The sequence below is a fragment of the Pseudomonas brassicacearum genome, from assembly GCF_003732225.1.
In the GTDB taxonomy this organism is placed as follows: domain Bacteria; phylum Pseudomonadota; class Gammaproteobacteria; order Pseudomonadales; family Pseudomonadaceae; genus Aquipseudomonas; species Aquipseudomonas brassicacearum_E.
The window spans coordinates 1-57,671 of record NZ_MOBJ01000022.1; the positions used below are offsets into that span (position 1 = coordinate 1).

Genomic DNA, 57,671 nt, shown 5'->3' on the forward strand with positions numbered 1-57,671 from the left:
GAAACCCCTATCTGCGACCGCAGGTAGGGGTTTTGTTTTGCCTGCGAGAAAGTACGCGAGCAACCTGACTAGCTTGCTCGCGCTAGCTTCCACTGTCTGGCCAGACGCACATAGACAATCACATTGATCAGCAATACCAGGCAGCCCAGCCATAGCTGTATCGCCGGAGTTAGTCCGGCCGGGTATATCAACGGCCATACATAATGCTCAATGAAACTGTCACCGTAACCGTCCTGTCCGGCGGTTTGGCGCAAAAAGTTTTCCCAGCGGGTCAGCGGGCAGGTCAACTGGAAGACTTCGACTACCACGCCCCATACGACTGCGGGCAGGTGCCACCAGATCAAGTGCCGCCATTTGAGCGCCAGCAGTCCGCCGAAGAGCACGAACAGAATGAACAGCAGATGAAACAGCACCAGCCCGTCGGCGGCGATTCGGTAACCCATGACGACTCCGTCCTCTAACGTATTTCCATAGCAGCCGGCTATGCGGTTTTGCTGAAGTAAGACTGTTCGACGTCACCAAAACCTTACGTTCCCATCGTGATTCTTTGTCCTTCCCTGCGCCACCTATACTCAAAATACAGTGGTTGGAAACGCTGGCTATTCCGTGCGGACAGCGGATAGGTTAGCGCTGTCGTGTCATTTCTCGGGGGACTGCGATCTTGAATCTGCGTTTCCTGCTCGTTGTCTTGCTGGTGGTGTTGGCAGGATGTGCCACAGCACATCGCGCCTCCGAGCCGACTGCGCCGGTTGTGATCCCGGAAGCGACCTGGCAGCAGATTGATAAAGATATAGACACCGCTTCATTGGCCTCCAAAGGGGTAGTCAAACGCTACACACGTGGCGCCATGGAGCGCTGGAGAGAGATGGTCTACCAGCGCACCGAAACAGACTTCATCCCGTGGTTTACCAGCTATTGGACCCAACAATGGCTGTCTGCGAAGGTGGGTTGGTACAAGATGAGCAGTGGGGGAGAGGTCGATCCTGTGGTAAACCGGCTAACGGTCTACCTGCAGGAGCAATACCATGAGCGCGTGCTGGATCCCGTCGCCAAGGTCACCGATCCCAACGCGATCATGGTCGACGCAATTGCCCTCTATTTACAGACCCTCGACGCGCATCTCGTGGAGATCCAGCAGCACTACAGTGCACCTCAAGATCAATTCGACCGTCGACTCAACGACATTCCGGCCATTGCGTTGGCACCTCCCCCCGCACGCAACGCTTCGCTCTATCAAATTGCTCACGCCGAACCGGTTACCAATCTGCCAGCCTACCAGGCCTTGATCGAACGAGTCCGCAGCGCCAACAGCGGTGCGGGAGCTGGGTTATCGGACGCCGGTATATCGTCGGTGGCCAAGCGAGCCGGTGAAAAACTCGAAGCCCAGATTGCCACCCGTAGTGCCGCCGGTGCTGTTGCCGCGGCAGTTGGCCGAGTGGCGGGGGCAGTGATTTCCGTTGTATCGGCTAGTATTGGTGCCGTCTCGAACGAGCATGATCGACCGGCGACGGAAGTGCAGCTACGCAAAAGCCTGGGCGACGCGTTCGACAAGGCGTGGCTTGGATTGATGGAGAACGAGGCTAATGGGGTAATGGCGGGGGTCTACTACATTTCGGGACAGATAGAAGGCAGTCTCGCTAAAAACTTACCGGTCGTGCCCGAACCTGCACCGCTGGAGTCTCCTCTGCAAGGCGGTCAGGCTCTTCAACTGGAAAATAGCCCACCTTCTACTCAGCAGACGGACATCCATTGAGGGGCGCGCTGGCCATTTTACTGATCAGGCTGGCCAGTCGTTTTACGTTGTTCTGATGAGCTCCCACCAGATCGTCGATGGTTGAGCCCGCCGGTGTTTGCAGCGTTGTACGGCAGGTCGGCGGTGCGCTGCTTGCATCAGTTCCCGCAGTTTTCAGGCGCCATTTCACATCGACGAGTGCGTAGTGACCGGGAACAGAATCAAAACGCTGCACATCGACCCGCAGCGATACTTTGCGCTGAGACGCCGTGCCGGACAACTGATCGACCAGGGCACTTTTCAACTCATCGGACAGGCTGGCCCCCCACCATTCGGTTTCCAGTATTGCCAGGCCACTGTTGCCTTGGCGAATGACGATTTGCGGGCGGTCGACCTGAGGTGGCACGGTGACCCGCTCAATCTGGATATCCGCGCCGCCGGGCGAGCCCGTGGCCGGCTGGGCTGGGGTCAAGGTGTGGTAATGAATCGGATCACTGCGGCACGCAGCGAGCAGCACCGCCAGACTGAGCAACGAAACTTTCAGCGATAAAGGCATGGGCGTGCTCCGGGGTCAGTTGCTCGAAGACGGTTGCAGGTTCAGTACGGGAAGACCTTTGGGCCGCCCGCGCAGCAAGGATTCCGGGTGCTGGGTCAGGTAGTCCGACAACTCACGCAGCGAGCGTGACATACGCCCGAGTTCGTCCAGGGTTTCGCGCAGTTGTTCACGTTGTGGTGAGTCTTCGGCGAGGGTCGAGCTGGCCGATTGCAGGGTTTTGCTCATGTCCTGCAAGGTGTTCTGTACACCAGGCAGTGTCTTGCTGTTGACCTGTTTGAGACCTTTGCGCAGTTCCGTCAGGTTGTTATCGAGGTTACTGGCGATGCGCTCGATCGGCAGTTTGTTGATCTTCTCGATCATCGCCTGGAACTGCTCTTGCAGTTGTTCGAGGCTCGCAGGAACAGTGGGTATCCTGAGCGGCCGGGCATTGGGATCGTAGGCAACTTTTGCGGCTTTGGGGAAGAAATCCAGCGCAATATACAGCTGCCCGGTCAACAAATTGCCATTACGTGCCTGAGCGCGCAGACCATTTTCGACAAAGCTCCCCATAAGCCGGTTAACGGCCTGTTCGTCGTCGGGATTGTAGTTCAAGACCTTGAGCATCTTGATATGGGCCTGTCCGAGGCGTTGCGGGTAGATCACGATGCCCACGTTGATGGGGAAACTGTGGGTCTTCTCGTCGAAGTCCAGATTGATCGCGACCACCTTGCCGATTTCCAGACCCTGGAATTCCACGGGGGCATCGACTTTCAAACCGCGTAACGCCTGATCAAAACGCAGCGACAGGAATTGCGCCTTGCCATTAGGTGGGGCGAGGGCGGTCTGTTGATTGTCGAACAGCTCGAAGTTCTTGTCTTCGGCGGCTGGTTGATCGTTGGGGCTGTAGTCTGGAGCACGGAAGGTAATACCGCCTACCAGCAAGGCTGACAGTGACTCGGTTTTGAACGCAAAGCCATTGGCGCCGACATCGATAGCGATACCGCTGACGTTCCAGAAACGAGTGTTTTCGGTGACGTGGGCATCATTCGGCGCCTTGACGAAGACTTGGATATCCACACCCTTGCCCTCTGAGTCCAGGGCATAGGCGACCACCTGGCCGACCGGAATCTTGCGGTAATAAACAGGAGAGCCAATATCCAGTGAGCCAAGATCCTGAGTGTGCAGCATGAACCGTTTGCCCGGTTCACCAAGGGTGAGGGGCGGCGGGGTCTCCAGGCCGGTGAAGGTTTTTGCGCGGGCATCGGCGTTGCCGGCGTCGGCGCCGACAAAGGCGCCCGAGAGCAAGGTGTCAATTCCAGACACGCCACCGGCACCAATGCGTGGCCGCACGACCCAGAACTTCGAGTCTTCGCGAGTGAAGGATTCAGCCTGTTTAACGAGTTTTACCGTGGCATTGACGCTCTTCTGATCGTCGCTCAATTCGACGTCGGAGACATGGCCGATCACCACGTTGCGGTACCTGACCTCGGTCTTGTTGGCCGTCAGACCTTCGCCGGTCTTGAAGTTGAGGGTAATGGTCGGCCCTTGTTGCAGCACGTTGTGCACCACCAGGGAAATCCCGACCAGCACCGCGACAATCGGCACGATCCATACCAGCGAAACACTCCAGCGACGGGTCTTGATGTCGGCATGGCCGGGCACTGGCTGCCCCTCAGTGGCTTGCGACTTCATCCATGACCTCCTCGGATTTTCGGTTTTCCCAAATCAGGCGAGGATCGAAACTCATCGCCGACAACATGGTGAACACCACCACCATGCCAAAGAACAGAATCCCTGACCGGGGTTCGATATCGCCCAGCGCCTGGAACTTGACCAGTGCTGCTACCAGCGCGACGACAATCACATCGAGCATCGACCAGTAGCCGATCAGCTCGACGAAACGGTAGAGTTTCGAGCGCTCTCTACGAGCCCAGAGGCTGCGGCGTTGTGCGGTGATCAGCAGCAGCGAGAGGGCAACGAACTTGATGCCCGGCACCGCGATACTGGCGACGAAAATGATCAGTGCAATGTCCCAGGCACCATGCTCCCAGAACTCCAGCACGCCGCCGATAATGGTGCTTTCGGAGCCACTGCCGAACATGCTGGTGTTCATCACCGGCAACACGTTGGCCGGAACATAGAACACCAGTGCAGCCAGCAGGTAGGCCCAGGTCCGGGTCAGTGAGTTGGCTTTGCGCACATGCAGTGGTGCGCCGCAGCGCTCACACTCTTGGGGGTGGTCGGTCATGTCACAGGCATTGCTGCAGCTGTGGCACAGGCAAAGGTTGAGATCGCGGGCCTCAGGTGCGCTGTTCATAGGCTGTCCCACAGGTCGCGAATATCGCGGCCGGCAATCCGGATCAGCAGCAGACTCAGCGCCGCGAGGGCGAACAGGCCGATGCCTGGCAGTACATCAAGCAGGCCCGCGAGTTTGAATACCGCGACCATCGCCCCCAGCAGGCAGACCTCGAGCATGCTCCAGGGCCTGAGGGTTTCCATCCAGCGCATGCACAGCTTGAACGCCGGCGAACGTTTGGCTGCAAGGGCGAAACTCAAGACCCAGATCAACAACAGCAGTTGAATGATCGGCGCGATGATCATGGCGATAGCTGCGACCATGGCAATAAAGGTGATCGGCCCCTGGCTGAGCGCCAGCACCGAGTCCCATAAGGTGGCACTGTTCTTCAGGCCTTGCAGGCTGATACTCATCACCGGATAGAAATTGGCGAAAATCCACAGCACGGCGGCCGTCAAACTCAAGGCCAGACGTTGTTCCACCGACAATCCGTTGTAGCGCTGAAGTACTCCACCACAACGTGGGCACAGGGCGCTTTGATGTTTGGCGAGCGCGACTTTTTCATACACGCAATCGCAATGTTCACAGATGATCAAATGATCAGTCCTGGTCATGGTTCGCGCTCAAGGGAAGTCGGAAGCTGCAGGCAGTTAAATGAATATAGAAGTGCCTCGCGATAGAGCAAATTTAAAGTGCAGGGCTTGAGACGATACTGGAGAGAACGGTAGCGGTTCATGGACTTCACAACGAAAAACTGCGCGTTCCTGATGATCAAGAACGCGCAGTCAACGTTATGGACTGATGAGCGAGGGGCGCTATTCGCCGCGAATGTACTGCTCCAGCTGTTGGATCAGCTCGGCCTGCTCGGCAATGGCTTCCTTGACCAGGTCGCCGATGGACAGCAAGCCCAGCAGTTGGCCATTTTCCACCACCGGCAAATGACGCAGGTGCTTGTCGGTCATGATGTTCATGCAGGTTTGCACGGATTGATGGGAGTCCACCGTGATCACCGGCGAGTTCATGATGTCGCTGACGGGCGTACCGACCGAGGAACGACCTTTGAGCACCAGTTTGCGCGCATAGTCGCGTTCACTGATCACGCCAACGATTCGACCGTCTTCGAGTACCGGCAATGCACCGACGTTTTTTGCGGCCATCACCATCAGCGCTTCCAGCACCATCTGATGCGAGTTGATGGTATGAACCTGCTGGTTCTGTTCAGCCTTTAACTTGAGCAGTTGCGCGACGGTCTTCATGGGGGCCTCTCCGGTGTTGTACTTATTAGGCGTCGCCAGCGCGCTGACGCTTATACAGAATCATAGACGCACGCCAACAGAGCAAGAGGGTAAAGCGGCATTCAGGAGTTCTATAAGCGTCATGGAAGGGGGGGGGCAGCTATCGACGGTGCTGTTTCGCTCTTGGCACGAGAGTGACCGCGCTCCTGGCAGTCGCTGATAACCCGGGCGGGTTATCAGCGTCCTGACACGCTCACTTAGCAGTAGCGATCGATCACGCACACATCGGACTGATTCTGTGCGCTCTTCCACGCCTGATTCAGAGTTTCAAGAACACGTCCGACAAAGTCTTTGTCGGCCGCGGCTTTCTTGCCCACATAACCCTGGCCGCGACGGTACATCTTCAGTCGGGCGCGCAAGTCACGTGTGTTCTTTTCGAACTCATCTTCATGGGCGTGGGGCGACAGGCAGTCGATATGCACCTGGCCAGACTCGGCAATCCACAGGATATGGCTGTCATGGCTGTCTTTGTGCGCTGCGAACATCCGAGCCAGTTCATCAATAGTCGGTTGATTGTTCAGATTCATTTGTATGCCCCTTGACCAGTGTTTGATCTGTCTAGTTGATTCGCTAATTCACTTCTCTACGTCGGTAAGTTGATATCTGGTACCGAAACCAGGGCGACAGTGGGTGTCTGCCGAATATCGGCAGGGCCTTGAGCAGGATGCATGTAGTCTTGCCGAGAAACTGCTACGCACTTGCGGCACAGCGGGGAGAAGCAGCGATTGCCTGGATGTTGCTACCGACATAAACCAGTCGGCCACAAGCATCTTGAGGATTGATCGCCAGCGCTTCTCGTCCTTGTACTGGACGCGCATGCCAGGTCAGCTTCATCAATCTGCCTTGTGGGCAGTACACATCCGGGAACAGCTCGGCGGTCAGTCGAGCTTTTTCACAACACTTTTGCCAATGCTCCCGATCGGGGAGACGTCCGCATCATGCAAGGGGAAAAACAACTCGTCAACGGTTTTGTAGTGAATATTTTAAATCACTACATAAAACGCTTTGGCGCCGGCAGGGTCGGCCTAGAGCCTTGTCCTACAATCACTTGCGGGATAAACGCAAAGGCAGCCGTGAGCACCGATGACGCGTAGAATCACCCTGTGAAATAGTCTTCGAGGTTGCAGTGGTGGATTTACAGCAGGGCTTCGTCTTGACCCGGCATTGGCGCGACACCCCGGCCGGCACGCAAGTCGAGTTCTGGTTGGCGACCGATCAAGGCCCAAGGCTTGTCCGGCTGCCGGTTCAGCCGTCGGTGGCGTTCGTTCCCGAGCAGCAGCGCGAGCAGGCCGAGTTGCTGTTGCGTGGCGAGCAGGGTGTCGAGTTACGGCCATTGGGGCTACAGGATTTTCAGCATCGGCCGGTGTTCGGGCTGTATTGCCAGCAGCACCGCCAGTTGATGCACCTCGACACCCTGTTGCGCAGGGCCGGTGTCGACGTCTTCGAAGCTGACATTCGCCCGCCGGAACGCTACCTGATGGAGCGCTTCATCACCGCTCCCGTGTCGTTTACTGGAACGGCAGATGACTCCGGCCTATTGCTCGACGCCCATCTCAAACCTGCGCCGGACTATCGTCCGCGTCTGAAACTGGTTTCGCTGGATATCGAAACTACCGAACAGGGCGAGTTGTATTCGATTGCACTCGAGGGCTGTGGTCAGCGCCAGGTCTACATGCTCGGGGCGCCAAATGGCGATGACTCGCGGGTGGATTTTGCGCTCGAGTACTGCGACTCCCGGACCCTGTTGCTGAAAAAACTCAACGAGTGGTTTGCGCTCCATGACCCCGACGCAATCATCGGCTGGAACCTGGTGCAGTTCGACCTGCGCGTGCTGCACGAGCATGCCCGGCGCCTGGCGGTGCCGTTGCGTTTGGGGCGTGGCGGTGAGGAAATGCACTGGCGCGAACACGGTTCGGGCAACAATCACTTCTTTGCCGCAGCCGCTGGCCGGCTGATCATCGATGGCATCGAGTCGCTGCGTTCGGCGACCTGGAGCTTTCCTTCGTTCAGCCTGGAAAACGTCGCGCAGACCTTGCTGGGCGAAGGCAAATCGATCGACAACCCGTACCAGCGCATGGACGAAATCAACCGCATGTTCGCCGAGGACAAGCCCGCACTGGCGCGCTATAACCTCAAGGACTGCGAGCTGGTGACGCGAATCTTCGCCAAGACCGAACTGCTGACCTTCTTGCTCGAGCGCGCCAGCGTCACCGGTTTGCCGGCCGACCGCAGCGGCGGTTCGGTGGCGGCGTTCACTCATCTCTACATGCCGTTGATGCATCGCCAGGGTTTTGTTGCACCGAACCTTGGCGAGCGTCCGCCACAGGCCAGCCCCGGCGGGTTTGTCATGGACTCGCAACCGGGGCTGTACGAATCGGTGCTGGTGCTCGACTACAAGAGTCTGTACCCGTCGATCATCCGTACCTTTTTGATCGACCCGGTTGGGTTGGTGGAAGGCCTGCGCCACCCTGATGACAGCGAGTCGGTGCCGGGTTTCCGTGGTGCGCGTTTCTCGCGGACGCGGCATTGCCTGCCGGCGATTGTCGCCCGTGTATCGGAAGGTCGGGAAGTTGCCAAGCGCGAGCACAACGCGCCGCTTTCCCAGGCCTTGAAGATCATCATGAACGCGTTTTATGGCGTGCTAGGCTCCAGTGGCTGCCGGTTTTTCGATACGCGCCTGGCATCATCGATCACCTTGCGCGGGCACGAGATCATGCTCAGGACTCGCCAACTGATCGAGGCCCAAGGGCACGCGGTGATTTATGGTGACACCGACTCGACCTTCGTCTGGCTGCGGCGAGCCCACGGTCAGGAAGAAGCGGCGCAGATCGGTCGGGCGCTGGTGGCGCACGTCAACCAATGGTGGCGTGACCATCTGCTGAAGGAATTCGGGTTGCACAGCGTACTCGAACTGCAATTCGAAACTCACTTTCGGCGCTTTCTGATGCCGACCATTCGCGGCGCAGAGGAGGGCAGCAAGAAGCGCTATGCCGGGCTGGTGACGCGCGCCGACGGTACTGACGAAATGGTCTACAAAGGCCTGGAAACCGTGCGCACCGACTGGTCGCCGCTGGCTCGGCAATTTCAACAGGAACTCTACCTGCGAATCTTTCACCGTCGGCCTTATCAGGATTATGTTCGCGAGTTTGTGCGCGCGACATTGGCCGGTGAGCACGATGACTTGCTGATCTATCGCAAGCGCCTGCGCCGTCCATTGGACGACTATCAACGCAACGTACCGCCCCATGTGCGCGCCGCGCGCCTCGCCGACGAATACAACGATCGACAAGGCCGGCCACGCCAGTATCAGAGCGGTGGCTGGATCAGTTACGTGATCACGGTGGCGGGGCCCGAACCGCTGGAAACCCGCAGCGCGCCGATTGACTATGACCATTACGTCAGTCGCCAGTTGCAACCGGTGGCCGACGCGATCCTGCCATTTGTCGACGACGATTTCGGCACGCTGATTGGCGGGCAATTGGGTTTGTTCTAAGCCTTAGACCATCGCTAGCCGATGCTTGCGGGTGGGTGCGCGAAACGCTCGATCAAGCGCCTGAAGATCTTCAGCGTCGAGCTTCAATTCTCCAGCGGCGGCGTTCAACCGCACGTGCTCAGGATGTACGGCTTTGGGGATGGCAATCACCCCGTCCTGACGCAGCAGCCAGGCCAGTGACACCTGGGCCGCAGTGACGTTATGGCGTGCGGCGATCTGCTTCAGTGTCGGCTCGACCAGAAGGCCCCCGGCCTGGGCAATCGGACAATAAGCCATCAACGGCATGCGCTGTTGCTGGCACCAGGGCAGCAGGTCGAATTCGATGCCGCGCTCCTCGAGGTTGTAGAGCACCTGATTGGTCGCGCAGGCCTCAGAGGCCAATTCGTGCAGGTCCGCCACATCGAAATTGGACACGCCCCAACGGCCAATTTTGCCGTCGTCGCGCAGGCGTTCGAAGGCTTCGACGGTTTCTTCCAGCGGAAATTGCCCACGCCAGTGCAGTAAATACAGATCGATGTAGTCGGTGCCCAAACGGCGCAAGCTGCGTTCGCAAGCCAGGGGAATACCGCGATGACTGGCGTTATGCGGGTAGACCTTGCTGACTAGAAACACCTGATCACGAACACTGGCAATGGCTTCGCCAACCACTTCCTCTGCACCACCCTCGGCATACATCTCTGCGGTGTCGATCAGCGTCATTCCCAACTCGATACCGGTGCGCAATGCGGCGATTTCACGGGTTCGTTGTTGTGGGTCTTCACCCATGCGCCAGGTTCCCTGACCCATCACCGGGACGGGTACGCCGGCCAGTTCGAGCGTTCGCATGACAACCTCCAGACGAGACTTGATGAATAGAAATTGGGCCGCAGCGAAACCAGGAGGTTCTATCGCACACTCGACGCAATTCATTGCTTATATTCAAAAGGAATAAATATCTAGTTATTTATTCCTTTGTTTGGTGTTCGATCAGGTGCATTTTAGGGGCTCGCACAGCAGTGCTCACGTAGCCCAACTCGACAGGAAGCGTAGTCATGACCATCAAAGCGATCAACGTCCGCAATCAGTTCAAAGGCATCGTCAAGGAAATCCTGGAAGGGCCGGTGGTCTCTGAAGTCGATGTGCAAACCGCCTCCGGCATTGTCACTTCGGTGATTACCACGCGCTCGATTCGCGATCTCGAATTGGTGGTGGGCAGCGAAGTCATCGCCTTCGTCAAATCCACCGAGGTGTCGATCGCCAAGCTCTGACGCAGGTGCTAAGCGTCTGGCCAAGTCACCTACCTGCACAGCACGCCAAAAGCGATAAGGGCAATGGCGTCCACTTATTTCTAAGCGGACGCCATCGCCCTTATCGGAACGCCAAATGCGCCAGTGAAACGCTTGCAATCAACTCAGCAGATACACCGGAAAACATTCACACAAGTGCATCACCCGGCGCCGGGTGTTATCCAGCAGCGCCGCGTTGCTCGGTTGTTCCAGCAGGTCGGCGATCAGGTTCGCCACTTCAGCGCACTCCGCCTCGCCAAAGCCCCGGGTCGTCAGTGCTGGCGTGCCAATGCGGATGCCGCTGGTGATCGCCGGTTTCTGCGGGTCGTCGGGAATCGCGTTTTTGTTTAGCGTGATGTGGGCGTTTTCCAGCAGCGCTTCGGCATCTTTGCCGGTGATGTTCATCGAGCGTAGATCGAGCAGGAACATGTGGCAGTCGGTGCCGCCGGATACCACGCGCAAACCACGGCGGGTCAGGATGTCGGCCATGGTCCGGGCGTTGTTGATCACCCGTTGCTGGTAATGCTTGAACCCATCGCCAAGGGCTTCGTTGAACGCCACGGCCTTGGCCGCGATGACGTGCATCAGCGGCCCGCCCTGGTAAACCGGGAAAATCGTCTTGTCCAGCAGCGCAGCGTATTGCGCTTTGGCCAGGATCAGACCGCCGCGCGGGCCACGCAAGGTTTTGTGGGTGGTGGAGGTGATGAAGTCGGCGATGCCGACCGGTGACGGGTACACACCCGCCGCAATCAGCCCGGCGTAGTGCGCCATGTCGACCATCAGGTAAGCGCCGATTTCATCGCAGATGTTGCGAAAACGCTGGAAATCAATGGTTCGGGAATACGCCGAGGCCCCGGCAATGATCATCTTCGGCCGGTGCTCCCGGGCCAGCGCTTCCATTTCGGCGTAGTCGAGGGTCTCGGTTTCCTTCTCCAGCCCATAGGAAAATGCTTTGTAGAACTTGCCGGAAAAATTTACCGAGGCGCCATGGGTCAGGTGCCCGCCATGGGCCAGGGACATCCCCAGAATCGTGTCGCCGGGTTCGAGCACCGCCAGAAACACCGCTTGGTTGGCTTGGGACCCGGAGTGCGGTTGGACGTTGACGTATTCGCAGTCGAACAGTTTGCGGGCGCGCTCGATGGCCAGGTTTTCGATCTCGTCGACGACATTGCAACCGCCGTAGTAGCGCTTACCCGGATAGCCTTCGGCATATTTGTTGGTGAGCACCGACCCTTGGGCCTGGAGCACTTCTTCGCTGACATAGTTTTCTGAAGCGATCAGCTCCAGGTGGGTTTCCTGGCGATTGCGTTCGCGGTTGATCAGGCGGGCGATGGCGGGGTCGAAATTCTGCAGGCTCATGGTCGGCTGCCCTCGGCGATGGCGGCGGCTTTGCTTTCCCGGGTGTAGGTCAGCACGAAGTGCGCCACAAGGCCGAAGATCAAGCCCCAGAACGCGGCGGCCAAACCGAGGAAGCTCATGCCCGAGGCAGTGACCAGGAAGGTGATCAGCGCCGCTTCACGTTGTTTCTCGTCCGCCATGGCGCCGGTCATTCCGGCGCTGATTGCACCGAACAAGGCCAGGCCGGCGAGGGAGGCAATCAACTCTTTAGGCAAGGCGGAAAACACCGAGGCCAGGGTCGCGCCAAAGGTACCCATCAGAATGTAGAACACCCCGCAGGCGATCCCGGCGATGTAGCGTTTGTCACGGTCTTCGTGGGCTTCGCGGCCGGTGCAGATCGCCGCCGTAATCGCTGCCAGGTTAAAGCCATGGGAGCCGAACGGTGCCATCAGAATCGAGCCAATCGCGGTGACCGAAATGATCGAGCGCGCCGGGGTGTTGTAGCCCGAGGTGCGCAACACCGCCATGCCGGGGACGTACTGGCCGGTCAGGGTCACCAGGGCCAGTGGCAGGCCGATGTTGATGATTGCGTGCCAGCTCCAGTCGGGGGCGATGAAGACCGGGTGGGCCACTGCGATGGTGATTGAGCTGCTGTTGAGTTCACCGAACGAGGCGGCCACGGCGCAACCGATAATCAGCACCGAGAGAATGGCGTAGCGCGGCGAAAAGCGTTTGAAGATCAGGTAGGCCGCGATCATCGACAGCACTAGCACCGGTTGCAGCTTGATTGAGGTGAACAGCTCGGCGCCGAAGCGAAACAGAATGCCTGCGAGCATGGCGGCAGCGATGGCTTTGGGCAGGCGACTCATCAGTTTGTCAAATGCCCCGGACAAACCGACCACGGCGATGATCACCGACGCCACTACATAGGCGCCGATGGCCTGAGGCAGGCTAACGGTGGGCAACATCGACACCAGCAATGCCGCGCCCGGCGTCGACCACGCCGTGATCACCGGAATCCGCAGGCGCCAGCTCAGGAACAGGCCGGTAATGCCGCTGCCGATGGAAATCGCCCAGATCCACGAAGACACCATGTCGTTGGGCAGATGGGCTTCCTTGGCTGCCTGAAACACGATGATCAAAGGGCCGGCATAGGAAATGATCACGGCGATGAAGCCCGCAATGACCGCTGACAGGGATAGATCCTTTCTGAGTGTGTCCATGATGTCTCGACTTGGCGCGGCAGAGTCGCGCAGTGATCAGGGGTGGATTGAGTCGATTGATTCGATTCGAGATGAGTGTATTTGAATGGATTGAGTTGATTCAATAGGTGGCGAGGTTGTTACGAGATGTTTTTTTGCTATCAGTGCCTGTTTTTCGGTCGTTATGACTTTAATTATTTGATTTATAAGCTTATTAATTCTTGTAAAAATATCTTCACGTTACGGTGTATATCGATTCAATCGTCGCATCAATCGACTCAATTTATCGATTGGGTCGATTTATTAGTTGCCTAACCTCCATGTGATATGCTCGGATATTCATCATTTCTACGATGGGCAGTGATCATTCATGTGGGTTCCCCAGCTAAGCGAGTTCAGCCAGCCGATGTATTTGTCGATTGCCGATGCGTTGGCGCGCGATATCAGCAACGGCGTCTTGAACGAAGGTGATCGTCTACCCACCCTGCGGGAGCTGGCCACCACCCTGAATGTCACGCCGGGCACCATCAGCCGGGCCTACAGCGAAGCCCATCGACGTCGTCTGGTGCAGGGGGAAGTAGGGCGGGGCACTTATGTGCTCAATCAGAAGCAGCTGGAACTGCCAGCCAGCAACAGCGCCGCGATGCTGAACCTGGGGCAATCTGAATTACTCGATCTGTCGATCATCAAGCCCTACAGCGAAACCCTGGAATACTGGTTGCGCGGCGCGTTGGTGGGCATGGCCAAGAGCACCGACTTCGCCCGTACCCTGGATTACGCGCCGGACGGCGGTCACCCGGCTCATCGCGAGGCGGGTGCGCAGTGGTTGCGCCATTCGTTGCCCGATGCGCAATGGCAGCAAGTGGTGATCACCGCCGGTGCCCAGCATGGCTTGATGGTCGCGATGAGTGCCCTGACCAACGCCGGTGACCTGGTGCTCTGCGAAGAGCTTTGCTACCCCGGCATCATTTCCCTGGCCCATGGTCTTGAGCGCCGCTTGCGCGGCGTGCCGATGGATGATGAAGGGATCATTCCCGAAGCACTTCGCGAACTGTGCCTGCGGGAGAAACCGGCGATGCTGGTTTGCGTCGCGACCTGCCAGAACCCGACGGCGGCGATCATGTCGCAAAAACGCCGAGCACAAATCGCGGCACTGGCCGAAGAGTTCGACTTCATCATCCTGGATGATGACATCTACGGCTTTCTCGCCACCGACCCATCGATCAAGCCGTTGTCGGCGTTTGCGCCGGATCGTTCGGTGTACCTGACCAGCCTGTCGAAATCGGTCATGCCGGCGCTACGTGTCGGCTATATCTATAGCCCGCCCAAATTGCTGTCGCGCCTGACCTCGATGGTGCGCAGCAGCGTCTGGATGCCGTCGCCGCTGACCGCGCAATTGGCCAGCAATGTGATCACCGAAGGCCTCGACAAAAAACTGATCCGCATCCAGCGCAACGAAGCCGCCGGGCGGCAAGCAATTGCCCAGGAAATCTTTGCCAATTTCGAGCTCAAGACCCAGCCGTATTCCTACCACGTCTGGTTGACGCTGCCTGAGCCGTGGACCAGCGACGAGTTCACCATGCTGGCTCGGACCCACGGAGTGCTGGTGCTCAGTGGCACGCAGTTTCAAGCCGAACGTTCCGGGATTACCCGCTGCGTGCGGCTGGTACTGATGTCGCCCACCAGCCAGGACGAATTGCGCTTCGCCCTGACCAAGCTGACCAGCCTGATCGATTCCGACCCGCGACGTTACTACTGAGATCACGAGGGTAGCCTGAAAGCAAAAAGGGCGCCCGAGGGCGCCCAAAATCACCTTAACCGAGGAGCCAGGTGAGGCCGTTCGTGTAACGGCAGCGGTGGTAAGGCGCTGCGTGAACGGAATTGCGCGGTGCGCCCGGCAAGGGGCGCGCCATTGTTTATTTGCCGAGTTTTACCCGGGTCCAGTCGCGGTGAAACGCGACGGAGTTAAGCCGTCGCAGCGATCGGTTGGGTAACAGGTCGTTGTGAAGCAGGTTGTTTCCAGGATTCGCTCGCGGTCTGATCCATGGCTTCCTGGATCGCACGCTTGCGACTGGCTTCGGCTTTGCGGCTGAAGTACCAGACCATGAACGTGACGATCGAAACGGCCAACAGAATCAGGCTGGCCACGGCGTTGATCTCGGGTTTCACGCCCAGGCGCACGGCCGAGAACACTTCCATCGGCAGGGTGGTCGACCCTGGGCCGGAGACGAAGCTCGCCAGCACCAGATCGTCCAGCGACAGGGCGAACGACATCATGCCGCCGGCGGCCAGCGATGGCGCGATCATTGGAATGGTGATCAGGAAGAACACCTTCAATGGCCGAGCACCGAGGTCCATGGCCGCCTCTTCGATGGACAGGTCCAGCTCACGCAAGCGCGCCGACACCACCACCGCCACATAGGCGGCGCAGAACGTAGTGTGGGCGATCCAGATGGTGACGATGCCACGTTCCTGCGGCCAGCCAATCATCTGCGCCATCGCCACGAACAGCAGCAACAGCGACAGACCGGTGATCACTTCCGGCATCACCAACGGCGCGGTGACCAGACCGCCGAACAGCGTGCGGCCCTTGAAACGGGTGACGCGGGTCAGCACGAAGGCGGCGAGGGTGCCCAGCGCTACGGCGGCAACCGCGGTGTAGCAGGCGATTTCCAGCGAGCGCACCACCGAGCCCATCAGTTGGGTGTTATCCAGCAGACCGACGTACCACTTCACCGACCAGCCGCCCCAAACCGTTACCAGTTTCGAGGCGTTGAACGAGTAAATCACCAGGATCAGCATCGGCAGGTAGATGAACAGCAGGCCGAACACCAGCATCATTCTTGAAAAACCGAAACGGTTCATGCCCGTCCCTCCATCTCTTTGGCTTGGCTGCGGTTGAACAGAATGATCGGCACAATCAGGATCGCCAGCATCACCACCGCCAGGGCGGACGCCACCGGCCAGTCGCGGTTGTTGAAGAACTCCTGCCACAGCACGCGACCGATCATCAGGGTTTCCGGGCCACCCAGCAGTTCCGGAATCACAAACTCACCCACTACCGGAATGAACACCAGCATGCAGCCTGCGATGATGCCGTTCTTGGCCAGCGGTACGGTGATCTTCCAGAAGTTGTTGAAGTTGCTTGAGCCCAGGTCTGATGCGGCTTCCAGCAGACTCTGGTCATGCTTGACCAGGTTGGCGTACAGCGGCAGCACCATGAACGGCAGGTAGGCATACACCACGCCGATGTAGACCGCGGTGTTGGTGTTGAGGATTTCAACCGGCTCTGAAATCAGCCCGGTCCAGAGCAGGAACGCGTTGAGCAGACCGTTGTTGCTGAGAATACCCATCCACGCATACACGCGGATCAGGATCGCCGTCCAGGTCGGCATCATGATCAGCAGCAGCAACACGTTCTGCGCTTCCTTGCTGGCCTTGGAAATTGCGTAGGCCATCGGGAAGCCGATCACCAGGCACATGGCCGTGCTGAGGGCGGCCATTTTCAAGGAGCCCAGATAAGCCGAAATGTACAGCTCGTCGTCGCCCAGCATGGCGTAGTTGCCGAGGTTCAACAGCAGCTGGAATTTCTGCTCGGCGAAGCTGTAGATCTCGGAGTAGGGTGGAATGGCCAGGGCTGCTTCGGAAAAACTGATCTTCATCACCAGGAAAAACGGCAGCATGAAGAACAGGCACAGCCACAGGAATGGAATACCGATCACGACTTTACGGCCGCTCGGCAAAAACCGCTGAAACTGCTGAGTGAGAGTGTTCATGCGCGCAGTACCACGCCGCTGTCGTCTTCCCACCAGACGTAGACTTGGTCGTCCCACGTTGGGCGTGTGCCACGGCGTTCGGCGTTGGCCATGAACGACTGCACGATCTTGCCGCCAGGCAGCTCCACGTAAAACACCGAGTGCCCGCCGAGGTAAGCGATGTCATGCACTTTGCCCTGGGACCAGTTGTAACGGGTCTCGGGTTTGACGGTGCTGACCAGCAATTTTTCCGGGCGGATGGCGTAGGTGATCGACTTGTCCTGCACCGATGTACTCACGCCGTGACCGACGTAGATCTTCTGTTCCAGGTCCGGGCTGTGAATGATCGCGTGACCTTCCAGATCTTCTACAACCGTGCCGTCGAAGGCGTTCACGTTACCGATGAATTCGCAGACCATGCGGCTGACCGGCGCTTCATAAATGTCGACCGGGCTGCCGATCTGGGCGATCCAGCCCAGGTGCATGATCGCGATGCGTTGGGCCATGGTCATGGCCTCTTCCTGGTCGTGGGTCACCATCACGCAAGTCACACCGACGCGCTCGATGATTTCCACCAGTTCGAGTTGCATCTGCGAGCGCAGCTTTTTATCCAGTGCGCCCATCGGCTCATCGAGCAGCAGCAGCTTCGGCCGTTTGGCCAGCGAGCGGGCCAGTGCAACACGCTGGCGCTGACCGCCAGAGAGCTGATGCGGCTTGCGCTTGGCGTACTGGGTCATGTGCACCAGCTTGAGCATTTCTTCGACGCGGGCTTCGATTTCACTGGCGGGCAGACGGTCCTGCTTCAAACCGAAGGCGATGTTCTGCGCCACGGTCATGTGCGGGAACAGGGCGTAGGACTGGAACATCATGTTGATCGGCCGCTCGTACGGCGGCATCTCGGTGATGTCTACGCCATCGAGGTAGATGCGCCCTTCGGTCGGTCGCTCAAAGCCTGCCAGCATGCGCAGGAGTGTCGATTTGCCGGAGCCCGAACCGCCCAGCATGGCGAAGATTTCGCCTTGGTAGATGTCCAGGGATACATCGTCTACGGCAACGGTTTCGTCAAACTTCTTGGTTACGCGGTCGACTCTCACCAGAACCTTCTTGGGTTGCTGATTACCTTCTAGAGCCTTCCTGTAAATGCTGGAGGCGATTGCCATGTGAAACTCCCAACAGGTGTCAGTCGTCGGGCCAATGCGGCCTGACTTAATAGTTGATTGCGAACCCGCACCGGGTACGGCCCTTGTGGGAGCCGAGCTTGCTCGCGATGAGGCCCTGACGGTCGACATCAATGCTGACTGTCAGGCCGCCATCGCGAGCAAGCTCGGCTCCTACAGGGTTACCCGCGTCGGTCGGGCTAATTCGGCGCCGCCGTCCTGGCTGCCTGGTCGTACTTGTTGTTATTGCGGTTTGTTGTTTTCGTGAGTCACGGATGCGCAAGGGCGCGCCCGCCAGACTCACGGGGGCAGTAAATTGATAAATCGAGTGTTAAGTCAGCGCGTATTACGCAGCGCCGCCCGTTGTCGGCACGCGTCGCCGAACGCCTGGAAAATACTCAAGTAGGGAGGGTTGGCCAGGACCTGCCATTCCGGGTGCCATTGCACGCCGAGGGCGAAGGCCTTGCTGTGTTCGACATGCCCTCTATCAACAGAGAAGGCCTCGATCAGGCCGTCGTCTGCGATGGCCTCGGCGCGCAGGCCGGGGGCAAGTCGGTCGATGCCTTGGCTGTGAATCGAATTGACCTGGAACACCGGCGGCAATGCCAGCGCCTGGAACACACCGCCCGGTTGCACGTTGACCGCATGAGCCGGCGCGTACTGCATCGCCAGATCCGGATGATCTGCTTCCCGGTGATCAAGCATGCCGGGCAGTTCGTGAACCTTCTGATGAAGGCTGCCACCGAACGCCACATTCATTTCCTGAAAACCGCGGCAGATACCGAGCACCGGAACGCCGGCGGCAATCGCTGCACGCAATAAGGGAAGGGTGGTGCTGTCCCGGGCAGGATCGTGATCCGTGCCGGGTGCGCTGGCGGGGCCTTGATAGTGGAAGGGTTCCACATTCGACGGCGAGCCGGTCAGCAGCAAACCGTCGAGATTCGCGAGTAGCTCATCTATTTCGGTCAGATCGCCTAAGGAAGGAATGACCACCGGCAACCCCAAAGCCGCGACGCTGACAGCACGCAAGTACTTGTCGCCGCTGACGTGGTAGGGGTGCAGGCCAATCTGTTTGACGCACGCAGTAACGCCGATCAATGGCTTGAGTGCCATTTTTATCACCTCGAAGTTTCACACTTGAACGAGCTTTTCCGGAGCTTAGCCTCGTTGATTTTAATTAACAACTCTCATGTAAAAAATTCTCAACGCCGTACGTCCGATGTTCAGGGTTTTTGCTCGCTAAAAGGCTGGTGTGGCGCTCTCGTGCCCTGAAAAGGCCCGAAAAATAACGCTGAAAGGTCAAGTGTTCGCTATTGACTTCACTTTGCCTTTCGGATTGACTGGGCTCGTGAAAGTGCGGTGAACATAATAATTAACAGCTAATAGGTGCATCATGTCGGTCCCTCTGCGTGCCGTTCAACTCAACGAAGCAAACGCATTCCTTAAGAAATATCCTGAGGTTTTGTACGTCGACCTTCTGATTGCGGATATGAACGGTGTGGTGCGCGGCAAGCGCATCGAGCGCACCAGTCTTCATAAGGTTTACGAAAAAGGCATTAACCTGCCGGCATCACTGTTCGCTCTGGACATCAACGGTTCCACGGTGGAAAGCACCGGCCTGGGTCTGGACATCGGTGACTCCGACCGAATCTGCTACCCGATTCCCGGCACCCTGAGCATCGAGCCTTGGCAGAAGCGCCCCACCGCGCAACTGTTGATGACCATGCACGAACTCGAAGGCCAGCCGTTCTTCGCCGACCCGCGTGAAGTGCTGGCCAATGTGGTGCGCAAGTTCGACGAGATGGGCCTGACCATCTGCGCCGCGTTCGAGCTGGAGTTCTACCTGATCGACCAGGACAACGTGAACGGTCGTCCGCAGTCGCCACGCTCGCCGGTCTCCGGCAAGCGTCCGATGTCGACCCAGGTGTACCTGATTGACGACCTCGACGAATACGTCGACTGCCTGCAAGACATCCTCGAAGGCGCGAAAGAGCAGGGCATTCCAGCTGACGCTATCGTCAAGGAAAGTGCGCCGGCGCAGTTCGAAGTGAACCTGCACCACGTCTCCGACCCGATCAAGGCCTGCGATTACGCGGTACTGCTCAAGCGTCTGGTGAAGAACATCGCCTACGACCATGAGATGGACACCACCTTCATGGCCAAGCCGTATCCGGGCCAGGCGGGCAACGGTCTGCATGTACACATTTCGATTCTCGACAAAGAAGGCAACAACATCTTTGCCAGCGAGGATCCCGAGCAGAACGCCGCATTGCGTCACGCGATCGGCGGTGTGCTCGAGACCCTGCCGGCGCAGATGGCGTTCCTCTGCCCGAACGTCAACTCGTACCGTCGTTTCGGTGCACAGTTCTACGTGCCGAACTCGCCGAGCTGGGGCATCGACAACCGCACCGTTGCGGTCCGTGTGCCAACCGGTTCTGCTGACTCCGTGCGCATCGAACACCGGGTTGCCGGCGCCGATGCCAACCCGTACCTGCTGATGGCCTCGGTGCTGGCCGGTATTCACCACGGCCTGACCAACGAAATCGAGCCGGGCCCACCGGTCGAAGGCAACAGCTACGAGCAGAACGAACAGAGCCTGCCGAACAACCTGCGCGATGCACTGCGCGAGCTGGACGACAGCGAAGTCATGGCCAAGTACATCGACCCGCTGTACATCGACGTGTTCGTGGCGTGCAAGGAAAGCGAGCTGGCCGAGTTCGAGAACTCCATCTCGGACCTTGAGTACAACTGGTACTTGCACACGGTCTGATTGGCTAAAGCCCGTCATTTAAGGTGAAAAACCTGCGAGATTGGTGATGTACACAGAGCATGTGTCCACCGCCAATCCCCTGTGGGAGCGAGCTTGCTCGCGATAGCGGTGGATCAGTCGCCATCAATGCTGAAAGTGATGGCCCCATCGCGAGCAAGCTCGCTCCCACAGTGACCGCAGTTTTCTGATCCTTAACCGACAGGCCTTAGTCCGACGACTACCTATTTCTCTGCGTTGAGTCACTTCAATGGCAATTACTCGCAGCGACTGGGAGCAACGCTTCCAGTCCTTAACAATCGAAGGTCGGGCATTCATTGACGGCCAATACTGCTCGGCACTCAGCCGCGACACCTTTGAATGCATGAGCCCGGTGGACGGCCGCTTTCTGGCGAACGTCGCCAGCACCGACGAAGCCGACGCGAATGCGGCGGTGTTGGTTGCGCGCCGCACGTTCGAATCCGGCGTCTGGGCCAAACTGGCCCCGGCCGAGCGCAAGCGCATCCTGATTCGTTTCGCCGATCTGATTCTGGCGAACCAGGAAGAGCTGGCGCTGCTGGAAACCCTCGACATGGGCAAGCCGATCAGCGACTCCATGGCCATCGACATTCCGGCGACCGCCAACGCGATCCGCTGGAACGCCGAAGCCATTGACAAGATCTACGACGAAGTCGCCGCCACGCCTCACGATCAGTTGGGCCTGGTGACTCGCGAACCGACAGGCGTGGTCGCGGCCATCGTGCCGTGGAACTTCCCGTTGATCATGGCCAGCTGGAAGTTCGCCCCGGCCCTGGCGGCGGGTAACTCGTTCATCCTCAAGCCTTCGGAAAAATCGCCGCTGACGGCGATCCGCATCGCTCAACTGGCGATGGACGCCGGCATCCCGAAAGGCGTGTTCAACGTCCTGCCGGGCTTCGGTCACACCGTCGGCAAGGCGCTGGCGTTGCACATGGACGTCGACGTTCTGGCCTTCACCGGCTCGACGGCGATTGCCAAGCAACTGCTGATCTACGCCGGGCAAAGCAACATGAAGCGCGTTTGGCTCGAGGCTGGTGGGAAGAGTCCGAACGTGGTGTTCGCCGACGCGCCGGATTTGCGCGCGGCAGCACAAGCGGCGGCCAGTGCGATTGCCTTCAACCAGGGCGAAGTCTGCACCGCCGGTTCGCGTTTGCTGGTGGAACGTTCGATTCGCGAGCAGTTCATTCCGCTGTTGGTGGAAGCACTACAAGCCTGGAAACCGGGGCATGCCCTGGACCCGGCGACCACCGTCGGCGCGGTCGTCGATCAACGCCAACTGGACAACGTGCTGCGCTACATCAGCATCGGCAAAGAGCAGGGCGCCCAACTGATCGCGGGCGGCAGCCGCACCCTCGAAGACACCGGTGGCCTGTACGTGGAGCCGGCGATTTTCGACGGCGTGACCAACGCCATGACCATCGCCCGGGAAGAAATCTTCGGCCCGGTGCTGTCGCTGATCACCTTCGACACGGCTGAAGAAGCATTGGCGATTGCCAACGACAGCATCTTCGGTCTGGCCGCCGGTGTCTGGACCAGCAACCTGAGCAAGGCCCACACCTTCGCTCGCGGCTTGCGCGCCGGCAGCGTCTGGGTCAACCAGTACGACGGTGGCGACATGACTGCACCGTTTGGCGGGTTCAAGCAGTCGGGTAACGGTCGGGACAAATCGCTGCATGCGTTCGATAAATACACCGAACTCAAAGCGACCTGGATCAAGCTCTAACACTTTTACAGCGGCGGTCGCAGGCGTGTGCCTGCGGCCATCGGAGAAATGTATGAAACAAAGCTCTGTTAAACAAAATCATGTAAACAGCTACTACGCCGCGACCCGCAACGAGACTATCGATTTTCCGGTGCTCGAAGGACTGGTCGAGTGCGATGTCTGCGTCATCGGCGCGGGCTACACCGGTTTGTCGTCGGCCCTGTTCCTCAGTGAGGCGGGCTACAGCGTTACCGTGCTGGAAGCCGCCAAAGTCGGCTACGGCGCCAGCGGTCGCAACGGCGGTCAACTGGTCAACTCCTACAGCCGCGACGTCGATGTCATCGAACAGCGTTATGGCGACAAGACTGCCGAAGTACTGGGCAGCATGATCTTCGAAGGCGCGGACATCATCCGTTCGCGCATCAAGCAATACGACATCAAGTGCGACTACAAACCCGGCGGTATTTTCGCGGCGCTGAACAAGAAGCAGCTCAAAGGCCTGGCCGAGCAGAAAAGCAGCTGGGAGCGTTACGGCAACAAGAACCTGAGAATGCTTGACGCCAAGGACATCGCCAAAGAAGTCGGCTCGGACAACTACGTCGGCGGCCTGCTGGACATGCAGGGCGGCCACATTCACCCGCTGAACCTGGCACTCGGTGAAGCCTCGGCCATCATCGGCCTGGGCGGCAAGATCTACGAGCAATCGGCAGCGGTGGAAATCACCTACGGCGAGCCGATCACCGTGCGCACCGCCAAAGGCGTGGTGCGGGCCAAATACCTGCTGATCGCCGGCAACGCCTATTTGCCTCAGGACCTCGACAACCGCGTCACCCGCAAGAGCATGCCCTGCGGTTCGCAAATCGTGGTCACCGAGCCCTTGTCGGCCAAAGTCGCCAAGAGCCTGATCACCAACAACTACTGCGTCGAAGACTGCAACTACCTGCTCGACTACTACCGCCTGACCGCCGATAACCGCCTGCTCTACGGTGGCGGTGTGGTCTACGGCGCCCGCGAACCGGATGACATCGAGCAACTGATCAAGCCGAAAATCCTCAAGACCTTCCCGCAGTTGAAGGACGTGAAGATCGACTACCGCTGGACCGGCAACTTCCTGCTGACCATGTCACGCATGCCGCAATTCGGCCGTATCGAGAAAAACGCCTACTACATGCAGGGCTACAGCGGCCACGGCGTCACCTGCTCGCACCTGGCCGGCAAGCTGATCTCGGAAATGATCCGCGGCGACGCTGAACGCTTCGATGCCTTCGCCTCGTTGCCGCACATGCCCATGTTCGGCGGCCGCACCTTCCAGGCCCCGCTGACCGCCATGGGCGCCGTGTACTACGCCATGCGTGACCGCTTCGGTATCTAAACGATGTGCTGATAGGTATCTACACATCTTTGATGACCGCTGATAACCCGTAGGAGCTGCCGAAGGCTGCGATCTGTTGATCTTGATCTTGATCCTGATCTTCGGCGGCTTCATGGACGCCAAAACCAAGATCAAAAGATCGCAGCCTTCGGCAGCTCCTACAGGGCTGGCAGCAGGCCCAACGGCCTTTTTACCCAGCCGTTTATCGAAGCTGCTGAGCAACACGAACAAACGTGATTTAATACCCGCCTTTCACGTTTCTGGGACAGGGAAGCGGTGTTTTTCGCGGCCAAAAGTCGCCCGCCATCCACCCCCATAACCCTTAAGTATTTCTCGCATAAGGCTGTCATGGACACGGGCTCACGACTCAAATTAGTACGCGAAAGCTACAAACTGTCCCAGCGCGAGCTGGCCCGTCGTAGCGGCGTCACCAATGCCACCATCTCCCTGATCGAACAGAATCGCGTCAGTCCCTCCGTCAGTTCCCTGAAAAAACTCCTCGAAAGCATTCCCATGTCTTTGGCGGACTTCTTCACCTTCGATCAACCGCCCCAAGAGCACAAATACGTTTTCCGTGCCAACGAGCAGCCCGACCTGGGCCGTGATGGCCTGCGGTTGCTGCTGATTGGCGCGTCGGTGCCGAGCCGGCAGATGCGGCTGTTGCGCGAGCAATACGCGCCGGGTGCCAGTTCGGGCGAGGAGCCGATTGTGCATGTGGAAGGGGAGGAGTGTGGGCTTGTTACCCGTGGCACGGTTGAGTTGACCGTGGATGGGCAGGTTAGTGTGTTGAATGCCGGGGATGGGTATTACTTTCCGACGACGCTGCCGCATCGGTTTCGGAATATTGGGCAGGATGAGGCTGAAATCATCAGCGCCAACACCCCTGCGAACTTCTGATCTCTAAAATGGACGCCGACCTGTAGCAGTCTTTGGCAGTTGCTACAGGCATTCTTCACAGTAAATGGACTTTACTTCATGACCACGCAACGCATCCGCCCCCTCGCACGTCGCGTTGTTAGACTGATGTCCGGAATCAAAAAATAAATCTGTCCACTTTGTTGTGCAACAAATACCCACTTTCGGTTGTGAATGATTAACTGCTCTGTTTGTCACAGAGATAGAAACTACGAAGCCTGTAACAGGCTATCTGTGATTATTCCCGAAAAAATCGTCTCGACCGGTCCGGTCAGAAAGACAGGTCCCACACCGTCCCATTGAACCGTTACCGTTCCGCCATCACATTCAACTTCAACGGAATTGTCTAACAAGCCACGACGGATTCCGTTAACAGCGGCGCCACAAGAGCAGGAGCCTGAACCAAGCGGAATACCGCCCCAGCGCTCCCAAATGCGCAATCGAATGTGTTTTCGGTCAATGATCTGGACGAAATGCACGTTCGTCCTGAGGGGAAATAGGGGATTGGTTTCAATTGTCGGTCCAATTGTCGCTATGTCAACGGCTGTTAGGTCATCCACAAAATAGGTGCAGTGCGGATTTCCCATGCTGCAAGCTGTTGGGTCACCAGCAAGTGGCAAAACAGCGGTATCCATTTCCAGAGCCAGAGGAATGTCAGACCAACCGAAAAACGGCTCTCCCATGTTGACCGAAATTGCGCCGGTTGAGGTTCGCTCGCACGTCAGTAGACCACGGTTGGTTCGGAGTGCTATCGAAGTAATATCTGATTCGCGCATCAGCATATCCGCGGCACCCCGCGTTGCGCTGCCACAAGTGTCCAGCGTGGAGCCATCTGCATTCCAAAACATCAAGCGCGCATCTGCATCATCGCAATCGAGCACCACTGCGAGCTGATTGAATCCGACTCCTCGGTTCCGATCACTCATTCGCCGAGCCATGTTACTTGTCATTGGATTGGACGAGTTTCGCGAGTCCACGATAACGAAGTCATCGCCATTGGCGTGCATTTTATGAAAACTCAGCGGCATTGATAGACCCTGGCGACGAGACATATGTGAATTGACGTTTAAAGGCGATCTAGCCCCGTTCGTACAGTTTATGCAAGCTGTGTGAACGCTCGAGAGGCAGATGTGAGCGAAAAGGGGACACCCATTGTTTGTGAGCAACTCCTGTTGGCTCTATGACCGAAAAGAATAGTCACGATATTCGATTGCGGTTAAGCGCCATCCCGTGCCGACTCGTCGCCCGAATCAAACCAGATTGGGCCGCAACTCGTGCACCAGATCAATCAGTGCGCGCAATCGCGCCGGCACGAAGCGATGACCCGAGTAATAAAGCCTCAACCCGCCAAACGACGGGCACCACGGCATCAGCACCGGCACCAGGGCGCCGCTTGCCAGTTCTTCCTGGATGAACCACTCGGAAATGAAACCGATGCCAAGGCCCAACAACACGGCCTGTTTGATGGCCAGCAACTCGTTGAACGCGAAGCGCACCGGCAGATCCATCGGCAACTTCTGGCCGTCGCGCTCCAGTTCCCAATGGTAGAGGCCACCGTGGGCCATGCGCATGCCGATGCTCTGATGGGTGAGCAGGTCTCGCGGGTGCTCGGGCACGCCGTGGCGTTCGAGATACTCGGGCGTTGCCACCACAAGCATCCGGATGTCATCTGACAGCGCCACGGCAATCATGTCTTGCGGTACGGACTCTGCCAGGCGAATCCCGGCGTCGAAGCCCCCGGCGACGATGTCGACCATGCTTGATTCGCTGACGATGTCGATGCGCACCTCGGGATAGCGCTGAGCGTACTGCTTGAACAGCGGCTCCAGCAGTAGGTAGGCCGCGCCATGCGGTGCATTGATGCGCAGTGTGCCGCTGGGTTCGTCGGGGCCGACGCTGGCCTCTTCGCCGGCACTTTTGATCTGCGCCAATGCAGGGGCAATGCGCTCCACATAGCGTTGCCCGATGTCGGTGAGGGCAACGCTGCGCGTGGAGCGATTGAACAGGCGCACCTTCAGGCGCGCTTCCAGGCCGGCCACCGCGCTGCTGACGGCGGTGGTGGACATGCCCAATTCCTGTGCCGCACCACGAAAACTGCTGCGGCGCGCAACGGCCAGAACCACTTCCAGCTCGGTCATTCCTGTTCTGTGCATGGAGTGTCCTGAAAATGCGGATGCTTCATAAGCCAAAGGATAGCTTATCGGAACAATGAACCCTTCTTAGACTTAGCTTCACAGAGGCTCGATTCAGGCGAGTCATTTTGAACGAGGAGTCGCCATGCAGCGCATTGAACACATCTACATCAATGGCGAGTTCGTCATTCCTCACGGTCAGGAATGGTTCGACCTCCATAACCCGAGCACCGAAGAAGTCATCGGTCAGGTTCGGCTGGGCGATGCACTGGACGCACAGCGTGCCATCGCAGCCGCCAAGGCTGCGTTCCCGGCCTGGGCTCGCACCAGTCGTGAGGAGCGCATTGCGGCACTGCAACGCATGCACCGGGCCGTGGCGGCAAGGGAGGAAGAGCTGCAGGAAGCCATCCTCGTGGAATACGGCGCGCCTGCGGTTCGCGGGCGCTGGATGGCGACTTATCCGGCTGATGTGATTGCGCAAGCGATCGATGCACTGGAGGCGTTCGATTTCGAGGAACAGGTCGGCATGGCCAGGGTCATTCTGACGCCCGTGGGCGTTACCGGTCTGATCACGCCCTGGAACAGCAATGCGGGCTTCATCTGCAACAAGCTGGCCACCGCGCTGGCGGCAGGCTGCACGGCCGTCATCAAGCCCAGCGAGATGAGCGCGTTGCAGACGCAGGTCGTGGTCAGGGCGTTGCACGAAGCGGGGCTGCCACCGGGTGTATTCAATATCGTCAACGGACGGGGCGATGTGGTTGGCGAGGAAATCGCCCGCCATCCCGACGTTGCCAAGATCTCGTTCACGGGTTCGTCCGCTGTCGGCCAGCATCTGGTAAGAACCGGCGCCGACACCATGAAGCGCGTGACGCTCGAACTGGGCGGCAAGTCGCCCACCGTGGTGCTTGACGATGCGGATTTCCAGGCGGTCATGCCGTTGGTGCTGCAAGCCGGATTTCTCAATAGCGGCCAGGCTTGCATCGCGGGCACTCGCATCCTTGTGCCGCGCAGCCGGCTGGCAGAGTTCGAGAGGGTTGCGAAGGAGGGCGTCTCACAGATTCAATCGGGCGATCCGCGCAACGCCGACACCGACATCGGCCCGATGGTGAGCCAGAAACAATGGGAACGGGTGCAGCGCTACATCCGTATCGGCCAGGAAGAAGGCGCGAGGTTGCTGGCGGGTGGTGAAGGTCGCCCGGAAGGCTTGCACGCCGGATGGTTCGTGAAGCCCACGATCTTCACTGATGCCAACAACCGGATGCGCATCGCGCGTGAGGAAATCTTCGGCCCCGTGCTGACTATCATCCCCTACGAGGATGACGCTGATGCGATCAGCATTGCCAACGATACGGACTATGGGCTGAGCGCCCTGGTGCTGGGAAAGAGCCCCGAACGCTGTGTGAATATCGCCCGTCAGATCGATTCGGGACGTGTGCTCATCAACACCCTGGCCCACGAACCGCGTGCCCCCTTCGGTGGATTCAAGCATTCAGGCCTTGGGCGCGAAATGGGCAGGTGGGGGATGAGCGCGTATCTGGAACCGAAGACATTGGTCACGTATGACCCGTTGAAATGACCGGGTCGGGTTCCTGTCAGGGAGCACTGGGTGGATAGCATCGGAAACAGGGCGGAAATCGTTCCTGGTTTCCAGGAGAGCTCCGAATGATTGCAATGCAGCTGACTTTTACCGGCACTGCGGTTTCGTGGGTGACGAACCTGCTATTTACTATTCACCTTCCGGGCTTCAGTTGGCTTGTGTACCGATGGTGAAAGGGCTTTTGTAGGCTAGGCAGGGGTTGATTGCTTAACTGGTGGCAGACCGCTGGGGGCGGGGGCTCGAGCAGGACGTAATATTCCTGATGGCCACGATTGACAAACTCTTACGACTTGTAGGAATTTAGCCGCCCCGCAGGTAAGGCATATCTGCTAATGGCCAAAAAACGGCCGTTAATCACCACACAAAGGATTGTCTATGCAAGGTTCAAATACCGTTGCCCAACAGGCGGACGGTCAGCTGGTGCATGCGCATCAGAACATCCCGCACATGAACATTGCCCAGCAAATCCTCGAATGTCTGTTTCGGCGTCGTAGTCTTGCCCCGGAACAGGATCATGAGCTTTCGTTGCAGGTGCTGGAACCCCATCTGGCGAAGGTAATGCAGGCGGTCGAGAGCGGTCGCAAGGTCGAAATGGTCTTGCCAGCCTTTCCCGGCAAATCGCCCAGCCGCAAGAAAACCCTGAGCCATCTCCCTGATCTAGCTGAACACCATGCAATCGACGAGTTACACCGCCTGTGTGAGGAGATCCGGGAGATCTATGCGCCGGGCGCGCTGATTCATATCTGCTCCGATGGCTATGTGTTCTCTGACTTGGTGCATGTTTCCGATTCTGACGTCAAGGCTTACACCGACGCTATTCAGGACTACGCCGATCAGCTTTATCCCGGTACGTTCGCCCATTTCGACCTCAGGGATGCCTATCCTCAGCTTGATTGTCTGGACGCCATGCGTGAGGAGATGATGATCGAGCACGGCCAGTCATTGATCCTGTTGCAGCAGCGCTTCAAAGATGAACCGCACATGATGTTGATGTACTGCGGTATCCATCGCTTTCTTTCCGAGGATTATTCTGGGCTCAAGGTCTTCGCCGGCATGAGCCTGAATGCGGTGAAGAAGGTCGCCAAGCCGGCCTCCCAGCGGGTGATTCAGCGCAGTGAAGCCTGGAGCGCCCTGTTACTGGCGCGTTACCCGCATTGCCTGCGCCTGTCGATTCACCCGCAACTGGCGGTGTCGACGAAGATCGGTATCCGGCTGGTGCCAACCAGTGACCTGTGGCGCACTCCCTGGCATTCGGTAGCCATCAAGCGACGGGGTGTGGTCACCCTCGAAAAACGCAGTAATGTCGATGAGCGCTACCACCGTCTGGTGTTCCGCAAGGGGCGTCCTTGTCACTACGCCAGTGCTCAATGATGGCGTCTCGGTTGCGGGTCGAAGCCGTACTCTTCGATTTGGATGGAACCTTGGTGGACACCTTGCCTGACATCACCTGGTGTCTGAACCAGGTGTTACTCGAACACGGTTACCCGGCGCTGACTGCGCAAACAGTGCGGGGGTATATCGGTGGCGGGACCACTGCGATGATTGAACGGGTTGCCACGCAGTTTGGTATCGCTCATGCGATCGCCCTGCACCAGCGCTATGTGACGCTATATCAGCACAACCTGGTTCAATTTTCCCGGCCATTCAGCGGTGTACTGGAATTGCTCGAAGGCTGCCGCCAGTTACAGCTGCCGCTGGCTATCGTGACCAACAAGAGCGAGGAAATGGCCTTGCAGGTTTCCAGAACATTGCTGCCGCAGAATGCTTTCGGGCCGATTCTGGGGCATCGCACGGGCAGGTCACTCAAACCTCAGCCAGATGTGGCATGGGAAGCCGCCCGGCGGTTGTCGGTTGATCCGCAACGCTGTTTGTTCGTCGGTGACACAGAGATCGACCTGAAAACCGCCCGTGCTGCAGGTATGTACTCGGCAGCAGTCACCTGGGGGTATGGCCTGACTCATACTTTGCAGGCCCAAGCTCCGGACTTCTGCTGTGAGCAACCGGCCGGGTTGTTGCGCATTCTGCAGCAAGTCTGCGGGACAGCGCATGCGTTCACCGAACATGGCGATACCGCCAAATCCTATTGATACACAAACCCTCAAGGAAGTTGTTCTATGGAACATAGAGATGCCTGGATCGCTGCCGTCAGCGATTTGCTGTCTGGTTATCTGCTCAAAGGCACGGATGATTGTTTCGAAACACAAGGCAGAGCGCATCTGGCGCGCAGCCTGGGGCACTGCTTTGATCAGAACCTGCCAGTGCGTCTGGTACTGCCAGGTTTTCCCTGCAAGTCGCCAAACGCCAGTGACCAGACCTTCGGCGTGCTGCCGGATTATGGTGAGGTGATGGCCATCGAGCGCCTCGACCAGCTCGGCCAAGCCATCGCCGCGTTGCACGCGCCGGGCTGTGTGGTGTCGATCCTCAGCGACGGGACGACGTTCAATGACATTGTTGGGGTGGCCGACGACGTTCGCGCAGCCTACAACCGGGCTTTGCGTGAACTGTGCACCACCCATACGATTCAGTGGGTCAGCATGGAAGACCTGTTCCCGCAGGCCCAAAGTGCCGAGGCGGTTCGCGCCAGCCTGGTCAAGCAGGCCCGTCTACCCTGGAAAAACCTTGGAGAACTGATCGAGCAGAGCCGGCACGATGAATCCCTCAGCCAGGCCCATGACAACCTCTGCAGTCATTTGTACAACGACCTGCGCCTGTGCCGTGAGGACGGGCAGAGCGAGGACGAGTACCTGCAGCAAATCAACTTCAAAGCCTACCAGATGATGTTTCGCGGGCAGGCATTGAATGCGGCAGTGGATCGTTTCTTCGGCAATGACATTCGATTATCGGTCCATCAGTACAGCAATGCCGGGCCCAAATTTACCTTTGGGTTGGCTGAAGGGCTGACCCGTGGCGACAGCCCCTGGCATGCCGTGCCGGTGTGCAACATTGATGGTAGCCAGCGTCTTCGCGCACGGGCCCAGGTCGACCTCGACCACCATGTGCTGGTCACCTGGCAGGGGCGGCCATGGCTCTACCACCAAACAGAAAGCCCGCAGGCTCAAGGCTTCGAATACGAACTGCAAAAGCTTCCGCTATTTGGCCTGGTGGTGCGAGACCCGCTGGGGCTGGGTTTCGAGCGACTGTCCAGCGGCCTGCTGGAGGCACTGGTGGAAACCTTTGGTTTCGTCTGTCTCAAGGGCTGTCGCTTCGACGACCAGGACAGTTTTGCTCGAAGCTGCGAACGCTTTGGCACGCTGTATGAGTGGGCCTTCGGTGCCGTGCATGTGGTCAAGCCCGCGGACAAACCCCAAGGCGTGGTGCACTCGCTGGAGAAAACGCCTTTGCACTGGGACCTGAACATGCTGCCCGACAGCGACGCACAGGTTCAGCGCAATCCGAAATTCTGCGCCAGCAAATTCATGCTGTATTGCAAGACAGCGCCGCAGCCGGGCGAGGGTCAGACCACCATCGTCGACAGCCGAAACGTGCTGCGAAAAGTCGGGCAGCAAGTCGCTCGACAATGGCAGGCGGTGAACATCACCTACTACACCAAGATGACCTACTTCGGTGGTTCGCCGCGCATGTACAGCCTGGTGGATCATCACCCCCGTAGCGGCGAACTCATCCTGCGTTACCAAGAGGGCACCGACTCGGCATTGCAGACCCTGAGCCAGTCTGTGCAGGACCATGACGAGGAGGCCCAGCAGGCGCTGCTTGAACAGGTCAACGCGCTGGTTTATGACCCGGACTGCCTGATCGCCCATCAATGGAGCGAAGGTGATCTGGTGCTGATCGACAACTATCGGACGCTGCACGGCCGACTGCCGATGTCGGCGGCTTCCTCCTCGCGGGAGCTGTGGCGGGTGCAGGTTTACTAACCGCTATTGTCTGGCAGGCCCTGGAGACAGGGCCTTGCAAGAAATTCCCTTCGAGATTTCTTCCCATCACGGCGCGATGAAGTCGCGAACAGCCCGAATGGTCTGTGTTGGTGCTTCTTCCATCAGCCAATGTCCTGCCCCCGGCACCACCACTTCCGTGACCTTGTCCGCTGCGTTGCGCATCACGATCGCTTCATTACTTGCGAAAGACTTTTCACCCCCGATGGCCAGCACCGGCATGGTCAGCCGCGTCGCCATCGACGCTTTGTTGTCCACCTCATCCTGACGAATGCTGCGGAACTGGGCGAAGGCGGCGTGCATGGCGCCGGGGCGGGCATAGAGTTTGGCGTAATGCTGACGGGTTGCTTCATCCACCTTGGTGGGGTTGCCCGCGAACTCATTCCAGAACCGGTCCAGGTAGATGCGCTCACGACCGGCCACCAGACGTTCAGCATCCGGCCCGCCAAAGTCGAAGTGCCAAAGCATCGGTGAGCGGACAATCTCGTTCCAGGGCGGAATGCCCGGCACGGGCGCATCCATCACCACCAGGCGATCGGTACGCTGCGGATAACGCGCGGCATAGGCGTACGCGACCATGGTGCCGATGTCGTGACCGATGACCACCGAGTGTTCGATACCCAGCGCGGCCAGCACCGCACGGATGTCGCCCGCCTGGGTCTTCTTGTCGTAGCCGCTGTCCGGGATCGACGACAAGCCCATGCCGCGAAGGTCCGGCACCACGACCGTGTGATCCCGGGCCAGATCGGCAGCCAGTGGCGCCCACATATCGCCGGTATCGCCAAAACCATGCAACAGCACCACGGCCGGCCCCTTGCCGCCGACGCGCACATGGAGTGTGACGCCTTCTACAGGGATGTCCTGAATACGAAAGGAGGCAGGAAATGGCGTCACCTGAGCCTGTGCCGGGATGCTTAGAGCGAGCAGCATAAAAGCGGTCAGCAGGGCGCGGATCATGGTGGTGTCTCCGGACGTGCGCGTGTAAGGGGATCGAGCCAATGTACGTGTCGCTTGGGCGGCAGAGTTGACCGCGTAACGTTATGCACAAAATTGATATGCCCCATTCAGTAGCAAGCCGATACGATCAAAATGGCGAGCCGTCTGAAGCACGATAAGGTCTCGTTCGGATGAGCTTAGACCGTTTGGCTGTGATTGCTGGTCGTCATCCTGACTCGGTGTGGCGGCGTCGCCGATGCCACCAAAGCTGCCGTGGGCTAAAGGCAGAAATCGGCCAGAAGCGGCCCTTCATGAGAGGCAAATTTCGACCTATAGCTGTCGCTGAGCTGCGGCAGAGTTCGGCCAGAAACTGCCTTTCGCGACTGGCCGTATCGACCCAATGCTGTCTGTCGGGAGGGTGTCAAGCTTGGCGGACCTAGCTCGGCTATCGTAATGCCACCATTCTAGCCAAGTAGAAAACCTCGCTAAAAATAACGGAGTCTAGACACTGACTCGGGATGTTTCAGTTGATGCTCCATCTGTCAGCGCAAAGATGACCAAATATAATCACCCAATATTCCGTACTGGTGATATCTAACAGAGCAAAGACCTAGCCCCGTATAACTTCGGCAGCTAAGCCAATCCTTCGTCAGCCTTAAAGCTTGGCAATTAATGATAGGCCATTGCCATGCCGGAAGCTATAACTGGGAAGATTGAGTATTACTTAAATAGCTAGGTCAGAATATATTTCTAACTCACGAGTTGCCAAAAGAACAAAGGTGCGCTCAATAGCTTCAGAGCTACCTAGGGCTGTTACTCCTTTGCCATTTTTTATGACGAAGGCTAATAAGCTAACAAAATCGTGCCCCCGCATAGCTAGTCTCCGATCATCCTCTAAGCATTTTTCGAACCAAACTAGAGCACTGAGATTAAATGCATTCTTGTGTCGCATCATGTTATTTTTATTAAGAACACGATTTAGGAATGAGTCTCGATTGAAAACAACAAGCCCATTGGAGAGCTTTAGATCTTTATCGAGCTCTACCCACTCCAACTTGAGGTCCAACTCTCGATCCGCGAGTCTAAAAGCATACATATGTATAAGGGCGCGACAAAAGCCGTTGATAAATATCGACCATTCCCCAATCTTAGATCTCGATGCATTGATTAGGAAACGCTTGAGGAAGTCTTCGGTGAAGAAGTATAACTCTAGGGCGCAATGACGCGTCCAAACGAGCTGCTGCGAAGCGTATAGAGCTTCGAACCAATGATCAAGGTCGCGATCAACTAAAAATTTACAGCTATTACCATCTAATACCTCAAACTCCCGAGCCAAGGCGATAATGCGTTGCTTATTGCCTTCGGTTAATCCATATTTTTTTAGCACCGAAAACGGTATATCTACGCTGTCCACAGTATATACGATGCGACTCTTATCACCAGCATGCTCAAAGCATGCTGTCAAAATGTCTTTGTCGAAAACCCCTTCTACATATACATCCTGAAGAGAGGGTTCAAGTTCATACATAAATATAAGATCATCAATGGAGCGTCGCGGTAAATTATCCACCGTAATTCTCCAACTTTATCACTCTCGTGCGATGCTGACTAAGTAATTCTAGCGAGTGGGAGGCAAAAATAAATTGGATTTGTGCTCCTTCAGTTATGTTTAACAATGATTGAACTAGTTGGCGCTGCCACTTGATATTAAGCGATATTTCAGGCTCGTCTATCATGAATGCCGTAGGACGGTCACGGGCAGTCAGCACATAGCAAAATAAGAGCAGCAACTGCTGTTCGCCTGACGAAAGCTGGCTAGGATCGAGTGGGACACCCTTACGATTAATTAGACTAAATCCGCTACCAACTTTGAACTCGATAGTTTTGTCGCTGAGGAACGAATTGATCGTTCCGACAAACTTATGAACTAACTCGTATATCTGGTCAACTGCTCTCAAACGACCCTCTATACTTTCTATGTAGGGGTTTAATAGTGCGGCAGCGAGAGATCTTTTTTCTGGTGAGCGCGTTGATAGTGCTTTCTTAAACTCCGATACAGATAAAGGTGTGGCAAGCTCATATCGTGCCAATTCATTTGTTCTAGACTCGATTAGAGGAAGCCGCTGTAGTAATTCAGATGTATTGCTCAAATCTTCGGAGCTTTGACTATTTGCTGGCAACATCAAATGGTGTAGCACTTGATTGTAGACGGCGTGTACATTTGTATTGCCTTCGTTAGCTCCTTGCAGAGCTTTTTTTGCTATCCATTTTGAAGTGTTGTTCAACGCCTGACTAAGACCGATCTGCCGGGAGCGCGTTGTTATATCACGCAGATGACGGTTGTCTTCAAAGCGCATAATCTTCCGAAGTTCTACCTCGTCGCTTGGATCCGCCACAGAGTCGCTAGCTAATTTCCTTTCGGCATTGAGAATAAATAAGTTAGGGGCGCTCATCTCCAAAGTTCTTAGATATGCCTGCTGCCCATACAGTTTTGATTTGACGTCTGTTCGCTTTTTTGGTATTTCTATTACTTTTCCGTCAGCGAATTGTAGTAAATAATCTGAGCTGCTTTCGCCAGTAACTTTAGGCTTGTAATTCCATACGACAATCAACTCATCATCTTCCTCGATAGACAGGGAAAGAATGTCCAATTTTCTTCGAGCTGATAACAGCACGCCAGAAGTGAGCAGTACTTGGATGCTCTGGAACTCGGCTTCGTACAGGGCATTTCTATGCCCTCTATCATTAGCAGCAGACAGTAAGTGGAATGCTAATCGAAGAATTGTACTTTTTCCAACGCCGTTATCTCCATACAATATTGCCGCTTCCTCGAACTCTCCTTGGGCAGGCAGTGCATAGTTATAAAGCCCAAATAGCCCGTCAACTTTAATTGACGAAATCAGTCTATCGCTCATAGCTCCCTCTACATTTAGTGTTGTTTTGGATTCTGTTCAATCTGTCAGATGTAAATCCTAAAGACTATAGTACGTGAGTGATTTGTGGAAGTTTATCGCTTCGATAGATTGTAAATTTTGTTGGGTTCACCCATCCTTAATTTACAGATTATCGTCATCTATGATGCCTAGATATGTGGTAGCACATGCTCCATTCAATTATGGGGCTGATTGGAAATCGTAGCTGTCTGCTTCTGGCAGCAGCAATCCGTGAGGAGCAGCTTTGTGTCTAAAGCTGCGGGAGCAAAACGTCTGCTTTTGGCCGTTTTCTGCCTCTCCCCAAGGGCAGTAAACGGCCATGATCGGTCCTTCATCAGTGGTCTGTACTGGGCAATTGGACGACTGCTCCACCAAAATGGTGACGCTCACCAATGCGCGCTTTGCGTCGGATACCCATCTTTATAAAACGACTTGGACGATGTTTAGGCGGCCTGCGTTGGTTTGCGTGCCCAAGCTCCAAACATCACATCACCAATGTAAATGCTGTCGGCCTGTGCCTGTTCCGCATCCAATCGCGCTTGCAACGTATCGATCTCAATCTCTTCTGCCGTCGCGACGCCATGCGCGAGAACTCGTGGCAGACAGGCGCGAACGATGCCGCCTAAGCCATAGGCTGAGCTGGGAGTCTGCACCAGACATTCTGCACGGACGTTTTCGACAACCAGTCCCGCTTGCGTCAAGATTCGATGTAGGTTGAAGCCAATGTGTAGATCGGCTCCTTCCAACTCGATCATCCTTCGAATCCAACCTTGGGCTTGGGCGTGTAATGGGAAGGGTGCAAGGCTTGCCGGCACCATTGTGCTGTCGTGCTCCTGGAATACAATAATTCCCCCTGGTCGAAGTCGCGTGGCGAGCACACGGACGGCCTGCACAGTATCTGCCTGGTACATCAGTACCCGTCGTCCCACAATTGCATCGAAACTTCCTAGAGCCTCCGGCAGTGAGAGCAGTTCCCCCTGCATAAAGGTTGTCGCCGCTACGCCCTCTCGGTGTATCCGCTGACGTGCTATGGACAGCGCACTTGAGTCTTGGTCTATGCCAACGACTGTTCCGTTTACTCCAACGAGCCTTGCTGCGAGGAGGGTGACCTCCCCGGAGCCGCAGCCTATATCGAGTACTCGCATTCCAACACGCACCCCAGCATCCGAGAGAAGGCGGTGAGTGAAATCAGGATGGGAAGTTGACATGAAAGTCCTCCATTGGCTTTACATATCAGTATGCGGCGTTGCTGAAGTGGGAACAATGCAGTGGTGCGCGGTTTGGGCGCTCTGGCTCATGTTTGTGTTGAAACAATAGCCGAAGGTCCGCTTCTGGCCGAGACTGTGTAAAAACGTTTTTCAGCGCGATTGGAGCCCAGTGTTGGACTGAAAATCGCGTTTCTACGCAAAATCTAGATCGGCTGAGCAGCCGATAATTTTCAGATTTCGCATAGACGCGCGAACTTCAATTTTGACGAAGCGTTTTTAAACACTCTGGGCCGGAAGCTGTCAGTCGTAATCGATTAACCGTTACCCGCAGGATAAAAACGGAATGTAAGCAGGCAACAAAAAACCGCAGCAATGCGGTTTTTTGTGACTAAGTGCGGGTCACTACCCCTTGGGCACATCAAACCCACGCTGCTCAATCACCCCAAACACATCAGCCACATCCTGAACCATGATCCGGGCGATGTTGGTGACGGTGTTGATGTCGTTCTCGGCGTAGTCGGGGAGGCTGGTGCAGGCCATGAGGTTGAGGTATTTGAGGACGGCGTTGAGACGTTCGCTGACGCAGTTGTGGAGTTCGCGTAGCGGGGCGTCGCTGTCGATGTGCAGGACGGGGTTGTCGGTGGCAAATTGGGACATGGGGGTGAAGCGGTGGGGCGGGTGTTGAGTCGTCATGGTGTTAATCCTCACAAAAGAAGAATTGCCACCTTGTCTGCTGCGAAACAAATTGGGTGGCAGCTGTACGCGGGTTCGCAGACCGGAGGATTAACACCAAGACCCGGCAGACCCGAAGGTCTCCCACGCACAACCGCCATAAAACGATACGCAGCCGGGAGCCGGCCGAGCCTGACGGAACAAGGTGTCAATCTTAAGGGCTGCGAAACCCTATCGCCAACGAATGTCGGCGACAGACCAACTTTAGGTGGCGATTTTGGTGGCTGCAACCGAGGTGTAGGACGTTGCGCGGTCATTCTGGCGATGTGGTTTGTCCATGTTCGGCGGCGTATTTGCCGTAAACCGGGCGTTGTGGAGTGTCTGAGGAAATTGCGGGGGAGGGCTTGGGGCCGCTTCGCAGCCCAGCGGGAGCAAGCTCCCTCGCCACTGTGGGTGGATTCCTACGATAGTTTCGGAGCTGAAGATCAAAAGATCGCAGCCTTCGGCAGCTCCTACGCCGGTCGGGTGGGTGTTTGGATTTGGTTACAGCCCACGATTTCAACGGTTTTGAAATCGTGGGCTGTATTGGTATTTCCGCAGCGACGTTACGTCCGCAACACCGGAGTCCGTGGCGGAATCATCCGCTTCGTCCCCGTCGCTTCAAACGCCGAAGCCAACCGCAGCAACCTCGAATCATCATACGCACGACCGGCAAAGGTCAGCCCAACCGGCATGCCGATGTCTGGCATCACACCCATCGGTACGGTGACCGTCGGCACACCCAAATGCCGGATGGCGAGGTTGCCGTTGGCGACCCAGATGCCGTTGCTCCAGGCGATGTCTGCAGACGTCGGGTCGACATCGGCATTTGCCGGGCCGACGTCGGCGACGGTTGGGAATAGCACGGCGTCGAGGCCGAGCTGGTCCATCCAGTCTTCAAGGTCGATTTTTCGGGTCTGTTCAAGTCCGCGCAGTCCGTCGGGCACTGTGGCGATCTGGTCCCACGGGGTAATGCCGCGTTCGGCCATCCGTACGTACTCGTCCATGCCGGCGGCGAGGTCGCCTTCGCGGTTGGGCAGGGTGCCGGGGTCGTGCGGGAAGATCAGCGGTCCGTTGACGTCGACCAGGCGGTTCAATTTCGGATCGCCGTTGGCTTGCAGGAAGTCATCGAACGCCCACGCCGTCAGGTCCCACAGTTCATGGTGGAGGAACTCTTTGGAGACGATGCCGCGATTGAACACGGTCGGTGCACCGGGGCGATCGCCTTCGCAGTTGGAGACCAGCGGGAAATCGACGTCGATCACTTCGGCGCCAGCGGCTTCGAGTGCCTGGCGAGCCTGTTCCCAGAGCCCGATCACCGAGGCGCGGGTGTTGATTCGCTGCCCCGTCGGGCCGCCGATACCCGGCGCTTCAGAGGTGCCGGCTTCGGTGTCGGCGTTGATGTACATCCGGGGAATGCCGAGACGCTTTCCGGCGAGTGCATCGGGATTCGCAGCAAGGTCGGCATAGGAAGCAGGACGCACCGAGGCGACGCTCGGGATCGGCACCCAGGGTTGCATCCTCCACAGGTCGCCGCGTGTGTCGGGATCTTCGGCCACTACCACGTCGAGCACTTCGAGGAGGTCGGCCATGGTTCTGGCAAACGGCACGACAACGTCCATCGTCGGCGTCAACGGCCAGTTGCCGCGCACCGAGATCACCCCGCGTGATGGCGTGTAGGCGCACAGGCCATTGTTCGAGGCGGGGCCGCGTCCGCTCGACCAGGTTTCTTCCGCCAGGCCGAAGGCTGCGAAGCTGGCGGCGGTGGCGGTACCGGCGCCGTTCGATGAGCCGGAGGCGAAGGGGGCGGTGAGGTAGTCAGCGTTGTACGGGCTTTCTGCGCGGCCGTAGACCCCGCGCTGCATGCCGCCGTTGGCCATGGGCGGCATGTTGGTCTTGCCCAGGCAGATGGCGCCGGCCGCGCGCAGACGTTCGATGGTGAACGCATCGCGATGGGCAATCAGCTTGGCGAAGGCGGGACTGCCGGACGCGGCGGTCAGCCCCTTCACCAGATAACTGTCCTTGGCCGTGTAGGGAATGCCATCGAGCGGCCCCAGCGTCTCGCCTTTGGCCCGACGAACATCGGATGCCTGCGCCTCGTTCAGCGCCTCAGGGTTTCGCACCACCACCGCGTTGAGGGCGGTGGGCGTGTCGGGGCCGTCGTAGGCATCGATTCGGGCGAGATAGGCCTGCACCAGTTCAACCGCCGTGGTCTGGCCCGATTCGAGCGCAGCCCGTAGTTGGGCAATGGAAACCTCGGTGACCTCGATCATGCTGCTCTCTCAAAATGGGTGTTCGTAGGGGTTCTCGTGGCACTGTATGACGTGACAGTGTCCGGGCTTTCAATCTGAGCATTCTATTGAACACCCAGCAAAAAACAGCAGAAAAAAACCCGCAACACGGTGTAATGCCAGTCAGTTAAGCCAATACGCAATCCGTAGCAGCTGGCGAAGCCTGCGTTCGGCGGCGTAGCCGTCGCAAATTCGGCATCCACGGATTGCTGGAAGACCGCATAGCGTGATTTTACGACCGCTTCGCGGCCGAACGCAGGCTTCGCCAGCTGCTACGGAAGTATGCGTCGCCCCGGAACCTCCTAACTGACTGGCATTACGCAACACGGTGCGGGTTTTTTACGCTTGAAAAGATGCTCGCTGTCCCTTACACGGCGCTCGCCAGTTTACCGGTCGACAACCGACGCTTGTAAGCACTGTCCCGGTTCGCCAACCACCAATACAGCGGCGACGTAATCAGCAGCCCGACCAACCACGACAAATCGGCCCCATCGATGTGCGCCGAAATCGGCCCGACGTACAGCGGCGTGTTCATGAATGGAATCTGCACGGCAATCCCGATCGCATACGCCAACAGCGCCTGCGGGTTGTACCGTCCGTAAATCCCGCCGTCAACGTGGAAGATCGAGTCAATGTCGTACTGACCTTTGTGAATGGCGTAGAAGTCGATCAGGTTGATCGCGGTCCACGGCACCAGCACCACGAGCAGCACCAGCACCATGTCGACGAAGTGGCCGATGAAGTTGGCCGAGGCGCCGACGGCGGCGAAGCAGCAGGCGGCGAGGACGATGACCGAGATGACGGCGCGGCTCTTGGCGGTCGGAATCCAGCGAGCCGCGAAGGTTTGCACCAGGGTGATCAGCGACAGCACGGCGCCGTAGAGGTTGAGGGCGTTGTGGCTGATCACGCTGAGCAGAAACAGCAACAGCATCAACGGGCCGATGGAGCCGGTGGCGAGTTTGACCGCGTCCATGGTGTCCATGCCCACGGGTGTTGCCAGTACGGCGACGGCGCCGAAGATGAACGAGAGGCTCGAGCCGAGCACGGTGCCGAGGTAGGTGGTCCAGAAGGTCGAGGCCACGGGCACATCGGCCGGCAGGTAGCGCGAGTAGTCGGACACGTAGGGTGCAAAGGCAATCTGCCAGAGCGCGGCCAGCGAGACGGTGGCCAGCCAACCGGAGATGTTGAAGCTGCCGCGGGTGAGGAAGTCGGAGGTCTGCACGTGGGTGAAGATGTAGCCGAAGCCCAGCACGATGCCGGCGCCGAGCACCCAGGTGCCGATGCGGTTGAGCACGTGGATGAAGCGGTAGCCGATGATGCCGATGATGCCCGAACCGAGGGCGCCGATGACGATGCCCACCGGCACCGGCACGCTGTCGACCACGCCATGCAGGGATTTGCCGGCAAGGACGATGTTGGAGGCGAAGAAGCCGATGTACATGATGCCGGCGATCAGCACCACCAGCAGCGCGCCGAGCGAGCCGAACTGGGCGCGGCTCTGGATCATCTGCGGAATGCCCATCTGCGGGCCCTGGGCCGAGTGCAAGGCCATCAGCACGCCGCCGACCAGATGCCCGACCAGAATGGCGACGATGCCCCACACCAGGTTCAGGTGAAACAGCTGCACGCCCAGGGCGCCAGTGACGATGGGCAATGGTGCGATGTTGCCGCCGAACCAGAGGGTGAACAGGTCTCTGACTTTTCCGTGGCGATCTTCGGGAGGCACGTATCCAATCGTGTGTTTTTCGATAAGCGGGGCGGCGGGTGTTGTTGCGGTGACCATGACGGACTCCAAGGCAAAGTGAGTACGTGGACGTACTTCAGTGAGCGCCGCGCGAACGACGCTTTTCTTGTTGGAGTGATCATGTGCAATGCGTGGGGATAGATAAATTATTAAGTTTGTTGCTACAAACCTTAAAAAATAGATGCCCGGGGTTTTCCGCCTCGGGTATGTTCAGGCTTGGTCGTGCGTCGCTACATGCGCCGTCGCGATCCTCGTAGGAGCTGCCGAAGGCTGCGATCTTTTGATCTTGATCGTGAAAGGCAACGTCAAAAGATCGCAGCCTTCGGCAGCTCCTACAGTGGCCGTGTATGGTCGTGTGCGGCCATGACGCACACAGTGCCGGTGTGTAGCCATGAGGTCGTGTAGACGCTGCCGATCTTTTGCGCTTGATGTTGTGTTTTCTGGAGGTCCGCATGGCCGCTTACAACCTGCGACAGCTTCGATATTTTGTCACCACCGCCGATTGCGGTAGCGTGGCCGAAGCCTCTCGCAAGCTCTATATCGCTCAACCGTCGGTGTCGACCGCGATCAAGCACCTTGAAGAAAGCTTTGGCGTTCAGCTGTTTATCCGGCATCACGCGCAGGGTGTTTCATTGACGCCGAGCGGCTCGCGTTTTTACCGAAAAGCGCTTGAGCTGCTGCGGGTCGCTCACGAGTTTGAGCAGAATGCGCTGGCGGACAATGATGTGGTGGCGGGGCAGATCGATATTGGTTGTTTTGAAACGGTAGCGCCGCTGTACCTGCCACGCTTGATTGCCGGTTTCAATGAGCGCTGGCCGGGTGTGGAGATCCGTATTCGCGATGGCGAGCAGCAGGAATTGGTGCAGGCCCTTACCGCCGGCAGCATCGACCTGGCGATGCTGTTCGAACATGACCTGGACAGCACGATCGAGACGGTTGCTCTGATGCCGCCCCAGCAGCCCTACGCTTTGCTGCCGGCGGGCCACCGCTTCGCGCAACAGGCGAAGGTGTCGTTGGACGACCTGGTGCTGGAGCCGATGATTTTGTTGGACGTGGTGCCCAGCCGGACCTACTTCGTCAGCATTTTCGAAGAGCGCGGGCTGCGGCCGCACATTGTGTTCAGCTCACCGTCGATCGAGATGGTCAGGGGAATGGTCGGACGCGGCTTTGGGTTCTCCATTCTGGTGACCAAGCCCTTTTCTGAATACACCTATGACGGGCAAAAAGTGGTGTGTGTACCGCTCGCCGAAACCGTGACCGGCTCAGGGTTGTCAGCGGCCTGGCTGCGTCGGGTGCAACTGACCAAGCCGGTGCAGCTCTTTGTTGATTATTGCCAGGAAGAGCTGGCCCGACTTCACGTCCAGCCGTCGTCAGGTTTTCAGTCGGGCCATGGCGACTCAGCGGCAGATTGATGACAGCAGGCGTTGCAGCATGTCGTCGCAGCCGCTCAATTGTTCCAGGCTGACAAACTCGTCGGGTTTGTGACCCTGGTCCATGCTGCCCGGCCCGCACACCACCGTCGGAATACCCGCTGCGTCAAACAGACCGCCCTCGGTTCCGAACGCCACCGTACCGAATTCCCGCGAGCCCGAGAATGCGGCGATCAGCTCAGCGGCTTCGCTGTGCGCATCGGTCGCCAAACCGGGATACGCCGACAACTCACTGAAGCGGATCGCGCTTTGATCACTCACGGCGCGCATTCTCGGTAACATCTGCTGCTCGGTATAGGTCTTCAGTTCTTGCGCCACAACGCCCGGGTCTTGTGAGGGCAGGGCGCGGATTTCAAAGTCGAAGCGGCAATCCGCCGGGACGATGTTCAAGGCCTTGCCGCCGGAAATGACCCCGGTTTGCACCGTGCTGAACGGCGGATCGAAACGGGCGTCGTGATGCTCCGGCGCTTTCAGCCTTTCGCCAATCCGCCCCAGTTCACAGATCAGTTCGGCGGCGTATTCAATGGCATTCACCCCGAGCGGGGCGTACGCCGAATGGCAGGCTTCACCGTGAATGTCGCAACGCATCGCCAGCTTGCCTTTATGGCCCAACACCGGTTTCAGCTCGGTCGGCTCGCCAATGATGCACAGCATCGGTTTGACCGGGCGCTGCTCCAGCGCTTTCAGCAGCGAGCGGACCCCAAGACAGCCGACTTCCTCATCGTAGGAAAGCGCGATATGCACCGGCAGCCGTAGCGGGGCTTTTACCAGAGACGGGACCAGGGCGAGGACGCAGGCGATGTAGCCTTTCATATCCGCCGTACCGCGACCGTACAGTTTGCCGTCGCGCTCGGTGAGCTGGAACGGCGCAACACTCCACGGCTGGCCGTCGACGGGCACCACATCGGTGTGCCCCGACAGCACGATGCCCGGCCGGTCCGCCGGGCCAATGGTTGCGAACAGGTTGGCCTTGCTGCGCTGTTCGTTGTAGACCAGCTCGCAAGGCACGTCGAAGTTTGCGAGGTAGTCGCGGACAAATTCGATGAGGTGCAGGTTTGATTCGCGGCTCGTGGTGTCGAACGCCACCAGTGCTTTAAGCAAATCGAGGCTGTTGCTCATCGATCGTCTCCGGCGACACCGTAGCCCGGCGACTTGTCAGGGGCCAGGGCACGGTCGATGTAATCCTGAACCTGTGGCCGATAGGCGTCCCACAATTTCTCCAGTTGGCCGATCGGATCTTGATCAGCCCAATCGACCCGCAGGTTGATAATCGGCCAGGTCAGTTCGCCGACCACCACCACCGCAGCAGAGTGCACCGGCCCGGCTTCGCCCCCCGACGCGATGGCGGCTTTCATCGCTGCCAGCAAGCGGTCGGCCAGTTGACCCTCGCCTTGCTCGAACGCCTTGACCATGGCCTCGATCACCGAACGGTCCGCCAGCATATTGCCGGCGGCGACGCATTGTTCGCCGGACACGGCATTGTGCTTGCCTAAGGTTTCCGTGCCGCTGAAATGGGCGGTCTGGCCGAGGTGGTCAATCGCGGTGATCTGTCGATATTGGCTGTAGCCATTGCGGGTCAGCACCTTGTCGAGCGCCTCGGCTGGCGCAAGGCCTTGTTCCATGAGGGCGAGGGTTTCGGGGCCGAGGGATGGCAGGGTGATGTTTTGCGTGGATACGGCGCCGACACCGGGTAGCAACCAGGGGCAGCGTGCGCCGACGGCGATGCTCGAGGAGCTGATCGCAATGCCGAACTGACCGGTTTCGGGGCAACGGGCGGCGATGGAAAAAGTCATGGTTTTGCTCCTTGTTTAGCCTTGGCAAAGTGGTCGTCTGGGCGGGCCCCATCGCGAGCAAGCTCGCTCCCACAGTAGATCTTCAGTGGTCACGGATTTGTGTACGACGACGATCAAATGTGGGAGCGAGCTTGCTCGCGATAGCCGCGACTCGGTCTACTTCCTTACTCAGGAATCACCGCAATCACATCAATTTCCATCAGCCACTGCGGCTGCCCCAATGCCGAAACCACCAACCCGGTCGAAATCGGAAACACCCCTTTGAGCCACTTGCCGACTTCCTGATAGACCGGTTCGCGGTAACGCGGGTCGATGAGGTAGGTGGTGGTTTTGACGATGTGGCTGAGATCGCTGCCGGCTTCTTCCAGCAATTGTTTTACGTTGCGCATGGCTTGCTCGGTTTGTGCGCGAGCATCACCGAGACCGACGAGGTTGCCTTCAAAATCGGTGCCGACCTGGCCACGAACGTAAACGGTGTCGCCGGCCCGGACAGCCTGGCACAGGTCATTGTCCAGGCTCTGGTTCGGGTAGGTTTCTTTGGTGTTGAACATGCGAATACGGGTATGGGTTGGCGTGGACATCTGAAACTCCTGAAGAAAAGTTCGGCCCGGCGCTGTTCAAGCGCTGACAGTTGTTTTATGGGCAGCCGGGGCGGTTTCTGCCTGGCGTTGCGCGGCATCGTGGTAGTCGAAGTACGAACGCTGAATGGCGATGTGATCAGCCACGTACTTGGCGTCGTGCCAAACGCCCCAGATGAACGACGAGCCGCGACGCGACTGCCATGGCAGACCGAGGAAATACACCCCAGGCTCGCTCGACACGCCGCGCTGATGCTGCGGTTTGCCGTTGTCGTCGAAGGCGTCGACCTTCAGCCAGCTGTAATCCGTTGCAAACCCGGTGGCCCAGATGATCGAGGTCACGCCGGCCTTGGCCAGGTCGAGCTCAAGAATCGGATGGCTCACGCACTCCGGATCCGGAAAGGTAATGCGCGCTTCAGGTTCTTCCGGCAGGTCCAGGCCATTGCGCTCGATGTAGGCGTCAGCCGCATTGAGCAGCGCCAGATAGTTTTCGTCGCCGCGCGCCAGGTTGTCGGCAAGATTCGGCTGGAAGGTCGCCACGGCGCCATTGAACGATTGGGTCAGGCCGACGAGCGTCATACCGCGATGGGCAAGCCCGCGAAAGTCCACCGTGCGGCCGCCATGTGCGCCGCTCACCGCAATGGTCACGTGTTCCCGGCCGGGCTTCATGGCGGCCTGATCCCATTCGCCGAGCACGCCCAGCCACCAGCAGAAATCACGATTGCGATAGGCGCGAGGAGGGCGATCGTGCGCACCCACGGAGAGGTAAACCTGCTTGCCGGCACGCTGCAATTCATCGGCGATCTGCACCCCCGACGACCCGGCGCCGACGACCAGAACAGCTCCCTCGGGCAGTTGCGCTGGATTGCGGTATTCGGCGGAGTGGATCTGCAGGAGCGGCTGATCTTTCGGAGCGATCGGCGGGATAACCGGACGCTGGAACGGCCCGGTGGCGGCCACCACGCGGTTGGCCTCGATCACGCCCTCGGAGGTTTCAATGGTGAAGCCCGGCCGACCGACATTGCGTTCGACCTTCTTCACGTCCACGCCGGTGCGGATGGGGGCATTGAATTTTTTGGCATAGGCTTCGAAATAATCGGCTACCCGCTCTTTCGGGGCAAAGCCGTCGGGGCTCAGATCGTCGAACTCAAGACCCGGAAAACGATCGTGCCAGGCCGGACCGTTGGCAACCAGCGAATCCCACCGCCCGGTGCGCCAGCGTTCGGCGATACGATTGCGCTCCAGAACGAGGTGAGGCACACCGAGTTTACTCAGGTGTTCACTCATGGCCACTCCAGCCTGACCGGCGCCAACAATCAGCGTGTCTATTTTTATTGTCTCAATGGTCATCTCTCTACCCTGCTAAAAAGCGGTTGGATTCAGGTCATGGCTTGCCATCTCTTTCTGGGTTGAAGACTAGGGATCGACCCTGTATTGGTAAAATATTATTAAGCTGGCAATTGAATACAAATATCTGATGCAGAGCCTTTAAACCCGTCTACGTTGCGGCTCACTCATTGTTTTATAGATTGTTTGTTTTTCGAGCCGATGTTCTTTCCTGAATAGATCTGTCGCCTTTATCCCGTTAAGAGAATTCTGCTGCGATGCACTCTTTCCGTAGCAGCTGGCGCAGCCTGCGTTCGGCTGCGCAGCAGTCGTGGGATCAGACGGCGCGGTGCTTCAGGAAGACCGTATTCGCAGGTTTTACGGCTGCTACGCAGCCGAACGCAGGCTGTGCCAGCTGCTACGGATCGCGTTACGGCTTGGTTTGTGTTTCTGTTGATTAAGCGTGTCTGTATCGGGCGCTACGGGCGATAATGCCGCGCAATTCTGTATTCAACTTAGCAAAAGAGCCCAGCCGTGATGTTCGAGATCAAGCCGTGGAACCCCGAAACCTATCGACAGCAGACGCGCCGCAGCACCGTGATCATCGCCGTGACGTTCATCCTGCTGGCGATGACGCTGTCCGGCCTGGCCGTCATGCTGTTCGGCGAACCGGGTGGCGACAACTTCCGTTTCAACCTGGGCGGCGTGATTGCCGCCGTCATCGTCAGTGCGGCGCTGATGAAAATCAAAGGCTGGTCCCAACCGTGGATGGCGGCGGCGGTTTACGGTTGGCAACTCAAGCGTAGCCTGATGAGCGTCACCAACGTCATGCATCGCGTCACCGATGCGGTGCAGGCCGGCAACCCGAGCGCCATGAAGTTGCTGCGCTTTTATCACCTGGGGCTGACGCAGATGCACCAACTCGACGGCAATACCAGCAGCCTCAGCCAAATGACCCGCGAGATCGATCAGCACAAGACAAGCATGGAAGCGCTGGGGATCGACACTGAGCAGAATCAGTTGAACCCTGAGTGGCTGGCGGCAGTGAAGGCGAAGGAGGCATGAGTTCGATGTTCACCATTACCCACTTTGAAACCCCGTGCTCCGAGCACATCAATGACCAGATCCTGCAGATGGTCGTCGACTATCTGACCGATATCAGCACGGTGGCGATTGCGCCGAGCAACCTGCTGTTCAACGTGTATCAATATGCGATTGGCTACGAGGTTCATCTCTATCTGCAAGCGCTCGACGGGTCGAAAGGGATTGCCGTCGAATTGATCGTCGCGATGGACGAAGAGGACCCTTCGAAGGTCATCGGCTTTTTGCTGTATCTGCCGGTCAAGGACGATCCCGAGGCGTGCGGCGTGGCCTATATGGCGGTGCAAGCCAGTCATCGACGCCGGGGCGTCGCCCGCGCGATGGTGCAAGAGATGGTCAGCCGCTACCCGCATGCCGAACTGACGTGCGCCGTGGGCAAGGTGGCCTGGTTCGAGTCGATGGGGTTTCAGGTGCTGGGCGCACGGGGGCCGCAGGTGCTGATGAATACCCGTGACCACAACACTGGCGGCTTGATGGGCGTGCTGGACACCGCACCGATCTACAGCTCGACAGAAGTGCGGCAGATCCATACCTATCTTCTGCAAAGACACGGAAAGCGGGCGATGCTCGATGCCGAAAAACAGCGTGACCGGCACCTGGATCAGATGACGGCCAAAGCCAAGGCTTTTGTGCACGAGCGTCTTGGGTAGGCGGCAGTTCAGCGCGTTTTTGCTTTTTCTCCGGTTTCGCCATCAGTATCCCTCAGCATGTCGTCTATCGAGTCGAACTGTTGGCGAATGCCTCGTGCTTCCATTATGGCGCGGGCAGTTTTTTCCGAAAGGACGCGTACCTCAAACGGAAGCCCCTGAGTCGCAACGACCTGACGGAGAAAAATACGCATGGCATCACTGATGCTCAGCCCGCGGGCGTTCAAGACTTCAGTGGCACGTCTCTTCAGATCCTCATCAATGCGGCAACGCACGTCGGTGGTTTTCAGCAATGTACCCATGGAAGCGACCTCATTAGGGGTTCTTACCCAGCATTTCACTCGTTTAAGCACACGATGAATATCAGCCGGGTCCGCTTTGCGTTTGAGAACCGTCCGAGCCCAATGCAGGAAGTTGCTGATGGCGCTGCGCTCCGTCAGGACACCGACTGCTGAGCAAACCATTCCAATACGGCTTGTCGGGCCGGGTGCAGGGCGCTGGTGGGTTGTAGCCACAAGGTATAGGCGCCCGAGGTTTTCAAGGCGGGGCCGAATGGGATGATCAGGTCGCCGCGGTTGATCAATTCTTGCGCGAGCGTGCGGTCGGTCATGGCGATGCCCAGGCCGCGCGCGGCGGCATCGAGTGCCAGTTCGTCCAGGTTGAAGGTGATGTGTTTGCAGTCTTTGGACAGCCCCCCGTCATAGGCTTTCAACCAGGCTGCCCACTCCTGTTGACCCGTTGAACCATGGATCAGCGGGTACTTGTTGAGCTCGTTGACTGAGGCCGGTGGTGGTTTTCCATTGACTGACACAGGCGCGCAGACCGGGACCAGGAACTCTTCGAACAGCACGTGGTACGCCTGATCGGCTGGCGGTTGCAGCAAGTAGAGGATGCAGGCGTCGCAATCGCCCGAGGGGTCGACCCGTTCGGTCGCCACTGTTTCTATCGACAGCGACAGATCGGGGTTGCGTGCATAGAAGTCGGTCAGCCGAGGCAGCAACCAGCGCACGGCGAGCGACACGTGAATGCGGATGCGAAAGGGCGTGTCCCTGGGCGCCAGGCGTTTTTCCAGGGCCTGTAATTCGTCGAGCATCCGGAGCGCGGTTTCCAGGACTTCCTTGCCTTCGGAGGTCAGCGTGACGCTTCGACTGCTGCGAATCAGCAGCGGTACGCCGTAGTGACTCTCCAGTTGCTGAATCTTTCGACTGACCGCGCTCTGGGTCAGGCACAGCTTTGCCGCGGCTGTGGTGAAGTTGCAGGACTCGGCCACTTCGGCAAACGCTTGAAGGGCCTGCAATGAGGGCACGCGAAAGATTTTATCCATGCGAAAACTGAATGGATGAATGCATTAATAGCGTTGGATTGCGCATCGAGATCACCCTAGATTCTGGTCATGACAGCCGGATTGAACGCATTTAACCATGCTAATTGTTCATGACGGCAGCCTTCAACAGATCTGTGCGGTGTGAGGTGGGTAGATGACTGAAAATAGCTGTGGCTGGATCGTCCAGGCGGGAGAGTCTGCGGTACAACCCTGCTTGCAGGGTTCGCAGAAAGCCGACTGGCTGATCATTGGTGGCGGATTCACCGGGCTGTCGGCCGCGCACACCCTGGCTGCACTGCATCCTCAAGCGCGGATCGTCATGGTCGATCGTCAACGTGTCGCACAAGGCGCGTCGGCGAGAAACTCCGGGTTCGTGGTCGCCCATGAAAATCCTGCCGGTGACGAACTGCTCGGTCGGCCGGACAATGCCTATTACCAGCACAGTACGCAGATCAGTCGCGCGGCCAACGAAGAAGTGCGCCAGCGTGTGAGCCGCCTGGGTATTGAGTGTGACCTGCATGATCAGGGTTATTTCTTCGCGGTACACGATCCGGACAAGCTCGAAGACGCGGCGCTGAAAGTGCAGACCTTGCGTGAAGTAGGGGCCGATGCGCAGTTTCTACAGGGGCAAGACTTGAGTCGCTGCCTGGGAACGGATTTTTATCGTGCGGGGATATGGTGTCGCGGGGGTAACGCCCTGCTGCAGCCGGCGAAATATGCCAAGGGCTTGCGTGACACCTTGGCCGATAATGTCTCTGCGTACGAGTACACCGACATCACCGGGCTGGAGCGTTTGGCCAATGGCAATGTCCGCGCCTCATCGGCCCAGGGCAGTGTTGAAGCCCCGCAGGTACTGATTTGCGTCGGTCCGTTTTTGCCTCGTGTCGGTCTGACTGACCGGGCAGTGTTCCCCCTTGAGCTCAGCGCGTCGCTGAGTCGCCCGCTGACTGACGACGAGTACGCTCAAATGGGTCGCCCGGCGCAGTGGGGCGTGCTGTCGACCCGACCGGCCGGCGCGACGTTGCGACTGACCGCCGATCGCCGGCTGCTGATTCGCAACACCGTGGAGTACCGCTATCGCGACCTTGCCGGATCAGCGCTCAGTACTCGCAGGCTGACCCATTTGCGTGGCTTGCAACGTCGATTTCCATGGATGACTGAACAGCATCTTCAGTTCACCTGGACCGGGCATCTGAGCGCAACACGCTCTGGTGAGCCGCGCTTTGCCAGAGTCGAGCGGGGCATTTACACCGTGGCCGGCTGCAACGGTTCTGGCGTCGCACGCGGCACATTGTGGGGGCGTCTGCTGGCGGAGATGGCCTGCGGCAGTGAATCGCCATTGCTCAGCAGCGTGCTCAGTCAGGCCGATCCGGGCTGGTTGCCGCCAACCCCCTTTTTCGATATCGGTGCCTCGGTGCGCCTGCGGTACGAGGCCTGTCGCGCTCAATCGGAATCCTGACCCGTAAGGCTTTGTTAACGTCGTTTTATCACCAGGAATAACAATAATGAACACGCTGAAAAACTTCGTCCTTGCACTCTGCGCGGCTTCAAGCGCAATGGCGGCTGCGGCAGATACCGTGCGTATCTCCAACTGGAGCAGCTACATCGCCAACGATACCTTGAGCAACTTCACCAAACAGACAGGGATCAAAACGACCTACGACTTGATCGACAGCAACGAGATGCTGGAGGCCAAGTTGATCACCGGTAGCAGCGGTTATGACGTGGTCAGCCCCTCGAACCACTTTCTGGCTCAACTGATCAAGGCGGGCGCACTGCAGAAACTGGACAAGAGCAAGTTACCGAACTGGAAGAACCTCGATCCGCAATTGATGAAAACCCTGGAGGTCAACGACCCCGGCAACCAATATGCGTTTCCCTACATGTGGGTCACGGTCGGGATCGGCTACAACGTCGAGAAAATCAAGGCGATCTTCGGCAACACCGATGTCACCAAAAGCTGGAGCCTGCTGTTCGATCCGAAAAACATCGAGAAGCTCAGCCAATGCGGCGTAGCGTTCCTCGATAACTCGACGCAGATGTTGCCGATCACCCTCAACTACCTGGGTTTGAAGCACGACAGCGAGGACCCGGCGGATTACCTGAAAGCTGAATCAGCGCTGCTGAAAATCAAACCGTACATTCAGTATTTCCATCAGTCCAAGTACGTCAGTGACCTGGCCAACGGCAACATTTGCGTGGCTATCGGTTTCAGTGGCGACATCGCGCAGGCGACCTCCACCGCGCATGAGGCGAAGAACGGCATCGAGCTGGGGTACACGATTCCGAAGGAAGGCTCGACCCTGGCCGTCGACATGGTGGTCATGCCGAAGAACGCGCCGAATCAGGATAACGGCTATGCCTACATGAATTACCTGATGGAGCCCAACGTCATCGCCGACATCAGCAATGCGATTCACTATCCGAACGGCAACAGTGCCGCAACGCCATTGATTGAGCCCGGCTTGCGCAACGATCCGGCGATCTATCCGTCAGCGGAAACCATGAGTACCTTGTTCCCCTTGAAGGCCATGCAACCCAAGGTCATGCGCCAGGTCACCCGCTTATGGACAAAAGTCATCAGCGGGCTCTGAGTCGAGTTTAATCAGCCTTGAACACCAGCGCCTTCAAGCCGCTTTCTGCGTCGACATCGGGAAATTCCGGTGGGTTTTCCAGGCGTTGTTCGAAGCGCAGGCTCGGGGCTTCGCGGGTGACGCCGTCGATCAGGAAGTCCGAGCCAAAGGCCGGATCGTTCATGCAGGCCAGTACCACGCCATCGCTGCTGAGCAGTTCCGGCAGGCGGCGTAACACGCGCTGGTAGTCCTTGGTCAGCAGAAAGCTGCCTTTCTGAAACGAAGGCGGGTCGATGATCACCAGATCGTAGGGTCCGCCATTGATCACCTTGCCCCAGGACTTGAACAGGTCATGGCCGAGAAAGCTCACCTTGCTCAGGTCGTGTCCGTTCAGCCGATGATTGTCGCGACCACGGCTCAGGGCCGCGCGGGACATGTCGAGGTTGACCACATGCTCTGCGCCACCCTCGATGGCGGCCACCGAGAATCCGCAGGTGTAGGCGAACAGGTTCAAGACACGTTTGCCGTGAGCATTGTCCCGCACCCAATTGCGGCCGTAGCGCATGTCGAGAAACAGGCCGCTGTTCTGTTTCTGGCCCAGGTCCACGCGATAACGCAGGCCACCCTCGGTAATCGTCAATTCCTCGATCGTTTCCCCCAGCAGCCATTCGGTGGTGCTTTGCGGCAGATAGCGGTGTTGTAGCAGTAACGTATGCGCGGCGGATTTCTCCCACTCAGGCGATTGCGTGATCTCCATCAGCAGCCGCTTCAATGCCTCCAGTTGCACCGGGTCCGGCTCCTTGAACAGCGAGACCAGCACCACGCCCTGCAACCAGTCGACGGTCAGTTGTTCCAGCCCCGGCCAGCATCGGCCCCGACCATGGAACAGGCGACGGGTTTCGTCGGGTACAGCTGCCAGAGCCGTCAGTAAATGGTGGCGGAGGGTAGCGAGTGCGTCAGGGTTCATCGGGCAGGGCCGGCAATTTGAAGGGGCGGCATTTTAACCACAATTGCAACGGTTCGGGTTTTGCGCTGCAAAGGGCGCTTGATCGCCCGCGCCGCCGTCAAAGCATTTGCACAAGCTCAGGTCCAGATCAACAATGTACCGGCTGTCAGGCAGCGAGGTTTTCACCCGGTCACGTCGCAGGTCGACACGGAGCGCCCATGAACGATCGTTACACCCGCACGGCGATTTACCTGCATTGGCTGGTGGCGCTTGGGCTGATCGGTACCTTTGCACTGGGTTTCTACATGCCAGAACTTGCGCTTTCGCCGACCAAGCTGAAGCTGTACTCATGGCACAAGTGGGCCGGGGTGACCCTGTTTTTCCTGGTGCTGCTGCGACTCGGCTGGCGCCTGGCGCATCCCGCACCGCCCTTGCCGTCGACGGTATCGGCCCTGTCGCGATTCGCGTCTCATGTCTCGCATGGGTTGATGTACGCACTGATGCTTGCTATTCCGCTCAGCGGCTGGCTGATGAGTTCGGCACTGGGCTTTCAGACGTCATGGTTTGGTGTCTTGCCGCTGCCGGATTTGCTGCCCAAGGACGCTGCGCTGGGCGACCGTCTCAAGGATCTGCACGAGGTGCTTAACTTCATCTTGCTGACGCTGGTGATCGTCCATACGGGCGCGGCGCTCAAGCACCACTTCATCGATCGCGACGACGTGCTGACGCGCATACTGCCGTCAAAGCACTAGCCTGACCGGATAACCTTATGAACTATCGATTCCCGCGCGCTACCGCATTGGCTGCCGTCCTTGCACTCGGCACGCTGACCTGCGCCGACGCTGTCGAATACAAGAAAGTGAACGCGAGCGCCAGCCAGATCAGCTTCACTTATAACCAGATGGGAGCGAGGGTATACGGCACGTTCGGCAAGTTCGAGGCCACCATCGATTTTGATTCGACGAACCCCTCGGCTGCCCACGCCGGGCTGACCATCCAGCTCGCCAGCATCGACGCCGGTAACAGTGACGCCAACAGCGAGTTGCAAAAGCCTGCCTGGTTCAACACGGCAACTTATCCGCAAGCGAAGTTTGTATCGAGCAGCGTGACGGCGCTCGGTAACAACCGCTACGAGGTCAAGGGCAAGCTCACGCTTAAGGGCATTACCCGCGAGGTCGGTGCACAAATCACCTTGAAACCGCAGAGCGCCATCGGCGTCTTCGATGGCGAGTTCATTCTCAAGCGCGGCGACTTCAAGATCGGTGAGGGCGAATGGGCCGATTACGGGGTTATCTCCAACGAGATCAACATCAAGTTTCGAGTGGTTGCCCCCGAGCAATGACGTTGGCGCGCAACCCAATGGGCCACCGTCGCGGTCATCGCCAAGCGTCAACAGACCCTAATCCTAATAGTGGTGACGGGCAGCGTTCGAACCAACGGCTCGCCTGTTCGTAGGCATGGGCCATTTGCAGCACCGCGAAGTCAGCCTGGTGCCTGCCGATGATTTGTAGCCCCATCGGCAGGCCGTTCCGGTTGAACCCCGCTTGCACGTTCGCCACCGGGCAACCAGAGAGGGTGCCGGGAATCACCACTTCCATCCAGCGGTGATAGGTGTCCATGTTCACGCCTTCGATGCGGGTTGGCCATGGGAGGTTTTTGTCGAACGGGAAGACCTGGGCGGTTGGCAGGAGCAGGTAGTCGAAGCGTTCGAACAGTTTACTGATGGCGCGGTACCAGTGACTGCGGGCCACCGAGGCGGCGAACACGTCGCTGGCAGAGAGCTTGAGCCCGTTTTCCACTTCCCAGCACGCTTCCTCTTTTAGCAGTGCGCGCTGACTCGGGTTGGCGTAGGCGCCGCCGAGGGAGCCGGCGACCATCCAGTGCCGCAACGTGCGCCAGCTGTCCCAGAGCTGTTCAGGGGCGAAGTCGATAGCGGCCGGCTCGATGCTGCAGCCCACGGCTTCGAAGTCGGTGAAGGCTTTTTGACACAGTTCGAGAATGCCTTTTTCCATCGGCAGATAACCGTTGAAATCACCGAGCCAGCCCAGACGCGTACCGCTGAAATCGCGCGCAAGCGGGGCGGCGAAGGCGGCACCAGACTCGGCGATGGACAATGGCGCCCGGGCATCGGCGCCGGCCTGGACCGACAACAGCAACGCGGCATCGCGGACGCTGCGGCCCATCGGGCCTTCGTAGCCGAGCTGGTCGATGAACAGGTCGGCGCTGTCGTCGAAGGGCACCCGGCCTTGGGACGGGCGAAAACCGAAGACATTGTTGAACGCCGCCGGATTGCGCAGCGAGCCCATCATGTCGCTACCGTCAGCCACCGGCACCAAGTGCATGGCCAGCGCCGAGGCGGCACCGCCACTGCTGCCGCCGGCGGTTTTGCTCGGGTCGTAGGCACAACCGGTGGCACCGAACAACGGATTGTAGGTTTGCGAACCGAGGCCGAATTCCGGGGTGTTGGTCTTGCCGATAATGATTGCCCCGGCAGCCTTGATCCGCTCGCACATGATGCTGTCGCGGTCGGGCACAAAATCCTGGTACAGCGGTGAGCCGAAGGTCGTGCGAATGCCACGGGTCAGCGACAGATCCTTGATCGCGTGAGGCAGACCGTGCATCCAGCCACGGTACAGGCCGCTTGCCAGTTCGGCATCACGCTTGTCGGCCTGGGCCAGAAGGTCTTCCGGCGCTTGCAGGCTGATCAGTGCATTGACCAGCGGGTTGAAGCGTTCGATGTGGCTCAGGTAAGCCTGCATCACTTCCCGGCAGGAAACCTGACGCAGGCGAATGCATTCGGCGAGTTCATGGGCCTGCAACAGGACCAGTTCGCTGATGGTAGTAGAAGTCATTGCGACGCTGCCTTGTAGACGACTGGAGAAACGCCCCGCCGCACGAGCGGGGCGGTAAGGATCAACGCATCAGGTTGGTCCACAAGCGGTCGGCCAGGCGGATCGCGCCTTCGCCGCAGGTCTTGCTGAAGACCACCTGGGTGCCCGCCGGGATGTGCAGTTCCGGCGCATCCTTGAGACTGGCGTCGAGGAACGGTTCCACGCCCTTGATCGGACTCTGGTGCTTGAGGAAGTTCTGGGTCATTGCGGCGTTTTCAGGCTGGCTGAGGAAGGCGATGAAAGCCTTGGCATTCGCCGGATTCTTGCTGCCCTTGGGGATGACCATGTTGTCGACCCAGGCCAGCACGCCTTCTTTCGGGTAGAGGTATTTCAGGCTCGGTTTCATCTCCCGCGCCCGCATCGACGAACCGCCCCAGAAGGTCGACATGTCGATTTCACCCGAGGCCAGGTTCTCGCGGATCGAGCCGGCCTTGGAGCTGTAGGTTTTGACGAACGGTTTCTGCGCCTTGAGCAGGGTCATCACTTGTTGCATCTGTTTCGGATCTTCGCTGCACAGCGGGACATTCAGGTACAGGCTGGCCATGTCCACGACGTCGCTGACCGAGTCGAACATGTTGATCCGCCCTTGCAGCTCGGCTGGCGGCTCATACAGCACCTTGTAGCTATCGGTCGGGCCTTTGTAGCGTTCGGTGTTCAACACCACGCTGGTGGTACCCCAGATGAAGGGCACCGAATACGCACCTTCCGGGTCCCAGGTAGGCTTTTTCAGGTTGTCGACGACATTGGCGTAATAGGGTTCCTTGACCGGGTCGAA

Annotated in this window: 51 protein-coding genes and 1 pseudogene (1 of these 52 running past the window's edge); 20 read left to right on the forward strand and 32 right to left on the reverse strand. The window is 58.1% G+C overall.

Translation table 11 applies throughout. The annotated features are described in order from the left end of the window. Window positions 1-68: 68 nt before the first annotated feature. Window positions 69-443: a DUF2784 domain-containing protein gene (locus BK659_RS23670; protein WP_123427602.1), complete on the reverse strand. Its 375-nt coding sequence runs from the start codon at window positions 441-443 to the stop codon at window positions 69-71. 218 nt (window positions 444-661) lie between these two features. Between BK659_RS23670 and BK659_RS23675 the strand changes: the two genes are divergently transcribed. Next, on the forward strand, window positions 662-1,753 hold the full coding sequence (locus BK659_RS23675; protein ID WP_123427604.1) for a hypothetical protein: 1,092 nt from the start codon (window positions 662-664) through the stop codon (window positions 1,751-1,753). Here the strand turns inward: BK659_RS23675 and BK659_RS23680 are convergent. The 6 genes from BK659_RS23680 to BK659_RS23705 form a co-directional block, all read right to left on the reverse strand. Beyond that, on the reverse strand, window positions 1,728-2,288 hold the full coding sequence (locus tag BK659_RS23680) for a PqiC family protein (RefSeq protein ID WP_123427606.1): 561 nt from the start codon (window positions 2,286-2,288) through the stop codon (window positions 1,728-1,730). The genes BK659_RS23675 and BK659_RS23680 overlap by 26 nt on opposite strands. A 15-nt stretch (window positions 2,289-2,303) precedes the next feature. Further along, complete coding sequence (locus BK659_RS23685; RefSeq protein ID WP_123427608.1) at window positions 2,304-3,959, reverse strand: PqiB family protein; 1,656 nt, start codon at window positions 3,957-3,959, stop codon at window positions 2,304-2,306. Continuing rightward, entirely contained in the window at window positions 3,940-4,584 is a 645-nt protein-coding gene (locus tag BK659_RS23690) for a paraquat-inducible protein A (protein ID WP_123427610.1), read from the reverse strand. The genes BK659_RS23685 and BK659_RS23690 overlap by 20 nt, the downstream gene beginning before the upstream one ends. After that, the gene (locus BK659_RS23695) at window positions 4,581-5,177 is read right to left on the reverse strand and encodes a paraquat-inducible protein A (protein WP_123427612.1); all 597 of its coding nucleotides are present in this window, start codon (window positions 5,175-5,177) and stop codon (window positions 4,581-4,583) included. Before BK659_RS23695 ends, BK659_RS23690 begins: the two co-directional genes overlap by 4 nt. Before the next feature lie 201 nt (window positions 5,178-5,378). After that, window positions 5,379-5,819: a CBS domain-containing protein gene (locus BK659_RS23700; protein WP_071554753.1), complete on the reverse strand. Its 441-nt coding sequence runs from the start codon at window positions 5,817-5,819 to the stop codon at window positions 5,379-5,381. 236 nt (window positions 5,820-6,055) lie between these two features. Continuing rightward, window positions 6,056-6,385: a hypothetical protein gene (locus tag BK659_RS23705; protein WP_123427614.1), complete on the reverse strand. Its 330-nt coding sequence runs from the start codon at window positions 6,383-6,385 to the stop codon at window positions 6,056-6,058. 602 nt (window positions 6,386-6,987) lie between these two features. Here BK659_RS23705 and BK659_RS23710 point away from each other — a divergent pair. Then, a complete protein-coding gene (locus tag BK659_RS23710; protein ID WP_185015460.1) occupies window positions 6,988-9,351 on the forward strand; it encodes a DNA polymerase II in 2,364 nt (787 codons plus the stop codon). Window positions 9,352-9,354: 3 nt separating this feature from the next. Here BK659_RS23710 and BK659_RS23715 read toward each other — a convergent pair whose 3' ends face one another. Continuing rightward, on the reverse strand, window positions 9,355-10,176 hold the full coding sequence (locus tag BK659_RS23715) for an aldo/keto reductase (protein WP_123427618.1): 822 nt from the start codon (window positions 10,174-10,176) through the stop codon (window positions 9,355-9,357). 206 nt (window positions 10,177-10,382) lie between these two features. Between BK659_RS23715 and BK659_RS23720 the strand changes: the two genes are divergently transcribed. Next, window positions 10,383-10,598, forward strand: coding sequence for a TOBE domain-containing protein (locus tag BK659_RS23720; RefSeq protein ID WP_054598130.1), 216 nt, complete (start codon window positions 10,383-10,385; stop codon window positions 10,596-10,598). Between the two features lie 138 nt (window positions 10,599-10,736). Here the strand turns inward: BK659_RS23720 and glyA are convergent, their stop codons facing one another. Next, on the reverse strand, window positions 10,737-11,975 hold the full coding sequence (glyA, locus tag BK659_RS23725) for a serine hydroxymethyltransferase (protein ID WP_123427620.1): 1,239 nt from the start codon (window positions 11,973-11,975) through the stop codon (window positions 10,737-10,739). Beyond that, window positions 11,972-13,177, reverse strand: coding sequence for a benzoate/H(+) symporter BenE family transporter (locus BK659_RS23730; protein WP_123427622.1), 1,206 nt, complete (start codon window positions 13,175-13,177; stop codon window positions 11,972-11,974). The genes glyA and BK659_RS23730 overlap by 4 nt, the downstream gene beginning before the upstream one ends. Before the next feature lie 349 nt (window positions 13,178-13,526). Here BK659_RS23730 and BK659_RS23735 point away from each other — a divergent pair, with 349 nt between their 5' ends. Next, a complete protein-coding gene (locus BK659_RS23735; protein ID WP_123427624.1) occupies window positions 13,527-14,915 on the forward strand; it encodes an aminotransferase-like domain-containing protein in 1,389 nt (462 codons plus the stop codon). A gap of 206 nt (window positions 14,916-15,121) precedes the next feature. Here BK659_RS23735 and BK659_RS23740 read toward each other — a convergent pair whose 3' ends face one another. From BK659_RS23740 to BK659_RS23755, 4 genes are all read right to left on the reverse strand, one after another. After that, window positions 15,122-16,021, reverse strand: a complete 900-nt coding sequence (locus BK659_RS23740) for an ABC transporter permease subunit (RefSeq protein ID WP_123427626.1) — start codon at window positions 16,019-16,021, stop codon at window positions 15,122-15,124. Next, entirely contained in the window at window positions 16,018-16,899 is an 882-nt protein-coding gene (locus BK659_RS23745; RefSeq protein WP_185015465.1) for an ABC transporter permease subunit, read from the reverse strand. Before BK659_RS23745 ends, BK659_RS23740 begins: the two co-directional genes overlap by 4 nt. A 29-nt stretch (window positions 16,900-16,928) precedes the next feature. Continuing rightward, window positions 16,929-18,071: a polyamine ABC transporter ATP-binding protein gene (gene potA, locus BK659_RS23750; RefSeq protein WP_123427629.1), complete on the reverse strand. Its 1,143-nt coding sequence runs from the start codon at window positions 18,069-18,071 to the stop codon at window positions 16,929-16,931. Window positions 18,072-18,404: 333 nt separating this feature from the next. Continuing rightward, window positions 18,405-19,181 (reverse strand): gamma-glutamyl-gamma-aminobutyrate hydrolase family protein, encoded by a 777-nt coding sequence (locus BK659_RS23755; protein WP_123427631.1) that lies wholly within the window; start codon window positions 19,179-19,181, stop codon window positions 18,405-18,407. 280 nt (window positions 19,182-19,461) lie between these two features. On the opposite strand from BK659_RS23755, the gene BK659_RS23760 reads away from it, so the two are divergent. The 4 genes from BK659_RS23760 to BK659_RS23775 all read left to right on the forward strand — a co-directional run bounded on the left by BK659_RS23760 (window position 19,462) and on the right by BK659_RS23775 (window position 24,824). Next, the gene (locus BK659_RS23760) at window positions 19,462-20,838 is read left to right on the forward strand and encodes a glutamine synthetase family protein (protein ID WP_123427633.1); all 1,377 of its coding nucleotides are present in this window, start codon (window positions 19,462-19,464) and stop codon (window positions 20,836-20,838) included. A gap of 247 nt (window positions 20,839-21,085) precedes the next feature. Then, window positions 21,086-22,576 (forward strand): aldehyde dehydrogenase, encoded by a 1,491-nt coding sequence (locus tag BK659_RS23765; RefSeq protein ID WP_123427636.1) that lies wholly within the window; start codon window positions 21,086-21,088, stop codon window positions 22,574-22,576. Between the two features lie 52 nt (window positions 22,577-22,628). Further along, the gene (locus tag BK659_RS23770; RefSeq protein ID WP_123427637.1) at window positions 22,629-23,927 is read left to right on the forward strand and encodes an NAD(P)/FAD-dependent oxidoreductase; all 1,299 of its coding nucleotides are present in this window, start codon (window positions 22,629-22,631) and stop codon (window positions 23,925-23,927) included. 348 nt (window positions 23,928-24,275) lie between these two features. After that, window positions 24,276-24,824, forward strand: coding sequence for a cupin domain-containing protein (locus BK659_RS23775; protein WP_123427639.1), 549 nt, complete (start codon window positions 24,276-24,278; stop codon window positions 24,822-24,824). A gap of 227 nt (window positions 24,825-25,051) precedes the next feature. Here BK659_RS23775 and dapF read toward each other — a convergent pair whose 3' ends face one another. Continuing rightward, window positions 25,052-25,870 (reverse strand): diaminopimelate epimerase, encoded by an 819-nt coding sequence (gene dapF / locus BK659_RS23780; protein ID WP_123427641.1) that lies wholly within the window; start codon window positions 25,868-25,870, stop codon window positions 25,052-25,054. Window positions 25,871-26,092: 222 nt separating this feature from the next. Next, entirely contained in the window at window positions 26,093-26,995 is a 903-nt protein-coding gene (locus tag BK659_RS23785; protein ID WP_185015462.1) for a LysR family transcriptional regulator, read from the reverse strand. 124 nt (window positions 26,996-27,119) lie between these two features. Here BK659_RS23785 and BK659_RS23790 point away from each other — a divergent pair, with 124 nt between their 5' ends. From BK659_RS23790 to BK659_RS23810, 5 genes and pseudogenes are all read left to right on the forward strand, one after another. Beyond that, complete coding sequence (locus BK659_RS23790; protein ID WP_123427645.1) at window positions 27,120-28,550, forward strand: aldehyde dehydrogenase family protein; 1,431 nt, start codon at window positions 27,120-27,122, stop codon at window positions 28,548-28,550. 94 nt (window positions 28,551-28,644) lie between these two features. Then, a pseudogene (locus BK659_RS28105) lies at window positions 28,645-28,758 on the forward strand (GNAT family N-acetyltransferase); the annotation flags it as partial. 188 nt (window positions 28,759-28,946) lie between these two features. Next, window positions 28,947-29,942 (forward strand): isocyanide synthase family protein, encoded by a 996-nt coding sequence (locus BK659_RS23800; RefSeq protein WP_123427647.1) that lies wholly within the window; start codon window positions 28,947-28,949, stop codon window positions 29,940-29,942. Further along, window positions 29,942-30,658, forward strand: a complete 717-nt coding sequence (locus tag BK659_RS23805; RefSeq protein WP_123427762.1) for an HAD family hydrolase — start codon at window positions 29,942-29,944, stop codon at window positions 30,656-30,658. Before BK659_RS23800 ends, BK659_RS23805 begins: the two co-directional genes overlap by 1 nt. Before the next feature lie 27 nt (window positions 30,659-30,685). Next, entirely contained in the window at window positions 30,686-32,446 is a 1,761-nt protein-coding gene (locus BK659_RS23810) for an isocyanide synthase family protein (protein WP_123427649.1), read from the forward strand. A 66-nt stretch (window positions 32,447-32,512) separates the two neighbouring features. Here BK659_RS23810 and BK659_RS23815 read toward each other — a convergent pair whose 3' ends face one another. The 7 genes from BK659_RS23815 to BK659_RS23845 all read right to left on the reverse strand — a co-directional run bounded on the left by BK659_RS23815 (window position 32,513) and on the right by BK659_RS23845 (window position 42,326). Continuing rightward, entirely contained in the window at window positions 32,513-33,421 is a 909-nt protein-coding gene (locus tag BK659_RS23815) for an alpha/beta fold hydrolase (RefSeq protein WP_123427651.1), read from the reverse strand. A gap of 703 nt (window positions 33,422-34,124) precedes the next feature. Further along, entirely contained in the window at window positions 34,125-34,970 is an 846-nt protein-coding gene (locus BK659_RS23820; protein ID WP_123427653.1) for a hypothetical protein, read from the reverse strand. Beyond that, on the reverse strand, window positions 34,963-36,315 hold the full coding sequence (locus BK659_RS23825) for an AAA family ATPase (RefSeq protein WP_123427655.1): 1,353 nt from the start codon (window positions 36,313-36,315) through the stop codon (window positions 34,963-34,965). Before BK659_RS23825 ends, BK659_RS23820 begins: the two co-directional genes overlap by 8 nt. Window positions 36,316-36,776: 461 nt before the next feature. After that, on the reverse strand, window positions 36,777-37,541 hold the full coding sequence (locus tag BK659_RS23830; protein ID WP_123427657.1) for a methyltransferase domain-containing protein: 765 nt from the start codon (window positions 37,539-37,541) through the stop codon (window positions 36,777-36,779). 402 nt (window positions 37,542-37,943) lie between these two features. After that, on the reverse strand, window positions 37,944-38,234 hold the full coding sequence (locus BK659_RS23835; RefSeq protein ID WP_123427659.1) for a fructose-bisphosphate aldolase: 291 nt from the start codon (window positions 38,232-38,234) through the stop codon (window positions 37,944-37,946). Window positions 38,235-38,818: 584 nt separating this feature from the next. Then, complete coding sequence (locus BK659_RS23840; RefSeq protein ID WP_123427661.1) at window positions 38,819-40,525, reverse strand: amidase; 1,707 nt, start codon at window positions 40,523-40,525, stop codon at window positions 38,819-38,821. 385 nt (window positions 40,526-40,910) lie between these two features. Beyond that, window positions 40,911-42,326 (reverse strand): purine-cytosine permease family protein, encoded by a 1,416-nt coding sequence (locus BK659_RS23845; RefSeq protein ID WP_123427663.1) that lies wholly within the window; start codon window positions 42,324-42,326, stop codon window positions 40,911-40,913. Between the two features lie 413 nt (window positions 42,327-42,739). Here BK659_RS23845 and BK659_RS23850 point away from each other — a divergent pair, with 413 nt between their 5' ends. Continuing rightward, complete coding sequence (locus tag BK659_RS23850; protein WP_123427665.1) at window positions 42,740-43,699, forward strand: LysR family transcriptional regulator; 960 nt, start codon at window positions 42,740-42,742, stop codon at window positions 43,697-43,699. Here the strand turns inward: BK659_RS23850 and argE are convergent. The 4 genes from argE to BK659_RS23870 form a co-directional block, all read right to left on the reverse strand. Continuing rightward, window positions 43,685-44,836, reverse strand: coding sequence for an acetylornithine deacetylase (gene argE, locus BK659_RS23855; protein ID WP_123427667.1), 1,152 nt, complete (start codon window positions 44,834-44,836; stop codon window positions 43,685-43,687). The genes BK659_RS23850 and argE overlap by 15 nt on opposite strands. Then, a complete protein-coding gene (locus BK659_RS23860; protein WP_123427669.1) occupies window positions 44,833-45,510 on the reverse strand; it encodes a DUF1028 domain-containing protein in 678 nt (225 codons plus the stop codon). The genes argE and BK659_RS23860 overlap by 4 nt, the downstream gene beginning before the upstream one ends. Before the next feature lie 164 nt (window positions 45,511-45,674). After that, a complete protein-coding gene (locus tag BK659_RS23865) occupies window positions 45,675-46,091 on the reverse strand; it encodes a RidA family protein (protein WP_123427671.1) in 417 nt (138 codons plus the stop codon). Window positions 46,092-46,127: 36 nt separating this feature from the next. Next, complete coding sequence (locus tag BK659_RS23870; protein WP_123427673.1) at window positions 46,128-47,438, reverse strand: flavin-containing monooxygenase; 1,311 nt, start codon at window positions 47,436-47,438, stop codon at window positions 46,128-46,130. A gap of 513 nt (window positions 47,439-47,951) precedes the next feature. Between BK659_RS23870 and BK659_RS23875 the strand changes: the two genes are divergently transcribed. Together BK659_RS23875 and BK659_RS23880 are read left to right on the forward strand one after the other, a co-directional pair. Beyond that, entirely contained in the window at window positions 47,952-48,479 is a 528-nt protein-coding gene (locus BK659_RS23875) for a DUF3087 domain-containing protein (protein WP_123427675.1), read from the forward strand. 5 nt (window positions 48,480-48,484) lie between these two features. Then, window positions 48,485-49,165, forward strand: a complete 681-nt coding sequence (locus BK659_RS23880; RefSeq protein WP_123427764.1) for a GNAT family N-acetyltransferase — start codon at window positions 48,485-48,487, stop codon at window positions 49,163-49,165. A gap of 8 nt (window positions 49,166-49,173) precedes the next feature. Here the strand turns inward: BK659_RS23880 and BK659_RS23885 are convergent, their stop codons facing one another. Both BK659_RS23885 and BK659_RS23890 read right to left on the reverse strand, forming a co-directional pair. Next, window positions 49,174-49,464: a type II toxin-antitoxin system RelB/DinJ family antitoxin gene (locus BK659_RS23885; RefSeq protein ID WP_123427677.1), complete on the reverse strand. Its 291-nt coding sequence runs from the start codon at window positions 49,462-49,464 to the stop codon at window positions 49,174-49,176. 134 nt (window positions 49,465-49,598) lie between these two features. Continuing rightward, window positions 49,599-50,486 (reverse strand): LysR substrate-binding domain-containing protein, encoded by an 888-nt coding sequence (locus BK659_RS23890; protein ID WP_123427678.1) that lies wholly within the window; start codon window positions 50,484-50,486, stop codon window positions 49,599-49,601. A gap of 154 nt (window positions 50,487-50,640) precedes the next feature. Between BK659_RS23890 and BK659_RS23895 the strand changes: the two genes are divergently transcribed. Both BK659_RS23895 and BK659_RS23900 read left to right on the forward strand, forming a co-directional pair. Further along, entirely contained in the window at window positions 50,641-51,945 is a 1,305-nt protein-coding gene (locus tag BK659_RS23895; protein ID WP_123427680.1) for an NAD(P)/FAD-dependent oxidoreductase, read from the forward strand. 46 nt (window positions 51,946-51,991) lie between these two features. Continuing rightward, a complete protein-coding gene (locus BK659_RS23900; protein ID WP_123427682.1) occupies window positions 51,992-53,080 on the forward strand; it encodes a polyamine ABC transporter substrate-binding protein in 1,089 nt (362 codons plus the stop codon). Between the two features lie 7 nt (window positions 53,081-53,087). On the opposite strand, the gene BK659_RS23905 is transcribed toward BK659_RS23900, so the two are convergent. Next, window positions 53,088-54,026, reverse strand: a complete 939-nt coding sequence (locus BK659_RS23905; protein WP_123427684.1) for a class I SAM-dependent methyltransferase — start codon at window positions 54,024-54,026, stop codon at window positions 53,088-53,090. A 197-nt stretch (window positions 54,027-54,223) separates the two neighbouring features. Between BK659_RS23905 and BK659_RS23910 the strand changes: the two genes are divergently transcribed. Together BK659_RS23910 and BK659_RS23915 are read left to right on the forward strand one after the other, a co-directional pair. Beyond that, complete coding sequence (locus BK659_RS23910) at window positions 54,224-54,757, forward strand: cytochrome b (RefSeq protein WP_123427686.1); 534 nt, start codon at window positions 54,224-54,226, stop codon at window positions 54,755-54,757. A 17-nt stretch (window positions 54,758-54,774) separates the two neighbouring features. Then, window positions 54,775-55,347, forward strand: a complete 573-nt coding sequence (locus tag BK659_RS23915) for a YceI family protein (RefSeq protein WP_123427689.1) — start codon at window positions 54,775-54,777, stop codon at window positions 55,345-55,347. Window positions 55,348-55,381: 34 nt separating this feature from the next. Here BK659_RS23915 and BK659_RS23920 read toward each other — a convergent pair whose 3' ends face one another. Further along, entirely contained in the window at window positions 55,382-56,857 is a 1,476-nt protein-coding gene (locus tag BK659_RS23920) for an amidase (protein WP_123427691.1), read from the reverse strand. 61 nt (window positions 56,858-56,918) lie between these two features. After that, window positions 56,919-57,671, reverse strand: partial view of an ABC transporter substrate-binding protein gene (locus tag BK659_RS23925; RefSeq protein ID WP_123427693.1) — the 3' portion only. It continues 294 nt past the right edge of the window; the window shows 753 of its 1,047 coding nt (coding positions 295-1,047); its start codon lies beyond the right edge, outside the window; it ends in the stop codon at window positions 56,919-56,921.

Excerpts from the sequence above, each read along its gene's own strand:
- BK659_RS23670 (WP_123427602.1), bottom strand. The coding sequence starts at position 443 with ATGGGTTACCGAATCGCCGCCGACGGGCTGGTGCTGTTTCATCTGCTG.
- BK659_RS23680 (WP_123427606.1), bottom strand. The coding sequence starts at position 2,288 with ATGCCTTTATCGCTGAAAGTTTCGTTGCTCAGTCTGGCGGTGCTGCTC.
- BK659_RS23685 (WP_123427608.1), bottom strand. The coding sequence starts at position 3,959 with ATGAAGTCGCAAGCCACTGAGGGGCAGCCAGTGCCCGGCCATGCCGAC.
- BK659_RS23690 (WP_123427610.1), bottom strand. The coding sequence starts at position 4,584 with ATGAACAGCGCACCTGAGGCCCGCGATCTCAACCTTTGCCTGTGCCAC.
- BK659_RS23695 (WP_123427612.1), bottom strand. The coding sequence starts at position 5,177 with ATGACCAGGACTGATCATTTGATCATCTGTGAACATTGCGATTGCGTG.
- BK659_RS23700 (WP_071554753.1), bottom strand. The coding sequence starts at position 5,819 with ATGAAGACCGTCGCGCAACTGCTCAAGTTAAAGGCTGAACAGAACCAG.
- BK659_RS23705 (WP_123427614.1), bottom strand. The coding sequence starts at position 6,385 with ATGAATCTGAACAATCAACCGACTATTGATGAACTGGCTCGGATGTTC.
- BK659_RS23715 (WP_123427618.1), bottom strand. The coding sequence starts at position 10,176 with ATGCGAACGCTCGAACTGGCCGGCGTACCCGTCCCGGTGATGGGTCAG.
- BK659_RS23720 (WP_054598130.1), top strand. The coding sequence starts at position 10,383 with ATGACCATCAAAGCGATCAACGTCCGCAATCAGTTCAAAGGCATCGTC.
- glyA (WP_123427620.1), bottom strand. The coding sequence starts at position 11,975 with ATGAGCCTGCAGAATTTCGACCCCGCCATCGCCCGCCTGATCAACCGC.
- BK659_RS23730 (WP_123427622.1), bottom strand. The coding sequence starts at position 13,177 with ATGGACACACTCAGAAAGGATCTATCCCTGTCAGCGGTCATTGCGGGC.
- BK659_RS23735 (WP_123427624.1), top strand. The coding sequence starts at position 13,527 with ATGTGGGTTCCCCAGCTAAGCGAGTTCAGCCAGCCGATGTATTTGTCG.
- BK659_RS23740 (WP_123427626.1), bottom strand. The coding sequence starts at position 16,021 with ATGAACCGTTTCGGTTTTTCAAGAATGATGCTGGTGTTCGGCCTGCTG.
- potA (WP_123427629.1), bottom strand. The coding sequence starts at position 18,071 with ATGGCAATCGCCTCCAGCATTTACAGGAAGGCTCTAGAAGGTAATCAG.
- BK659_RS23755 (WP_123427631.1), bottom strand. The coding sequence starts at position 19,181 with ATGGCACTCAAGCCATTGATCGGCGTTACTGCGTGCGTCAAACAGATT.
- BK659_RS23760 (WP_123427633.1), top strand. The coding sequence starts at position 19,462 with ATGTCGGTCCCTCTGCGTGCCGTTCAACTCAACGAAGCAAACGCATTC.
- BK659_RS23765 (WP_123427636.1), top strand. The coding sequence starts at position 21,086 with ATGGCAATTACTCGCAGCGACTGGGAGCAACGCTTCCAGTCCTTAACA.
- BK659_RS23770 (WP_123427637.1), top strand. The coding sequence starts at position 22,629 with ATGAAACAAAGCTCTGTTAAACAAAATCATGTAAACAGCTACTACGCC.
- BK659_RS23775 (WP_123427639.1), top strand. The coding sequence starts at position 24,276 with ATGGACACGGGCTCACGACTCAAATTAGTACGCGAAAGCTACAAACTG.
- dapF (WP_123427641.1), bottom strand. The coding sequence starts at position 25,870 with ATGCCGCTGAGTTTTCATAAAATGCACGCCAATGGCGATGACTTCGTT.
- BK659_RS23785 (WP_185015462.1), bottom strand. The coding sequence starts at position 26,995 with ATGCACAGAACAGGAATGACCGAGCTGGAAGTGGTTCTGGCCGTTGCG.
- BK659_RS23790 (WP_123427645.1), top strand. The coding sequence starts at position 27,120 with ATGCAGCGCATTGAACACATCTACATCAATGGCGAGTTCGTCATTCCT.
- BK659_RS23800 (WP_123427647.1), top strand. The coding sequence starts at position 28,947 with ATGCAAGGTTCAAATACCGTTGCCCAACAGGCGGACGGTCAGCTGGTG.
- BK659_RS23805 (WP_123427762.1), top strand. The coding sequence starts at position 29,942 with ATGGCGTCTCGGTTGCGGGTCGAAGCCGTACTCTTCGATTTGGATGGA.
- BK659_RS23810 (WP_123427649.1), top strand. The coding sequence starts at position 30,686 with ATGGAACATAGAGATGCCTGGATCGCTGCCGTCAGCGATTTGCTGTCT.
- BK659_RS23815 (WP_123427651.1), bottom strand. The coding sequence starts at position 33,421 with ATGATCCGCGCCCTGCTGACCGCTTTTATGCTGCTCGCTCTAAGCATC.
- BK659_RS23825 (WP_123427655.1), bottom strand. The coding sequence starts at position 36,315 with ATGAGCGATAGACTGATTTCGTCAATTAAAGTTGACGGGCTATTTGGG.
- BK659_RS23830 (WP_123427657.1), bottom strand. The coding sequence starts at position 37,541 with ATGTCAACTTCCCATCCTGATTTCACTCACCGCCTTCTCTCGGATGCT.
- BK659_RS23835 (WP_123427659.1), bottom strand. The coding sequence starts at position 38,234 with ATGACGACTCAACACCCGCCCCACCGCTTCACCCCCATGTCCCAATTT.
- BK659_RS23840 (WP_123427661.1), bottom strand. The coding sequence starts at position 40,525 with ATGATCGAGGTCACCGAGGTTTCCATTGCCCAACTACGGGCTGCGCTC.
- BK659_RS23845 (WP_123427663.1), bottom strand. The coding sequence starts at position 42,326 with ATGGTCACCGCAACAACACCCGCCGCCCCGCTTATCGAAAAACACACG.
- BK659_RS23850 (WP_123427665.1), top strand. The coding sequence starts at position 42,740 with ATGGCCGCTTACAACCTGCGACAGCTTCGATATTTTGTCACCACCGCC.
- argE (WP_123427667.1), bottom strand. The coding sequence starts at position 44,836 with ATGAGCAACAGCCTCGATTTGCTTAAAGCACTGGTGGCGTTCGACACC.
- BK659_RS23860 (WP_123427669.1), bottom strand. The coding sequence starts at position 45,510 with ATGACTTTTTCCATCGCCGCCCGTTGCCCCGAAACCGGTCAGTTCGGC.
- BK659_RS23865 (WP_123427671.1), bottom strand. The coding sequence starts at position 46,091 with ATGTCCACGCCAACCCATACCCGTATTCGCATGTTCAACACCAAAGAA.
- BK659_RS23870 (WP_123427673.1), bottom strand. The coding sequence starts at position 47,438 with ATGACCATTGAGACAATAAAAATAGACACGCTGATTGTTGGCGCCGGT.
- BK659_RS23875 (WP_123427675.1), top strand. The coding sequence starts at position 47,952 with ATGTTCGAGATCAAGCCGTGGAACCCCGAAACCTATCGACAGCAGACG.
- BK659_RS23880 (WP_123427764.1), top strand. The coding sequence starts at position 48,485 with ATGTTCACCATTACCCACTTTGAAACCCCGTGCTCCGAGCACATCAAT.
- BK659_RS23885 (WP_123427677.1), bottom strand. The coding sequence starts at position 49,464 with ATGGGTACATTGCTGAAAACCACCGACGTGCGTTGCCGCATTGATGAG.
- BK659_RS23890 (WP_123427678.1), bottom strand. The coding sequence starts at position 50,486 with ATGGATAAAATCTTTCGCGTGCCCTCATTGCAGGCCCTTCAAGCGTTT.
- BK659_RS23895 (WP_123427680.1), top strand. The coding sequence starts at position 50,641 with ATGACTGAAAATAGCTGTGGCTGGATCGTCCAGGCGGGAGAGTCTGCG.
- BK659_RS23900 (WP_123427682.1), top strand. The coding sequence starts at position 51,992 with ATGAACACGCTGAAAAACTTCGTCCTTGCACTCTGCGCGGCTTCAAGC.
- BK659_RS23905 (WP_123427684.1), bottom strand. The coding sequence starts at position 54,026 with ATGAACCCTGACGCACTCGCTACCCTCCGCCACCATTTACTGACGGCT.
- BK659_RS23910 (WP_123427686.1), top strand. The coding sequence starts at position 54,224 with ATGAACGATCGTTACACCCGCACGGCGATTTACCTGCATTGGCTGGTG.
- BK659_RS23915 (WP_123427689.1), top strand. The coding sequence starts at position 54,775 with ATGAACTATCGATTCCCGCGCGCTACCGCATTGGCTGCCGTCCTTGCA.
- BK659_RS23920 (WP_123427691.1), bottom strand. The coding sequence starts at position 56,857 with ATGACTTCTACTACCATCAGCGAACTGGTCCTGTTGCAGGCCCATGAA.